At 58.9% G+C, this 56,501-nt stretch carries 61 protein-coding genes (1 of these 61 running past the window's edge); 42 read left to right on the forward strand and 19 right to left on the reverse strand.

Translation table 11 applies throughout. From position 1 onward, the window contains the following. Positions 1 to 420, forward strand: a 420-nt coding sequence (locus KI792_13475) for an ABC transporter permease subunit (protein ID MBV6634031.1), incomplete at its 5' end; no start/stop codon positions are given. 4 nt (positions 421 to 424) lie between these two features. Next, positions 425 to 1,108 (forward strand): ATP-binding cassette domain-containing protein, encoded by a 684-nt coding sequence (locus KI792_13480; protein MBV6634032.1) that lies wholly within the window; start codon positions 425 to 427, stop codon positions 1,106 to 1,108. An 8-nt stretch (positions 1,109 to 1,116) separates the two neighbouring features. Here KI792_13480 and KI792_13485 read toward each other — a convergent pair whose 3' ends face one another. Both KI792_13485 and KI792_13490 read right to left on the reverse strand, forming a co-directional pair. Further along, positions 1,117 to 1,941 (reverse strand): MBL fold metallo-hydrolase, encoded by an 825-nt coding sequence (locus tag KI792_13485; GenBank protein ID MBV6634033.1) that lies wholly within the window; start codon positions 1,939 to 1,941, stop codon positions 1,117 to 1,119. 187 nt (positions 1,942 to 2,128) lie between these two features. Further along, positions 2,129 to 2,821 carry a response regulator transcription factor gene (locus KI792_13490; GenBank protein ID MBV6634034.1) on the reverse strand — a complete coding sequence of 231 codons (693 nt, stop codon included), beginning with the start codon at positions 2,819 to 2,821 and terminating at the stop codon, positions 2,129 to 2,131. Between the two features lie 241 nt (positions 2,822 to 3,062). On the opposite strand from KI792_13490, the gene ribA reads away from it, so the two are divergent. The 3 genes from ribA to KI792_13505 all read left to right on the forward strand — a co-directional run bounded on the left by ribA (position 3,063) and on the right by KI792_13505 (position 6,243). Next, positions 3,063 to 4,295, forward strand: a complete 1,233-nt coding sequence (gene ribA / locus KI792_13495) for a GTP cyclohydrolase II RibA (GenBank protein MBV6634035.1) — start codon at positions 3,063 to 3,065, stop codon at positions 4,293 to 4,295. A gap of 137 nt (positions 4,296 to 4,432) precedes the next feature. Beyond that, entirely contained in the window at positions 4,433 to 5,671 is a 1,239-nt protein-coding gene (locus tag KI792_13500; protein MBV6634036.1) for a hypothetical protein, read from the forward strand. A gap of 20 nt (positions 5,672 to 5,691) precedes the next feature. Next, positions 5,692 to 6,243 (forward strand): L,D-transpeptidase family protein, encoded by a 552-nt coding sequence (locus KI792_13505; protein MBV6634037.1) that lies wholly within the window; start codon positions 5,692 to 5,694, stop codon positions 6,241 to 6,243. 18 nt (positions 6,244 to 6,261) lie between these two features. Here KI792_13505 and KI792_13510 read toward each other — a convergent pair whose 3' ends face one another. From KI792_13510 to KI792_13520, 3 genes are all read right to left on the reverse strand, one after another. After that, positions 6,262 to 6,987 (reverse strand): YggS family pyridoxal phosphate-dependent enzyme, encoded by a 726-nt coding sequence (locus KI792_13510; protein ID MBV6634038.1) that lies wholly within the window; start codon positions 6,985 to 6,987, stop codon positions 6,262 to 6,264. A gap of 4 nt (positions 6,988 to 6,991) precedes the next feature. After that, positions 6,992 to 7,837, reverse strand: coding sequence for a sulfotransferase domain-containing protein (locus KI792_13515; protein ID MBV6634039.1), 846 nt, complete (start codon positions 7,835 to 7,837; stop codon positions 6,992 to 6,994). A 180-nt stretch (positions 7,838 to 8,017) separates the two neighbouring features. Beyond that, positions 8,018 to 9,139, reverse strand: coding sequence for a porin (locus KI792_13520; GenBank protein MBV6634040.1), 1,122 nt, complete (start codon positions 9,137 to 9,139; stop codon positions 8,018 to 8,020). A gap of 700 nt (positions 9,140 to 9,839) precedes the next feature. On the opposite strand from KI792_13520, the gene KI792_13525 reads away from it, so the two are divergent. The 3 genes from KI792_13525 to KI792_13535 are packed head-to-tail and all read left to right on the forward strand — an operon-like array spanning position 9,840 to position 12,274. After that, entirely contained in the window at positions 9,840 to 10,361 is a 522-nt protein-coding gene (locus tag KI792_13525; GenBank protein MBV6634041.1) for a DUF3576 domain-containing protein, read from the forward strand. A gap of 52 nt (positions 10,362 to 10,413) precedes the next feature. Next, positions 10,414 to 11,364, forward strand: coding sequence for a DMT family transporter (locus KI792_13530; protein MBV6634042.1), 951 nt, complete (start codon positions 10,414 to 10,416; stop codon positions 11,362 to 11,364). Further along, a complete protein-coding gene (locus KI792_13535; GenBank protein MBV6634043.1) occupies positions 11,348 to 12,274 on the forward strand; it encodes a DMT family transporter in 927 nt (308 codons plus the stop codon). The genes KI792_13530 and KI792_13535 overlap by 17 nt, the downstream gene beginning before the upstream one ends. Positions 12,275 to 12,289: 15 nt before the next feature. On the opposite strand, the gene KI792_13540 is transcribed toward KI792_13535, so the two are convergent. Both KI792_13540 and KI792_13545 read right to left on the reverse strand, forming a co-directional pair. Beyond that, a complete protein-coding gene (locus KI792_13540; GenBank protein MBV6634044.1) occupies positions 12,290 to 13,102 on the reverse strand; it encodes an isocitrate lyase/phosphoenolpyruvate mutase family protein in 813 nt (270 codons plus the stop codon). Positions 13,103 to 13,164: 62 nt separating this feature from the next. Further along, positions 13,165 to 13,428 (reverse strand): (2Fe-2S)-binding protein, encoded by a 264-nt coding sequence (locus tag KI792_13545; GenBank protein MBV6634045.1) that lies wholly within the window; start codon positions 13,426 to 13,428, stop codon positions 13,165 to 13,167. Between the two features lie 249 nt (positions 13,429 to 13,677). On the opposite strand from KI792_13545, the gene KI792_13550 reads away from it, so the two are divergent. The 7 genes from KI792_13550 to KI792_13580 all read left to right on the forward strand — a co-directional run bounded on the left by KI792_13550 (position 13,678) and on the right by KI792_13580 (position 21,307). Further along, positions 13,678 to 14,424, forward strand: a complete 747-nt coding sequence (locus KI792_13550; GenBank protein ID MBV6634046.1) for a class I SAM-dependent methyltransferase — start codon at positions 13,678 to 13,680, stop codon at positions 14,422 to 14,424. Then, positions 14,424 to 15,440, forward strand: a complete 1,017-nt coding sequence (locus KI792_13555; GenBank protein ID MBV6634047.1) for a nicotianamine synthase — start codon at positions 14,424 to 14,426, stop codon at positions 15,438 to 15,440. The genes KI792_13550 and KI792_13555 overlap by 1 nt, the downstream gene beginning before the upstream one ends. Positions 15,441 to 15,470: 30 nt before the next feature. After that, positions 15,471 to 16,589, forward strand: coding sequence for a hypothetical protein (locus tag KI792_13560; protein ID MBV6634048.1), 1,119 nt, complete (start codon positions 15,471 to 15,473; stop codon positions 16,587 to 16,589). Positions 16,590 to 16,697: 108 nt separating this feature from the next. Beyond that, the gene (locus KI792_13565; protein MBV6634049.1) at positions 16,698 to 17,216 is read left to right on the forward strand and encodes a hypothetical protein; all 519 of its coding nucleotides are present in this window, start codon (positions 16,698 to 16,700) and stop codon (positions 17,214 to 17,216) included. A 106-nt stretch (positions 17,217 to 17,322) separates the two neighbouring features. After that, complete coding sequence (leuS, locus tag KI792_13570) at positions 17,323 to 19,950, forward strand: leucine--tRNA ligase (protein MBV6634050.1); 2,628 nt, start codon at positions 17,323 to 17,325, stop codon at positions 19,948 to 19,950. Between the two features lie 234 nt (positions 19,951 to 20,184). Then, positions 20,185 to 20,928, forward strand: coding sequence for a sensor histidine kinase (locus KI792_13575; GenBank protein MBV6634051.1), 744 nt, complete (start codon positions 20,185 to 20,187; stop codon positions 20,926 to 20,928). A gap of 196 nt (positions 20,929 to 21,124) precedes the next feature. Further along, positions 21,125 to 21,307, forward strand: coding sequence for a hypothetical protein (locus KI792_13580; GenBank protein MBV6634052.1), 183 nt, complete (start codon positions 21,125 to 21,127; stop codon positions 21,305 to 21,307). A 45-nt stretch (positions 21,308 to 21,352) separates the two neighbouring features. Here KI792_13580 and KI792_13585 read toward each other — a convergent pair whose 3' ends face one another. Next, positions 21,353 to 21,859, reverse strand: a complete 507-nt coding sequence (locus KI792_13585) for a hypothetical protein (protein ID MBV6634053.1) — start codon at positions 21,857 to 21,859, stop codon at positions 21,353 to 21,355. A gap of 189 nt (positions 21,860 to 22,048) precedes the next feature. Here KI792_13585 and KI792_13590 point away from each other — a divergent pair, with 189 nt between their 5' ends. From KI792_13590 to KI792_13645, 12 genes are all read left to right on the forward strand, one after another. After that, a complete protein-coding gene (locus KI792_13590) occupies positions 22,049 to 22,945 on the forward strand; it encodes a hypothetical protein (protein MBV6634054.1) in 897 nt (298 codons plus the stop codon). A 99-nt stretch (positions 22,946 to 23,044) separates the two neighbouring features. Next, a complete protein-coding gene (locus tag KI792_13595; GenBank protein ID MBV6634055.1) occupies positions 23,045 to 23,692 on the forward strand; it encodes a hypothetical protein in 648 nt (215 codons plus the stop codon). A gap of 51 nt (positions 23,693 to 23,743) precedes the next feature. After that, positions 23,744 to 24,301 carry a hypothetical protein gene (locus KI792_13600; GenBank protein ID MBV6634056.1) on the forward strand — a complete coding sequence of 186 codons (558 nt, stop codon included), beginning with the start codon at positions 23,744 to 23,746 and terminating at the stop codon, positions 24,299 to 24,301. Positions 24,302 to 24,387: 86 nt separating this feature from the next. Next, positions 24,388 to 25,458, forward strand: a complete 1,071-nt coding sequence (locus KI792_13605; GenBank protein MBV6634057.1) for a hypothetical protein — start codon at positions 24,388 to 24,390, stop codon at positions 25,456 to 25,458. Positions 25,459 to 25,468: 10 nt separating this feature from the next. After that, positions 25,469 to 25,828: a hypothetical protein gene (locus KI792_13610; GenBank protein MBV6634058.1), complete on the forward strand. Its 360-nt coding sequence runs from the start codon at positions 25,469 to 25,471 to the stop codon at positions 25,826 to 25,828. 84 nt (positions 25,829 to 25,912) lie between these two features. Further along, positions 25,913 to 26,308, forward strand: a complete 396-nt coding sequence (locus KI792_13615; protein MBV6634059.1) for a hypothetical protein — start codon at positions 25,913 to 25,915, stop codon at positions 26,306 to 26,308. A 133-nt stretch (positions 26,309 to 26,441) separates the two neighbouring features. Continuing rightward, positions 26,442 to 26,831, forward strand: a complete 390-nt coding sequence (locus KI792_13620; GenBank protein MBV6634060.1) for a zf-TFIIB domain-containing protein — start codon at positions 26,442 to 26,444, stop codon at positions 26,829 to 26,831. An 80-nt stretch (positions 26,832 to 26,911) separates the two neighbouring features. After that, positions 26,912 to 27,481 carry a hypothetical protein gene (locus KI792_13625; protein MBV6634061.1) on the forward strand — a complete coding sequence of 190 codons (570 nt, stop codon included), beginning with the start codon at positions 26,912 to 26,914 and terminating at the stop codon, positions 27,479 to 27,481. A 95-nt stretch (positions 27,482 to 27,576) separates the two neighbouring features. After that, a complete protein-coding gene (locus KI792_13630) occupies positions 27,577 to 28,830 on the forward strand; it encodes an alpha/beta hydrolase fold domain-containing protein (GenBank protein MBV6634062.1) in 1,254 nt (417 codons plus the stop codon). A gap of 100 nt (positions 28,831 to 28,930) precedes the next feature. Further along, positions 28,931 to 29,479 (forward strand): hypothetical protein, encoded by a 549-nt coding sequence (locus tag KI792_13635; GenBank protein ID MBV6634063.1) that lies wholly within the window; start codon positions 28,931 to 28,933, stop codon positions 29,477 to 29,479. Between the two features lie 15 nt (positions 29,480 to 29,494). Next, on the forward strand, positions 29,495 to 30,535 hold the full coding sequence (locus KI792_13640; protein MBV6634064.1) for a DNA polymerase III subunit delta: 1,041 nt from the start codon (positions 29,495 to 29,497) through the stop codon (positions 30,533 to 30,535). 98 nt (positions 30,536 to 30,633) lie between these two features. Further along, positions 30,634 to 31,161, forward strand: a complete 528-nt coding sequence (locus tag KI792_13645) for a hypothetical protein (GenBank protein MBV6634065.1) — start codon at positions 30,634 to 30,636, stop codon at positions 31,159 to 31,161. Between the two features lie 4 nt (positions 31,162 to 31,165). Here KI792_13645 and KI792_13650 read toward each other — a convergent pair whose 3' ends face one another. The 8 genes from KI792_13650 to KI792_13685 all read right to left on the reverse strand — a co-directional run bounded on the left by KI792_13650 (position 31,166) and on the right by KI792_13685 (position 38,694). Next, entirely contained in the window at positions 31,166 to 31,786 is a 621-nt protein-coding gene (locus KI792_13650) for a hypothetical protein (GenBank protein MBV6634066.1), read from the reverse strand. A gap of 33 nt (positions 31,787 to 31,819) precedes the next feature. Then, on the reverse strand, positions 31,820 to 32,398 hold the full coding sequence (locus KI792_13655) for an NfeD family protein (protein MBV6634067.1): 579 nt from the start codon (positions 32,396 to 32,398) through the stop codon (positions 31,820 to 31,822). A 47-nt stretch (positions 32,399 to 32,445) separates the two neighbouring features. Then, on the reverse strand, positions 32,446 to 33,507 hold the full coding sequence (locus KI792_13660) for an SPFH/Band 7/PHB domain protein (protein MBV6634068.1): 1,062 nt from the start codon (positions 33,505 to 33,507) through the stop codon (positions 32,446 to 32,448). Between the two features lie 111 nt (positions 33,508 to 33,618). Beyond that, the gene (locus KI792_13665; GenBank protein ID MBV6634069.1) at positions 33,619 to 34,239 is read right to left on the reverse strand and encodes an MOSC domain-containing protein; all 621 of its coding nucleotides are present in this window, start codon (positions 34,237 to 34,239) and stop codon (positions 33,619 to 33,621) included. A gap of 31 nt (positions 34,240 to 34,270) precedes the next feature. Next, positions 34,271 to 35,245: a quinone oxidoreductase gene (locus KI792_13670; protein MBV6634070.1), complete on the reverse strand. Its 975-nt coding sequence runs from the start codon at positions 35,243 to 35,245 to the stop codon at positions 34,271 to 34,273. Then, positions 35,242 to 35,946, reverse strand: coding sequence for a dienelactone hydrolase family protein (locus tag KI792_13675; protein MBV6634071.1), 705 nt, complete (start codon positions 35,944 to 35,946; stop codon positions 35,242 to 35,244). The genes KI792_13670 and KI792_13675 overlap by 4 nt, the downstream gene beginning before the upstream one ends. A 123-nt stretch (positions 35,947 to 36,069) precedes the next feature. Beyond that, entirely contained in the window at positions 36,070 to 36,579 is a 510-nt protein-coding gene (locus KI792_13680) for a methylated-DNA--[protein]-cysteine S-methyltransferase (protein MBV6634072.1), read from the reverse strand. A gap of 18 nt (positions 36,580 to 36,597) precedes the next feature. Then, on the reverse strand, positions 36,598 to 38,694 hold the full coding sequence (locus KI792_13685) for a thioredoxin domain-containing protein (protein ID MBV6634073.1): 2,097 nt from the start codon (positions 38,692 to 38,694) through the stop codon (positions 36,598 to 36,600). Positions 38,695 to 38,862: 168 nt separating this feature from the next. Between KI792_13685 and KI792_13690 the strand changes: the two genes are divergently transcribed. The 4 genes from KI792_13690 (at position 38,863) to mnmG (ending at position 43,441) form a co-directional block, all read left to right on the forward strand. After that, a complete protein-coding gene (locus tag KI792_13690; GenBank protein MBV6634074.1) occupies positions 38,863 to 39,525 on the forward strand; it encodes a hypothetical protein in 663 nt (220 codons plus the stop codon). 6 nt (positions 39,526 to 39,531) lie between these two features. Next, positions 39,532 to 40,890, forward strand: coding sequence for a tRNA uridine-5-carboxymethylaminomethyl(34) synthesis GTPase MnmE (mnmE, locus tag KI792_13695; protein ID MBV6634075.1), 1,359 nt, complete (start codon positions 39,532 to 39,534; stop codon positions 40,888 to 40,890). Positions 40,891 to 40,935: 45 nt separating this feature from the next. Further along, entirely contained in the window at positions 40,936 to 41,376 is a 441-nt protein-coding gene (locus KI792_13700; protein MBV6634076.1) for a DUF393 domain-containing protein, read from the forward strand. A 163-nt stretch (positions 41,377 to 41,539) separates the two neighbouring features. Further along, positions 41,540 to 43,441, forward strand: a complete 1,902-nt coding sequence (gene mnmG / locus KI792_13705; GenBank protein ID MBV6634077.1) for a tRNA uridine-5-carboxymethylaminomethyl(34) synthesis enzyme MnmG — start codon at positions 41,540 to 41,542, stop codon at positions 43,439 to 43,441. On the opposite strand, the gene KI792_13710 is transcribed toward mnmG, so the two are convergent. Continuing rightward, positions 43,438 to 44,040 (reverse strand): hypothetical protein, encoded by a 603-nt coding sequence (locus KI792_13710; GenBank protein MBV6634078.1) that lies wholly within the window; start codon positions 44,038 to 44,040, stop codon positions 43,438 to 43,440. The two genes, mnmG and KI792_13710, sit on opposite strands and share 4 nt — an antisense overlap. Before the next feature lie 66 nt (positions 44,041 to 44,106). Here KI792_13710 and rsmG point away from each other — a divergent pair, with 66 nt between their 5' ends. From rsmG to KI792_13745, 7 genes are all read left to right on the forward strand, one after another. Beyond that, positions 44,107 to 44,715 carry a 16S rRNA (guanine(527)-N(7))-methyltransferase RsmG gene (gene rsmG, locus KI792_13715; protein ID MBV6634079.1) on the forward strand — a complete coding sequence of 203 codons (609 nt, stop codon included), beginning with the start codon at positions 44,107 to 44,109 and terminating at the stop codon, positions 44,713 to 44,715. 387 nt (positions 44,716 to 45,102) lie between these two features. Next, positions 45,103 to 45,894: a ParA family protein gene (locus KI792_13720; GenBank protein ID MBV6634080.1), complete on the forward strand. Its 792-nt coding sequence runs from the start codon at positions 45,103 to 45,105 to the stop codon at positions 45,892 to 45,894. 2 nt (positions 45,895 to 45,896) lie between these two features. Continuing rightward, positions 45,897 to 46,841 carry a ParB/RepB/Spo0J family partition protein gene (locus KI792_13725; GenBank protein ID MBV6634081.1) on the forward strand — a complete coding sequence of 315 codons (945 nt, stop codon included), beginning with the start codon at positions 45,897 to 45,899 and terminating at the stop codon, positions 46,839 to 46,841. 141 nt (positions 46,842 to 46,982) lie between these two features. Continuing rightward, complete coding sequence (locus KI792_13730; GenBank protein MBV6634082.1) at positions 46,983 to 47,669, forward strand: HAD family phosphatase; 687 nt, start codon at positions 46,983 to 46,985, stop codon at positions 47,667 to 47,669. Between the two features lie 241 nt (positions 47,670 to 47,910). Beyond that, positions 47,911 to 48,636, forward strand: coding sequence for an HAD family phosphatase (locus KI792_13735; protein MBV6634083.1), 726 nt, complete (start codon positions 47,911 to 47,913; stop codon positions 48,634 to 48,636). A gap of 79 nt (positions 48,637 to 48,715) precedes the next feature. Then, positions 48,716 to 50,023 (forward strand): alpha/beta hydrolase, encoded by a 1,308-nt coding sequence (locus tag KI792_13740; GenBank protein ID MBV6634084.1) that lies wholly within the window; start codon positions 48,716 to 48,718, stop codon positions 50,021 to 50,023. Beyond that, on the forward strand, positions 49,935 to 51,020 hold the full coding sequence (locus KI792_13745; protein MBV6634085.1) for an alpha/beta hydrolase: 1,086 nt from the start codon (positions 49,935 to 49,937) through the stop codon (positions 51,018 to 51,020). The genes KI792_13740 and KI792_13745 overlap by 89 nt, the downstream gene beginning before the upstream one ends. A gap of 18 nt (positions 51,021 to 51,038) precedes the next feature. On the opposite strand, the gene KI792_13750 is transcribed toward KI792_13745, so the two are convergent. Further along, positions 51,039 to 52,199 carry a DUF4261 domain-containing protein gene (locus KI792_13750; GenBank protein ID MBV6634086.1) on the reverse strand — a complete coding sequence of 387 codons (1,161 nt, stop codon included), beginning with the start codon at positions 52,197 to 52,199 and terminating at the stop codon, positions 51,039 to 51,041. Positions 52,200 to 52,429: 230 nt separating this feature from the next. Between KI792_13750 and KI792_13755 the strand changes: the two genes are divergently transcribed. The 4 genes from KI792_13755 to KI792_13770 are packed head-to-tail and all read left to right on the forward strand — an operon-like array spanning position 52,430 to position 55,999. Then, on the forward strand, positions 52,430 to 52,969 hold the full coding sequence (locus KI792_13755; protein ID MBV6634087.1) for an isochorismatase family protein: 540 nt from the start codon (positions 52,430 to 52,432) through the stop codon (positions 52,967 to 52,969). A gap of 5 nt (positions 52,970 to 52,974) precedes the next feature. Further along, positions 52,975 to 54,747, forward strand: a complete 1,773-nt coding sequence (locus KI792_13760; GenBank protein MBV6634088.1) for a class I SAM-dependent methyltransferase — start codon at positions 52,975 to 52,977, stop codon at positions 54,745 to 54,747. Positions 54,748 to 54,798: 51 nt separating this feature from the next. Then, on the forward strand, positions 54,799 to 55,113 hold the full coding sequence (locus KI792_13765; protein MBV6634089.1) for a hypothetical protein: 315 nt from the start codon (positions 54,799 to 54,801) through the stop codon (positions 55,111 to 55,113). Beyond that, on the forward strand, positions 55,106 to 55,999 hold the full coding sequence (locus tag KI792_13770) for a hypothetical protein (GenBank protein ID MBV6634090.1): 894 nt from the start codon (positions 55,106 to 55,108) through the stop codon (positions 55,997 to 55,999). Before KI792_13765 ends, KI792_13770 begins: the two co-directional genes overlap by 8 nt. A gap of 154 nt (positions 56,000 to 56,153) precedes the next feature. On the opposite strand, the gene KI792_13775 is transcribed toward KI792_13770, so the two are convergent. Continuing rightward, positions 56,154 to 56,501: the 3' portion of an EF-hand domain-containing protein gene (locus KI792_13775; protein MBV6634091.1), read on the reverse strand. The gene runs 240 nt beyond the window's last position; the window shows 348 of its 588 coding nt (coding positions 241-588); its start codon lies beyond the right edge, outside the window; the stop codon is at positions 56,154 to 56,156.

The following is a 56,501-nucleotide window of genomic DNA, read 5'->3' on the forward strand; positions in this document are numbered from 1 at the left end:
GAGCTGATCAGCCTGCCGTTTCAGGTACGGGCCATCCGCTTAAGCCTGGAAGGCATCGACCCGCTAATCCTTGGCGCGGCAGCGAGCGCAGGGGCGGGGCCGTTTAATCGCCTGGTGACTATTCTACTACCCCTATCATTGCCCGGCATTGTGGCCGGGGCCATGACGGCCTTCGCCGCTGCGTTGGGCGAGTTTGGGGCGATCATCACCTTCGTCTCCAACATCCCAGGCGAGACGCGCACCCTACCGCTCGCGATTTACACCGCCCTGCAAACCCCGGATGGCGAAACCCTGGCCGCACAGCTTGCTGGCCTGTCGATCGGCCTGGCCCTCACCGTCCTGATCGCGGCGGAGTATGTCAGCCGCGGCCTAAATCGCTGGTTGGGTCGTCGCCCACCAGCCCAGGCGGGATGGGGGTGATGCCATGACGCTAAGCCTAGACATCATTGGCCAGCGGGCCGACCTGACCATCCGCGCAGCCCTGAGCCTTGAGCCCGGGCGGATTACCGCCCTCTGTGGCCCATCTGGTGCGGGCAAAAGCAGCCTAATAGCCATGATTGCCGGGCTGCTGCGCCCTGATGACGGCTATATCGGGACGGAGGAGGAGGACTTCTTCAATGAGGAGGAATACATCCACCTACCACCCCATCGCCGTGGGCTAGGGGTCGTGTTCCAGGATGCCCGGCTGATGCCGCATCTCAATGTGGCCCGCAACATAACCTTCGGCTGGCGCCGGCGGGGCAAGCCATTACCCCCGACGGCGATGGCCGATCTTATCGACGCCCTCGATGTGAATGACCTGATGTCCCGGCGACCGCACCAACTCTCTGGTGGTGAGGCGAGGCGGGTTGCCATTGGCCGGGCCGTTGCCGCCAAGCCAATCGCCCTCCTGTTGGATGAGCCGTTTACCGGCCTAGATGAAACTCGCCGCCAGATGATCGGGGAATACCTGCTTAAAATCCGGGATGAATGGCAGCTGCCAATGCTGCTGGTCTCCCACCGGGCGGAGGATGTGGCACAGCTAAGCGACCGCACCGTCACGATGGAAAACGGCGTGGTTGGTAAGGCTGCTAATCTTGCGGAAGAGGGTGATCCCGACGACGACTAGTCTGGGGATCAGATGTAAAGCACCATGCCTTCACGGGCGGCTATGGTGCCGGGGCGCATCGCTTCCGCCGCAGAGGCAATCTCGTCCATCTGCTCGTCCGTGCGCTCGGGATCATGGTGGAAAATCACGACCTTACCCACATTGGCGGCTGTACCAACGCGGATCGCCTCTTGCCAGGTGGAGTGGCCCCAACCGACCTTTGAGGTGTACTCATCATCGGTATAGGTCGCATCATAGATCATGATGTCGGCGTCTTTGGCCAAGCCCATGACATGCTCGTCGGTCTCACCCGGCTTATGCTCGGTATCGGTGACGATGGCGACGGCCTTATCCTTGAACTCAATCCGATAGCCGGTACAGCCATTCGGGTGGTTCAGGGGTGCGGTTTGCATATTAATACCCTGGAACGGGGTCAGGGTGTCACCCTGCTCAAACCGCTTAAACTCGGTATCGGCCTGGAAGGTATCCACGCTGATCGGCAGCAGCGGATCCTGCATCATATTGGCGATCACATCGCGCAGCTTGGATGAATGGTCCAGGTGACCGGCATGCACCCGCATGGTGACCTCAGGATTAAAGGCCGGACCAAAGAACGGCAGGCCAATAATGTGGTCCAAATGTGTATGGGTCAGGAAAATATCGTAGTCGCGGCGACCATTGCCCGAGGCAATTCGGCCAAGCCGACGAATACCAGAGCCAGCATCAAAGATCAGCTGATGCTCACCGCAGGTAAGCTCAATACAGGTGGTATTGCCGCCATAACGGAGGGTTTCAGGCCCGGGGCAGGGTATAGTGCCGCGAACACCCCAAAATCGTACTGAGATATCGGACATTCGCGTTTCTCGCTTCACCGCCCGGTTGTGGGCGGGCCCATTAGCCTTCACCTAAACTTTACTCTGCCCCGGCAACCGGCCAATGTCGAGGAATTCCAATGAATTCAGGGCATAACCTGATGAAATAGTAGGCAGGGAGGCAACGGTTTATGCCGAGCTTTTCTCTGCTTTTGCAGTCTGGGTCAGTTTAGTCGGGAACCAAGCGATACCCGCCAGGTTCCGTCACCAGTAGGGCAGCGTTAGATGGGTCGGCCTCAATCTTCTGACGCAGGCGGTAAACATGGGTTTCCAACGTGTGGGTAGTGACGTTGGCGTTATAGCCCCAAACCTCACCCAATAGCGTGTCGCGCCCCACCACCTTATCGCCGGAGCGAAGCAGGAATTTCAGGATCGCAGTCTCTTTCTCAGTCAGCCGCACCTTCTGATCATTGTCGCCGCGAACCATGATCTTGTTCGCTGGTTGGAATGAGTATGGGCCGATGGTGAAGACCGCATCTTCAGTATTGGCAAACTGGCGAAGCTGAGCACGCATCCGGGCCAGCAGGACATTCAGGCGAAACGGCTTGGTGACGTAATCATTGGCGCCGGCCTCAAGGCCCAGAATGGTGTCGGCGTCGCTGTCCTGGCCGGTCAGCATGATGATCGGCGCCCGCACATCCTCACGCCGCAGAACCCGGCACAGGTCGCGGCCATCCATATCTGGCAAACCCACATCCAGCAGGATGATGTCAAAGCGGCTTTCCTTAGCGGCGGCGAGCCCATCCTTGGCATTGGCTGCCTCGATGATCTCAAACTCTTCATGCAGGGTTAGCTGCTCAGCCAGTGATTGGCGAAGATCGTCATCATCATCGACCATCAGAACTTTAAGGTTAGCAGGCATCGGTTTTCCTTATCGTTGGGTTTGCCGCCGGATGAGCACATATAGGTGATAGCGAAGCCTTAAGAGCGCCCGCAAGGCCATGCGTATTAAGAAAACGGCCATATAACACGCATATATCACGGGCATTCTATGGCTGTCGCGAACGATAGATGGTAAATCGCCCCTAAGAGCCTCAAACCCAACCCATTTCTTCGTGATCGACGAATTACCGGGAGGGTAGGGGTAAAGTGGAAGAAACACTGTGAACGCCCTGAAAAACCTACCTGCAGGCGCCAGCGCCAATGATCACGCGCCCGTGAGCGCGAAGGCAGCAGCACGCCAACAGCAGCGCGCGAGCAACGATCTGCGCCGTGGTGAGCCAGTGGTTCTGACAACCGCCAGCGGTGATGAAGCCTGGCTGATTCTGTCGATTGAGATGGCAACCGCCGAAGATTGGCGTGGCTGGCAGGCCATGCTTGGCCCCGATACCGCCCCATCCCTACTGTTGAGCGGTGAGCGGGCATCGCTGCTGGGCTTGGAACCCGTACCGAACCTCGTACCCCTGCATGACCAATCTGGGCAGAACCCAATCGAAGCCGGTGATTTGGTTGGTGTGCTTGCCAATCTTCAGCGCCAGGCTGGGCTATCGGTTGATGAAGCTGAGGCAGAGAAGGGTGATACCGCACGGGCCAGCACCGCCAGCCCGCTGCTGATATCGGCGGTTCGATTATTAAAGCGCGCCTTCCTTCTGCCGGCCGCCCTGGTTTGGCCGCTGAATGCGGATGGGCGCGCCACCCTCGACGAGGCTGGCATTCTGACCCTCGATAAGGCACCGACGGCCGATCAGTCGGCCCATCTGGTGCCGCCACTTAAGATGTCAGCTGCCCGCGTACCCCTTATGGGTGCCGAGCACAGCCTGATCTCGGTCTATCGGGACCCGGTAACCGGCCGGGATATCAATGTCATCGAGGTCGGCAGCATGAAGGATGACGGCAAGATCACGGCACCGCCGCTGGTCCGCATCCATGCCGAATGCTTTACCGGTGATCTTCTGAATTCCCTGAAATGTGATTGCGGTGACCAGCTGCGCGGCGCGATCAAACTGATGGCCCAAGGCAGTACGGATGGGGATGACGCGGGTGAAGATGAGGGCACCGGCGGCCTTATCCTCTATATGCCGCAAGAGGGCCGGGATATCGGCATGGCCAACAAGATGCGGAGCTATGCCCTACAGGACACCGGGATCGATACGGTTGATGCCAACCTGATCCTAGGCTTCGCCGTGGATGAGCGGGACTACACCAGCGCCGCCTCAATCCTGGTTGATATGGGCTACCCTGAGATCCGCCTGCTGACCAACAATCCAGACAAGGTTGCCAGCCTAGAAAACCGAGGCGTTCAGGTCACAGATCGGGTAGGCCATAAATTCCCACCCAACCCGCACAGCGCTGCCTATATGGAAACCAAGCGCAAACGGACAGGCCACGATTTGTAAGGGTTTTGGGCCCTTAACCAGATTCTGTCGGCCCTGCCAATTACCTGGCATCCTTCCTGCATACTCTACCGTCCTAGGAATCTTGATGTGCCGCGGCCAGGCTAGTGGTTTGCGGGTGGGAAGCACGGGTAGAGAAGATGAACTTTGAAACTGGTTATGCCGAGGCGTGGGCCGCCAGGCGCAACCCACACATCGAACAAGCCGCCGGCAATATGCGCCCGGCAGAGCACCAGCCTGCCGAAGAGGATATGTCGTTCTGGGACTTTCTGGACGTCATCAACCCGCTGCAGCACATCCCGATTGTGAACACCTTCTACCGGGAGATGACCGGTGACACGATCAAGCCATCCACCCAGATGGCTGGTGGCGTGTTGTTTGGTGGGCCGGTTGGCCTGGTCTCCGGCGCCTTCAATGCGATGTTTGAGCAGACCGGCGGCAATGACATGGTCGGCACACTGGTCGCCAGCCTAACCGATGACGGCAGCATCAATACCGGCGCCGAGCCCGCGATCGCGGTTGCCGAGGCCGGTGAGGGTGGCCTGGGCGGCGTCATGCTTGCCTCCAGCGTTGGGGTTGAGGGCACGATTGAGCCCGCCATCGCTACCAAAGACATTATTGCTGAAGAACTGCCGGTGATGTTGGCGAGCGCGAGCGCCACCGCCGCACCGACTTCAGCAGGTCATCACCAGATCAGCGGTACCCTTGCCAATGCTGACCCCATTGCCAATGAGGCCCTACTGGCCGTGGCCGATAGCTATGCCAGCCAGCGCAGCATGGACCAATTCTTAACCCTCGCCTCTGGTGGCATTCAATTGGCTGATCTGCCGACCAACGCGCCGAGTGCAGCAATCCCAGCCCAAGGCCAGACCCAGGCACAAGCCCGGGCAGCCGCTGACAGCCAATCACCCGCTAGCCAACCCAATGCACCGACCTTAAGCCCGCAATTGGCCAGCCTAAACCGGTTGTCAGCTGAAGAGGCATCGCCCATCCCGCTGAATGACGTGCGCCGCTATAACCGGGCGATCCCGCTTCGCTCTGGCACCAGCGGCGGGTTGATCCAACGTAATGAGATCAAGGACGCTGAGGTAGCCGCCGCCGCGAAGCAGATCGCAGCACAGCAGGCGAGCCAAGAAGCCCTAAGACAGGCAGAGATCGCGGCCCAGAATCTCTCCGCCCAAGGCACAGCGGCCAGCCAACCAACGGCAACCCTGGCCAATCAGCCAGCAGCCGCGGTACAGCAGATCGCCCCACCACAGCCATTCGCCTTCAAGGATCCATTTGGCCGCGCGGTATCTGGCGATAATTTTGGTTCCAAAATGCTGGATGGGCTGGAAAAGTATCGCGCCAGTGGCCGGCTGAGTGCGACCGGCATCTAACCCGGTAGCCAGCCAACCCCATGCAGATCACCGTTACGGTTAACAACGCGGACGACATTCATGGTCGCCTCACCGCAACCCTGGATGGCAAGATGGTGGAGGCCCCCTGCGCCATTGGGCGCGGCGGCGTGAAACCCGCCGAGGATAAGCGGGAGGGCGATGGCGCAACCCCGCTGGGCAGTTGGCCGATCCGGCGCATTTACTACCGCGCCGACCGGATTGAGCGCCCGGATACCGGCGTCCCGGTTGATGAGATTAATGACAGCATGGGCTGGTGCGATGCGCCTGACCACCCATCCTATAACCAACTGGTGGCGCTACCCTTTGATGCCTCGCATGAGCTGATGGCGCGGGATGATCACCTTTATGATCTGGTGGTTGTGTTGGGCCATAATGACGATCCGCCAGTGCCAGACATGGGCAGCGCCATCTTCTGGCATTTGAAACGGGGTGATGAAGACCCGGCCAGCTGGAAACCGACGGCCGGCTGTGTCGCCACAACATTACCCGTGCTTTATGAGCTGCTTGCCGCCTGTGATGAGACGTCGGTGATGCGCGTGGTTATGGGTTAGCCGCGCGGATCTTGATTATCAGGACCGCGGTGTCCGGGCGCCGAACAGGGCACTGCCAACCCGAATGCTGGTGGCGCCCATACGGATGGCGAGCTCGAAATCATCACTCATCCCCATGCTGAGATTGGACAGATCAAGACGCTTTGCCCAATCGGCGAGGAGGCCGAAATGCATGGCCGCCGGCTCATCAATCGGCGGGATGCACATCAAACCAACGACATTCAGCCCCAACTCTTCAACACAGAGCTTATGAAGCGCGACTAGGTCATCACCCGGCAAGACCCCGGCCTTCTGCTCTTCAGCGCCGGTATTCACCTGGACATAGCAGTCGAGCTTACGGCCCTGCTTGGCCATCTCTTCGGCGAGTTTGGTCGCAAGCTTAGGTCGGTCGACGCTCTCAACCACATCGAAGAGGGCGACCGCGTCCTTCACCTTATTGGTTTGAAGCGGCCCAACCAGATGGAGGCGAAGATCATCATGCTGTTCCCGGCGATGGGCCCAGCGGGCTTGCGCCTCTTGCACCCGGTTTTCACCAAAGACCCGAAGCCCAGCCTCAAGCGCCGCATCGATGCGATGGTCGGGTTGAACCTTTGAGACAGCAACAAGGGTTACATCGCCCATTGAGCGGCGGGCGTCTTGCGCTGCCTCCAGCATCTGATCGCGGATACTGGCGATGTTGTCGAGAACGGCCGTGCGTTCATGGGCCAGGACGTCGGGGTCCAGATTGGCTTCTTGGTCAGACATAAGCCTAGAACCGTGGCTCCCCGGATGCGTTGAGGTAATCAAACCGCTCCATCACCTCGCGGTGATCCTCAATCAGCTTGGCGGCCTGGGCGTCGCTTAGCTCATCGCGCCAGCCACCCATCTTGCCCTGGCGGAAGAACTTATCCGCCTTCTTCGACTTCTCAATAAAGCCGGATTGGGATTCCTGACCCGACAACTCCTTAAAGGAGGAGAAGCGGATCGCCCGCTCAAGCCGGTCCTGGTTCTTAGGCAGTTGCAGGAACTTCACCAGCTTGCCAAAGGCTTTAGCCGGTTGCCGGTGCATATCTTCATAACGCAGCACCACACGGTTCATACCCTCGGCATCGGCCCAGGATTTAACGTGGTCTGACCAACTGCCCAGCACGTTGAAGGCCAGCGTGTCCGTGGTGCTTAGCTGATTATCTGATGAGCCCATGGCGCTGATCGCCTGGTCGTAATCGACCCCCACATGGTGGGCATAGGAGACACAGACATCCAGCGGGTTACGGACGATATAGATGCCGCCCTCGGTGGCGCTTGGCTCAATCGTCGGGACATCATTGGTGAACCCCATCGCGGAGTGGGTCTTCACGAAAATCGTATTGGGGGAAGAGGCAGCAATTAGCTGCTGAACCGCAGGCCGTGCCTGGTTCAACTCTTCATCGGTTAGCTGATCACGCTTCTTGCGGGTGACCTGCTCATAAAACTCCAGCCGGTATTCGGCATAGGCGAAGTTGGTGAGCTTGTTAATCGCCACCGGCTGCGGCTGGTTCATGAACAAATTCGCCAAAAAGGCGCGGGTCCAGGTGTTGCCGGATTTCGGATAGGAGGCGAGCCAGAGAATGCCCATCGGTCACTGATCAATTCTGCGGTGGATATGGGCGATTGGTATAGCCGTGGGCCGTGCCCTATGGCCAGCCCCAAAAGGCTTTTAGGCCAATCGGATCAATTAGAGTTTAGACAAAAAGAAAGGGTGGCTCGTCACCGAGCCACCCCTCTTTAAACCGACAGTCTGTCGTGTCTTCTAAGATTAGAAGGACAGAGCCAGACCGGTCGTGACGTAGAAACCGTCGTTGTCGTCGCCGGTACCAACTGCTTCACCTTCGAAGTCGCTGTAACCAACGGTACCAATGACGCTGACACCTGGGCCAAGCGCATAGGAGACGGAACCAGCGAAGCTGTCGTGCTCGTCATCACCAACGATGGTGGTGTCGCCTTCAACTTCACCGTGGAAGTACGTCAGGGAGAAGCCAAGAGCGCCGGTCTCGTAAGAGATACCAACGTCATAACCTTCACCTTCAGAGCTGTTCACGCCTGCGATGGTGCCTTCGGAGATGTCGCCGTAGGAACCGCCGAGGGTGAAGCCACCAAAGCCAACGTTCAGGCCGAGGTTGAATGCTTCAAAGTCATCAACAGAAGCACCTGAAGGCAGCAGAGCGCCGTCTGGAGCTTCGGCATAGTAGAAGCCACCGGAAGCAGCAACGTCAAAGCCGCTGAAGCTGTTGACGTAGTTCAGGCCAACGGAGAAGCCGTTGGTGTATGAAGCTTGCTCAGTGGTCAGACCGTTACGATCGCCACCGGTTGGGTCGATGTCGGGCAGGTAGGACAGGCCGAACTGGAAACCCGAGAAACGAGGCGTGAAGTAAGTGATCTTCTGACCGTCGTTGTCGTTAGCCGGGGTGATGAAGGTCGAGCCATACACATTACGGAACGTGGAAGAACCGGTTGGGTTGAAAATGTGTTGGGTCTGCGAACCGGAGTTGATCGGAAGACCGACTGCTGGTGCAGCATAGTGCATCAGATAAGCGGCGTCGTTCTCAGAACCGATCACGAAACGGCCGAAGGAACCTTCAACAAAAGCAAAGCTCTCATCGATTTGGTCGCCAGAGGTGTTGGCCTCGAGCTGAACCTGAACACCGACTTCGAGGCCGTTATCCAGGGTGGTTTTACCGTTGAAGATGATCTCTGAGTTGGACCATTGCTCAAAATCTTGAGTATCGGTACCAGCAGGATCGTCGTTGTCTTGGTAGCCAAACCACTGGTTCATGAAACCGCCAACGCGGATTTCAATCGGATCAGCGGCTTGTGCGGTGCCGGCAAACATACCAGCCGCAACAATTGCGGAGGTGCCGAGCAGCAGAGCCTTTTTCATGGTCTTACCCCTCATGTGTAGAAAGACTAGGTTCAAGAGTTACTTTGGTTGTGGTGGGCCTTCCCCAATTCCTGATCTCCCTTTCGGTTAACCAGACACCAGGTGTGTCCCTCTTTAGGCAGCGATTAGTTTCGCGACACGAAAGAGAACCACGAACCAGCACAATGCCTCGCATCCTCTAAGCTGTGCCAAGGAAGGGGTCAACAAGCCCTGCAAGGTCATTGTGATGGAGAGCACACCCCTGTGGCAAAGACACAACAGCCTGCCCCATCAGCTGTGACATGAACAACACAAAACCCCGGTTTTCAGCGGGTTTCCGGCTTTTTTGAACGGATGCTTAATACCCGATCAAATGCGATGCAAAATAACCACAATCGCCCAAATGACGGAATAATCTGTCGCTGAAATTGGTAAGCCACTGATTGCTTTGAAAATCTTTTAATCAGCCTGATTGAGTGGGTCTAGAGGCATCTGTGAATAACCCCCCAAAGCCCCAAAATTGCCTGGTTTGATAGGCATAAGTGTTACGCCCATGCCGCCACCTGGGACATGGCAGCCAACCGGATGCTGAAAAACTAGAGAAGTGCGGGCAAAACCACTAAATAGAGCATCAAGGTTGCAGCACTGAGGAAACCAACGAATGCGATCAACGCCGCGCACATATTCATATAGCCGCCGTTCAATTGGCCGTTCGCCGATCATGCTGGGCATCTGTGCCCTGGCGCTGGCTGCTTGCAGCAGCGACCTCTCAAGCAGCCCGGACCAAGAGTTTCCAGGCCAATCTCCCTATAACAGCCCAAGCTTCCAGGGGCCTGAAGGCAGCCTGCTTGGCGGTGAGGGTGGTATTTCCTTCTTCGGTGGCGGCAATGATGCGCCGGCCGCTGGCGGCGGTGCGGGCCTTGGCGTCAATGCGTTCCTATGGCGTGCCTCCCTCGACACCGTTTCATTCCTGCCGGTCACCTCTGCTGATCCATTCGGTGGTGTGATCATCACCGATTGGTATTCACCAGCCGATGCCCAGAATGAGCGGTTTAAGCTGAATATCTACATTCTGGACCGTCAGCTGCGCGCCGATGGCCTTCGGGTTGCCGTGTTCCGTGAGGTTCGCACCCCCGATGGCTGGACCAGCGCGGAAGTTGCCGATGGCACCTCTGGCCGTATGGAAGATGCAATCCTGACCCGCGCCCGCCAGCTACGCGTCAGCCAGCAAGCCTCAAACTAATCCCAAAACGGCGCCTTTCTGGCGCCATCCCGCCCGATAGTTAGCGATCACCATGCCAGAGCCAGCAGCCGAGGCCACCAAAACCCCGGCTGCACGCACGGCAAAGTCGCTTCCCGACGGGGCGCCCGAACAATCGATGAAGCGTGCCCTGCTGTGGCTGGGCATCGCCATGGTCGGCGTGGTTGGGATTAATACTTGGATTAAAGAGATTACCCAGCACCTCCACCCGTTTGAGGTGGTGTTCTGGCGCAATCTGTTTGCCGTCGCCCTGATCCTGCCCTTCCTTATTCTGCGCTATGGTCGGCATGCGCTGACCCTGAACAAGCCCAAGCCCGTGATCATCCGGGGCGGTGTTGAGTTCCTTATTATGGCGACGCTGTTCAGTGCGTTCAGCCAGCTACCCCTGGCCCAGGCCGTGGCCATTGTCTTCACCATGCCAATCTGGATCACGATCGGTGCGGCGCTGTTCTTAGGTGAGGTGGTGCGCGCTCGGCGCTGGATTGCCACCGGGGTCGGTTTCATTGGGATGCTGGTGATCATCGGCCCCAATCTGGGGTCACCATCGATCTATCACTTGGCCGCCTTTGCCGCGGCGATCCTGATCGGTGTTTCCACACTAATGTTAAGAAACGCCAGCCTGGTCGATAGCCCTGGCCGGATTGTTTGCTGGATGTCGATTGTCATCACACCGCTGGCCGCCATCGCCGCCATACCGGTCTGGCAGGGCCCAACCCCCATGGTCTTTGGCATGCTGATCTGTGCTGTGCTGTGCGGCACCACGGCCCATGTCTGCCTGACCCAATCCATGCGCTATGCCGAGGCCTCACAAACCGCACCCTATCGGTATGTTGAGCTGATCATGGCGGCGATTATGGGCTTCATCATCTTTGGTGAGGTACCAGCACTGACCACTTATATCGGGGCGGCGATTATTACGGCCTCGGGCATCTACATCGCCCACCGCGAACATGTGGCCAGGATGCGCGATGCCGAAAAGCAGTAGTGCAGAACCTCAACAGACGCTGACACCGCGGCAATCCATTGGCTGGGGCGTGTTCTGGCTGATCTTCTCAATCACCGCTTTCCAGGGGATGATCGGCAGTATCAAGACACTGAGCCCTGAGCTCTCACCCTATGAGGTTGGGTTTTGGCGAAACGCGCTCGCCATCCCGATGATCCTACCCTTTGTCCTGTATTTCTGCGGCCCCCGCATCTGGCAGGTTCAAAGTCCGAAGGCGCTGGGCAGCCGCGCCTGCGCTGAGTTTGGGTTGAGTGCGTTCAATTTCCTCGCCGTCACCCTGCTCCCCCTGGCCCAAACCACCGCGCTGATCCTGACCGCCCCCATCTGGACGATACTAGGTGCCGCCCTATTCCTGCGGGAGCGGGTGAGCAAGACCCGTCTGATCTCCGTGTTGCTTGGCTTTACCGGGATGTTGGTGATTGTCGGTCCGGTCTTTGATGAGACATCGCTGCTAATCTTCCTACCGATCATCGCTGCAATGTTCTGGGCCTCATCCAATATCATCTTAAGGCGGGTCAGCTTGCGGGACCGCATTGGCCATATCATGCTGTGGATGGCCCTACTGCAAACGCCGATGTTCCTGGTGATTGCCGGACCTGGCTGGACCTGGCCCAGCGCCGAGCATTGGCCGCTTCTTATATTCTGTGCCGCTTGCGGGACCCTCGGCCAGTATGGGCTGACCATGGCCCATCGCTGTTCTGAGGCGTCACAACTGGCACCCTTTGGTTATGCAGAGCTGATCATCGCCGCCACGGTTGGGGCCGTTATCTTCTCAGAATCTCCACCCATCAGCACCTTTATCGGCGGCGCCATCATCGCGGCCGCTGGCATCTATATGGCCCGGCAGGAACATAAAGAGCTGAAGCGTCGGAAGCTGGAGACAGACGCCTAAGGCAGCATCTAGCGACTACGCCAAATGCTGGTCCACCTCACCAAACCGCTTAGGATCGGCAAGCTTGGCAAAGCTGCCATCATCGCGAATGGCCTGGGCTGCATCGACCAGAGAGATCTGGGTCGTCCGACCCAGCCAAGAACCAAGGGAAATCCGCGCCACCCCGGCGGCGGCCCATTGATCCACCGAGACACTGGGATGGGCGAGGGCGTTCACCGGCTTATCAACTGCGGCGGTTAGGGTTGCCATTTCGTCCGGCGACCAGATACCGGGGGCATAGAGCACATCGGCACCCGCCGTCGAATAGGCCTGCAGCCGGGCAATAGTGTCCGCCATATCTGGCCGGCCATTCAGGAAATTCTCGGCCCGCGCCGTGATGACAAAGTGGAAGGGCTGGGCCCGCGCGGTCTCAACCGCTGCCGCAACGCGTTCCACCGCCTGATCTATGGGATAGATCGGATCATCATCATTGGTGGTGTAATCTTCAATCGAGCAACCGACGAGGCCAGCATCGGCGGCCTGGCGCACAGTTTCAGCGCAAGCCTCAGGCGCATCACCAAAGCCGTTTTCAAGATCACCCGACACCGGTACATCAACCGCCCCGGCAATGAGGCCCGCATGGGCAATCGCCTGTTCCCGCGTCAGGCCGTAATCCCGTCGACCCTGGGTGAAGGCAAAGGCGGCACTGGTCGTCGCCAGGGCAGGGAAGCCCATCCCCTCAAGCACCTTGGCACTGCCCATATCCCAGGGGTTCGGCATCACAAAGGGTGATCCGGGCTGGTGCAACTCAAGGAAGGTTTTGGCCTTCTCAGCTTGGGTTTTGGGCATTGGGCAAGCCTCTCAAATGGCGAAGAGTTTCAGCATGTCAGCATCTCTCAGCGACGCAATCTCTATCGGCCACCCGGTTTGTAGCTATTCGTTTGACGCGTATCTGCGCCTAAGCGGCGACGCCGCCACTCGTTGATGCTTTCCCGCGCCGTGGCGCCAGATTTAGGACCATCACGGAGGATATCGCGAATATCAGCGGCGCACTTCCCGCATTGCGCCCGTTGGCCATGGGCTTTGAAAACCTGGCCGACCGTTTCGGCCCCCTCATCATCGATCAGGGATTCGAGCTTTTTCTCGCCGATACCGGTGCAGTTACAAACAAACATTTCGGGTCATCCAGCCAGTTTCGAAGGCGCAAACAGGTCAAACCGCCTGTCCAAATCACACAGAGTCAGAGCCTCGATAAAATCGATATTAAGAATCATTTGCATTTTCTATAGAACCGATTAGAAGCCGTCTTGCAATTGATTCTCATTTGTATCTGAGTCCGCCGAAAGCGCTAAGCCACTGGCGAATCATACATTCTAAACGCGACTGAGTCTTAGTCGCATAATAACTTGACGAGAGTGACCGCGATGAGCAGCCCACAAATCCTGGCCGAACAGGCCGAAAATCAAACCGATGCACTTGATCGCTGGCTAAAGGATGAGGCCGAGGATCAGCGCATGACCGATGATCACCTCCCGCTCTGGGATCGGATGATCGAGCTGATGAATGAGCGTGAGCTGACCGGCGCCAAAGTTCTGGATTACGGCTGCAATACCGGTGGCCTGCTTCAGCGCCTTTATCACACCAAGCCCTATGCCAAGGGTGTGGGCGTGGACCTGGCTGAAGGCCAGGTCACCGAGGCGCGCAAACTGCGTACCGATGGCCCTTATGAGTTCGCAAGCCTCGACGCCCTAGACAGCCAGGTTGCCGAGTACGACTTCGCCTTCAGTCATGAGGTGATCTACCTGCTGCCTAGCATCGAAGAGCATGTGCAGCTAATCCGCCGGGTGCTGAAGCCAGGTGGCATTTACTACGCGGCCACCGGCTGCCACACCGCCAACCCCCAATGGCCGCAATGGCGCGAGATCATCGCCAACTACTCAAATGTGAAGCCAGGCGACTACTCACCTGAGGATTACGGTTTCAGCTTTGAGCGTGCGGGCTTCAAGGTTGGCGTTCAACCCTATGGCACCGGCCGCTTCCTGCCGCTTGAGAAGAAGGAAGAGCTGTTCCCAACCGTTGCGTCGATCGTCGACTACTACCGCAATCACAAGCTGCTGTTCCGCTTCCAGCGCGACACCCTGCCAGCCTCCAGCCCGGTTGAGGTGGCGTGATGAACGACCTACCACAACCGCGCCAACCCGGTGACGATCAACGTCGTGGCACACCCGCCTTCCTAAGTATTGCTGGCCGCCAACAAGGCGGCCCAGATCTTGATGCGGTTCACGAAATCAAAAGCGTAGTGCTGGGTGCATGGAGTGTCTTGAAAGACAGCCAAGACCTCTCGCCGCGCAACCCACTGATCAACATGACGCTCAGCACGCTGGTCGACACCCTGGCCCAGCGGCATGATTTGGCGACGGTTCGCGCCGTGGTTGATGCCCCTGAAATCCGGGAGGTTATGGAGCCAATGTGGTCCAAGCTGTCCCAAGCCGAGGGTGAGATGGAGGCCTTCTGGGCGGAGCGTTTCAATCGCAAGCGTGGTGGGCTGTCGGTCGATGATCTGAATGAGTTCGTCTACCGGGACAATTATGATGAGCTCACCAAGATGGAGCTCAACCACTGGGACGCAAAAGGCGATGGCCCGGATCAAGACAGCCACATCTTCTTTGTCGGCTCTGGCCCGCTACCCCTGACTGCCATTGATTATCACCTGAAAACCGGCGCCAAGATCACCTGTGTCGACCTCGATCCGGAAGCGGTGGCCCAATCCCGTGCGCTCTTGCGCAAGGTTGGCCTCGACCGTGCCATCAATGTGGTTCAGCAAACCGGCGAGGCGGTGGATTACAGTGAGGCCAGCCATGTGGTTGTTGCGGCCCTAATCCCCAAGCAGCCCGCCGTTGTTGCTAAGGCGCTTGAGGATAATCCGAAGGCAGTCATTGGCGTGCGATCCGCGAGTGGGTTGCGCACAATCCTCTACCCACCAGCCGATACCCGCGCCTTGCGGGCAATGGGTCTGGAGTCTACCGGCACCAGCCCGATCAATGAGCGGGTCATCAACACCCTTCTCACCTTCCGCCCTGGCCCAGAGCTGAATCTGGATGCCCTCCCCCCGGCAGAAAAGAAAAGCAATTGCGCCACCTGTGCCACCGTGGATTGCGCGGCACGGCGCAAGATCATGGGCATCTAGATCGCTGCGAATTTAAGGGCCTCAAAGCAGATGAGTGCGGTCCCCGCTGCGCTAACTCATATAGCCGCCAATGCGGAGCTGGAGGAGGGGTTAACCCCCCTCCCGGCCGATCATGACCAGCTGGTGGGCGGGCTCATGGGCGGGAAGGCGAAGCTATGGGGACCTGACGGACGCCCGGATAAGCTTGATGCCGAGGTACCGCCGATTGATGAGCTGCGCGGCGGCCGGCGGCTTTACAATGCGGTGATGCGGAACGCCATGGGGCTGCGCCGCATCCCCAACAGCCTCGATGGCGATAAGTGCCTGCGTGAGGATTTCTCAGAGTTCTTCAGCTTACTGCGCGCCCCACTGTCACCGGTGGTTGAGACCGCGATCATGCAGGAACCCTCGGTGCGCGCCATCGCAAGTTTCGTGCAGGGCCGGATGATGGCCAGCGAGCGACGAATTGAACGGGCCTGGGCCGAACAACTGTTGGCTGAGCGCAAGCTGACCATGCAGACCCTGCGCAACTACTGGTATTACGCGAACTATAATGGCCTCTGTGATAACGAGCTCGACCTACTACATCGGGGTGAGCCGGGCCTCTCCCTAACCTATGAGCGCGACCGCATTGCCATGGTGGGTGGTGGGTCCCTGCCGCTAACCGCCATCATGCTGCATGACATGGCGGGCGTGCCGGTCACCGTCGTGGATTACAACCCACGCTGCTGTCAGATCGCGCGGAAAATGGTACGTGAGCTGGGCGTCGACAAGCATATTGACATCGTTCAGGCCGATGGCCGTGCCTTTGACTATAAGGGCCATTCGATTGTGATCATCGCCGCCAATATGACCGGCCTACGGGAAACGGTGGCCCAGGCGCTAACCACCTCACACCCGCAGCGGGTGATGCTGCGCAGTGTCGATGGCTTAAGGGCGCTGATGTACAAACCCGCCACCTATGACGATATCCGCGGCTATGGCCTTCAACATGTGGGCCAGGCGGATCGAAGTGAGGAGTATTACAACTCCTCCCAATGCCTGATCCCACCCTTCGGCCTAATCGGTGAGATGGGCCACGATCTGAAGCTAGACACCCGCTTCAGCCGCTATATGCCGAACATGCATATGGGTAAGAACTTCTTCCTCGTCTCCATGAACGCGCAATAACGCCGCAACCGCAGACATCGGCAAAACCGCTGTTGCACCGCGCCAAAAACTGGTGCACTCTCTTTGATATTGATAATCATTCTCAATTAGAGAGTAGGGGTTAGGCAGATGATGACTGTGCCACTAGACAAGCAGCGGACCGAATTGGTGGTGAAGGAGCTTGAGACCAGCCAACAGCTCATCGCTTGGACCCTTCGATGCTGGTTTGCCGGGTATCATGAATCCCAATCCGCACTTGAGGTGATTGAGAAAGCATTCAGCCTCTCTGGCCTTGATGAGGCTGTGTATGAGGTCGATGAGTTTTGCAGCCTGGTGGCCGTTGGCGCGCGCTACAACTTGGCAATCGGCTGCCCCAACTGCCCCAAGCTCTTTAATTTTGAGCGGGACCTCATCACGGTGCTCAGCCACCTTCAGCAGGATAGCTGGGATAGCGCGACCCACATTCTGGAACGGCATTTGGGGCCGGACGAGGCGTTCATGGCCGGGCCACCCTGCTTCCGCTGGGCGCGGGAGATGAGTGCCGCCCACTGGGTGATTAACCCCATCGCGGACACCGGCACACCGGTTGAGATGACGAACAACATCATCCCATTCCCCTTCGGCGGCCAACAAAGCTCGGTTCATTAACCGCCTAGCCGCTGCAAACCAGACATCCGCGACTAGCGGCATCCGGCTATTTTCGCTATAGACGCGGGCTCTTTCATCAGTGACCCGAGCCCCGTCGATAGCCGCCATGTCCGATACTGCACAACAAGACCGCTACAACGCCGCCGCCACCGAGGCGAAATGGCAGAAAATCTGGGATGAGCAGAAATGCTTCGAGGTTGGCATCGACCCCTCGAAGAATAAGTCCTATGTGCTGGAAATGCTGCCCTACCCGTCGGGCAAGCTGCATATGGGTCATGTGCGCAATTACACGCTGGGCGATGTGCTGGCCCGGTATCGCGCCTCCCAGGGCTTTAACGTCCTGCACCCCATGGGCTGGGATGCGTTCGGCCTGCCGGCAGAGAATGCGGCGATCCAGAACAATGCGGACCCCGCCACCTGGACCTATCAAAACATCGACACCATGCGCGATCAGCTGAAGACCATGGGTCTGTCGATCGACTGGTCGAAAGAGATCGCCACCTGCCACCCCGGCTATTACCGGCATGAACAGAAGATGTTCCTCGACTTCGCGAAAGAAGGCCTCGCCTACCGGAAGGAGAGCTGGGTGAACTGGGACCCGGTTGATCACACCGTGCTGGCGAATGAGCAGGTGATCGACGGCAAGGGCTGGCGCACCGGCGCACCGGTTGAGCGCAAGAGGCTGACCCAATGGTTCCTCAAAATCACTGACTATAGTCAGGAATTACTTGATGCCATCGAGAAGCTGGATAGATGGCCAGAGCGCGTGCGCCTGATGCAGACCAACTGGATTGGCCGCTCTGAGGGGATGGAAATTGATTTCAAGCTGGCGAGCAACGACCTGACCAGTCACGACACCCTGAGGGTGTTTACCACCCGCCATGACACCCTGTTCGGCGCGAGCTTTATGGCCATCGCCGCCCACCACGACCTGTCGGGTGAGCTGGCCAAGGACAATCCCGACCTCCAGGCCTTTATTAAGGAATGCGAGGGCCTCGGCACGTCAGAAGAGGCGATTGAGAAGGCTGAAAAGCTGGGCTTCGACACCGGCCTTAAAGCCCTACACCCGATCACGGGCGCGGAACTGCCAGTCTATGTCGCGAACTTCATCCTGATGGATTACGGCACGGGCGCAATCTTCGGCTGCCCCGGCCATGACCAGCGTGACCACGACTTCGCCACCAAATACGGCCTGCCGATCACCCCTGTGGTCTGCCCATCGGACCAGGATGCAAGCAGCATCTCAGTCGCGGATGAGCCCTATATCGGCCCGGGTCGCCTGATCAATTCTGACTTCCTCGACGGGAAGACGGTTGAGGATGGTAAGGCCGCCATGGCCGATAAGCTCGAGGGCGACGACCAGGGCGAGCGGAAGATCCAATTCCGCCTGCGCGATTGGGGCGTTAGCCGCCAGCGCTATTGGGGCTGCCCGATCCCGTTCGTGCATTGCGCCAAATGCGGGACCGTGCCGGTGCCGGATGACCAGCTGCCGGTTGAGCTGCCCACCGACCCGGATTTCAGCCAGCCAGGCAACCCGCTGGAACGCCACCCAACCTGGAAGCACACGACCTGCCCCGAATGCGGCGGCGAGGCAACGCGTGAGACCGACACGCTCGACACCTTCTTTGAGAGCTCATGGTATTTCCTCCGCTACGCCGATCCGCGTAATGAGGATGCGCCGATCTCAAAAGAGGCAGCGGAATACTGGATGTCCGTCGACCAGTATATCGGCGGCGTTGAGCATGCGGTTCTGCACCTGCTCTATTCCCGCTTCTTCACCCGCGCTCTCCGCCAATGCGGCTACCCGCTGCCAGAGCAAGCCAACGAGCCATTTACCGGCCTGTTTACCCAGGGCATGATCGGCCATGAGACGTTTAAAGACGCAGACGGCAACTGGCTCTACCCCGATGACGTGGCCAAAACCGACAGTGGTGATTGGGTGACCATTGAGGGCAAGCAGCCCGTGACCCGCGGCCGGGTTGAGAAGATGTCCAAATCCAAGCGCAACACGGTCGATCCTGAGCGGATCATCAAGACCTATGGCGCCGATGCGGCCCGCCTGTTCATCCTGTCAGACAGCCCACCAGACCGGGATATGGAATGGACCGAAAGCGGGATTGAGGGCGCGTGGAAATATGTGAACCGCCTATGGCGCCTGGTCGCCGAAAACCTTGGCGATTTGCCCGCCATCGGCACGCCAGCGCCCGCCAGCTTTGGTGATAAGGCCCTAGCATTGCGCCAAGCGGGTCACAAAACGATTGCGGCCCTGGCCGGTGATTTGGAGGCATTCTCCTATAACCGGGCAGTGGCACGGTTGCGTGAGTACTCCAACGCGATCAGCGATTTCGTGAACCCGGATGCGGGCGGCGGCGTTAGCACGTATGATGAGAAATGGGCACTGCGTGAGGCGCTGGAGCTGATCACCCGCCTCATCAACCCAATGATGCCGCATCTGACCGAAGAGCTGTGGCAACAGCTGGGCCATGACGAAATCCTGGCCGGCCATGCCTGGCCAGAGGCTGACCCCGCCCTGCTGGTGGAAGACACGGTCACCCTACCGGTCCAGGTAAACGGCAAACTCCGCGCCACCCTCGACGTCCCCAAAGACGCCAGCAAAGACGCGCTGGAAGAAATGGCCCTCGCCAACGACAACGTAAAACGCGCCATTGACGGTAAGACCTTACGCAAGGTTATAGTGGTGCCGGGGAGAGTCGTTAACTTAGTGGTGGGTTAATTTGAAAATATCGCTGCCATCGAATCTTATTCCAAAAAATATTCTTAATTTTTCTATCGAAATACAGAGGCTTGTGGAAACAGCCGAAGAGATAGAGATAGATTTCGGTCACCAAAAAAGCTTCTCACCTTTTGCGATGATCTCAGTATCTTCGATTATTCGAAGTATAAAGAAAAAAATCCTCAAATAGATCTAAAGTACAAAAACTATCAGGCCCATGAATATATCGCAAACATGGGATTTTTTCAAAGCTTTGGCCTGGATTATGGAAGAGAAACAGATAACGTATCTGGGAATTCAAATTTTATACCAGTAAAATGCGGAGATAAAAGACAGATAATTGAAACAGCTCGATCACTTAAAATACATCCTGGACTACTTGTCGATCAACACGCAAATCACATGTCTTCTGTACTAAGTCGCGGACAAAATGATCTTAATGAGTTTATTTCTTATTCTATAAGAGAGATTATAAGGAATGCTCTTGAGCACAGCGAATCAGATAAATATTATTACTGTGGACAATATTGGCCAACAAAAAAGCGAGTTGAATTATCGATAGGTGATGAAGGAATAGGAATCTTCAATTCTCTAAAAAAGAACCCAGAGAACAATCTAAAAAATGATACACATGCTATATCTACAGCACTAGGTGTTGGAGTTTCTGGCAATCCAAAAGCTGGTCAGAGTAAAGACAAAATGTGGGGAAATACTGGATTCGGCCTATATGTGATCAGTGAGGTCGCGCGAGACTTTGGCAGCTTGTTAATTTGTAGTGGCAGCGGATCTATTGGAATTCTGGGAAAGAGCACAAAACAAAAAGACTGCTTTATCCCGGGAACTATATTGAGACTTATAATTGATACCGAAAAAATTAATAATACAGATAAAATAGTTGATGAATATGTTGAGAGGGGCGAAAAAAAATCAGACCAAGGCCGCCTTGCTTCTGGAGCCACAAAAATGGCGAGAATTTAAATTGTCGGCCCCATTGGCTTGTCTCAGCTTATGCTTGTTGCTGTGCATGCCAATGATTGCTCTTGCTTCAGCTCAGAAGCTATCGGTTCAAAGCCAATGCTCCCGGTTCGGCGATAGCTTGGAGACGCCTGCTGCTTGGACTACTTGCGTGCAGGACAGTGATTGTGTGTTGGGGCGGAATATTTGTGGGTTTCCCATGGGGCTGAATACTGGCCATGTGGCGGATCAGGATCAGCTGAACCAATGTGTCGGGCCGCGGATTGCCTGCCCGATGATCTATCGGGACCCCAATAACTACCGCGCCGCGTGTCAGGCCGGGCAATGCCAGGCGGTGTCCAAGGACGATGCCAACATCACCATTCCTGAGGCGGCACAGTAGGCGGCCCAGGAGCCTGCCCAGCAACCCATCCAATCACCCGCCCCGCTAGCGGGCATAGGCGACGATGCGGTTCACCATGGCGCCATCGGTGCCGTGTTTCTGCAGCTTGATCAGATACGGCGCGCCCTCAACCTCCAGCTCAATCTCATGAAACTTGGTGAGGGCGGTGAGGCCCTCCGCCTCCGGCGCGGGCGTGACGCGGCGCACCGTGTGCCAGGGCAGGCGGATTGGCTGCTTATCGAACACCACCGCCTTGGTGGTAAGGTACAGCCCACTCTCATGCGGGATGACATAGTTCTGAATGCCGTCATGCCCCTCGACCCTTTTGGCCGTGTATTGCACCCGGTTGATATTGATCGCCGCGACGGTGCAGTTCTGATGCTCCAACAGCTTTGGCAGGCGGCGTGCCGGATATTTGCGCGCCAACCGGACCCAGGGCGATTGCCAAAACATCCAGTAGAGGTAACCAGCCGCCACCAAGAGCGGCAGGATCATGACCAGATACTGATGCGTTTGAAGAAAACCGGCGGTCTGGCCCGTTAGCGGCTCCATAAGCGGCTCCATCGTCACCCCTCCACAACCATGATGAGGTGATTATCACCCCTTAACCGGTTTGACGTCCAAGGCCGGTAAAATTCCAGCCATAAAGCCTGTCAGCAAAGATTTCAGAGATGCCGTGCGTCTTAAGAATAGATCACCGAAACAGAGCATATGAACAGACCATCGGGGGAGGGATAGGGCATGGCCACGGTAGCGGCAGCCCAGAAATCAAAGCCGTTGACGGCACGGGCGGCCCTGGGTGTGATCCAGAACAGCTTTGTCGCCACCTTCCGGCATTTGCCGATGATCACCTATCTATCGGTTATCCCGCTCCTGCCGATGATGCCGATTGTGTTCTCCGGTGATGGTGGCTCGATGATGTTTCCGATCGATGCCTTGGTGATTGCCATGATCGGTTTTGGCTGGCTGCTCTGGCACCAATTCAACCGTCCTTTCTATGCCGGTCGGGGGGCGCCAAAGACCGCGCTCGGCCGGTTGTTCCCCTCCCTACGCCACATACCGCGCACGCTCTATGCCTCAACGGTTTGGGTCATCGTGCTGTGCCTGGCGCTCTACCCCACCTTCCTGATCATTGAAGAGTATGAGGCGCTGGTCGCCAATCTTTATGACTGGGCTTATATCCTGGATACGATGCGGTCAGAGCCAACCTCGTTCAACTACGCCTTGGCGCAGCATGATGATCTGGTGCGGGCCGTCGGCTATCCCCTGATCTGGCTGCTGAACATCATGGCACTGTTCCCGATCACCGCGCTCTATTGGCATTTGCTTCAGGGTTCGTCATTCCGGGCGCTGGGGCGTGGGGCTATCGACGCGGTTAGGGGCTTTGGCTTTACCATCACCATTGGCGCCTTCGCCGGGATTGCCTCAATCGCCCTTATATTTGCCACGCTGGGCCTGCAAGAGTTGCTCTTGTATGGCGGCGATGCGCTCAACCTTGGCGGCAAGACCGGGATCGCCATGGCGATTGCCGCCTACTACCTGCTCTACACCAGTTTTATGGCGATGATTATCACCCTCTACGCCCATGCCGGACGGGCGGTTTCCGAGGGCGGAATGGCACCGACAGAACCTGATTAGAAAAATATGACAGAAATGTTTCGGTCTTTCTTGGGCCGGGCGTAGCAACGGTATGACACCAAAAATGGCCTGCCTCCCACGTAAGAAGGAGCTCTCCCCTTGGCCAGTGATACGCCCCTTGCAGCCCCGGCTGCAGCCACCGCCCGTGGCGATGCCGCCCCTGCCGGTACAGACGCGCGTGATGAGCGCGGTTTCCCCACCGATGGGTCCTTTATGGACCTCACCGATAAAGGTCCTGCCGACCCCTTTGCCATCAAGGTCTGGCGCGCCAAGCGCTTCACCGCTGGGCTGAAGCGGATGATGCACGACTTTGTCGGCGCCGATGCCAGGCTGAAAGTTGCCCAGCTTTATGATGGTGGGATGAATGTGGCCTATGCCCGCGAGGATGGGACCATTGGTGAGAATATGTATATCGACCAGGACCGGGTACGGGGCATCAACCCCGATCGCACGGTCGATGCGGGCCCGCTGCTGCACCTGATTGAAGAACAAGAGGATGGTACGGCCCTGGTCTATGCCGAGGGTGATAAGACCAAGCTGCCGCGCGGCTATCCGGATGTGTTTAAGGCGTTAGAGCGGACCCTGGTTCAGCAAGAGGGCCAACCGCTGGCGGAGCTGACCGAGAGCCTGACCGCGAATATAGCCGATATGCAGTTCCACCGCGCAATCCCCGGCAAAGCTTACGGCACTGAGGTGCCAATGGATGGGGACCCGACCCCAACCTGGATGCGCCGCCCGATGATGTAGGGGCCCAAGCCCAACATCGCCGCTTCCCTATTCTAACCGCCCGATAAGACCATGACTGATCCAGCTGCCCCAACTCACCCGGCCATGCCACCGGAAGAAGACCTGACCTATGTCGACCTTGCTGCCCGACCGGAGGTTGGTAATGGCCTTCGTGCCTGGCGGGCCCGTAAGTTCGTCAGCCAGTTGAAGCAGACGGCCGAGGCCGGGGCCGATGGCCGTAAGGGTGATCTGTTGATGGCCCGCGTGTTTGATGGCGGCATGGTGCTAACCTTCGACCGTGGCGACGGGAAGATTAGTGAGGCACCCTATATCGATAAAAGCCGGATCCGCAGCATCGACCCGGATAGCGGTGCCGCCGATATCGGGCCGATGACCCACCTGATCGAACGGCATGAGAACGGCTTTGGCCTCGTCTATGCCGATGGCGATAAGAGCCAGCGCCCACGTGGCTATTCCGACATCTACAAGGCCCTGGAACGCACCCTCGCGATCCAAGAGGGCCAGCCACTCGCCACTCTGACCGAAGAGATGACGGTCAAGATGGCAGAGATGGCGTTCCGCCGCGCCATTCCAGGTAAGGCCTACCCGCCCCCACGCACCCCGCAATAGCCTTAGAAAGCAGCCATTTGGCCATTGCCCCAATCAGTGTTAGCCTTTTGATACTGGTTATGTGGGCAAGTTGGGGTACTTGAGGGATGGCCACGCTGTATCACGGGTCGGTCAATATGTTTGACCAGCCGGATTATAGCCGGGTGAAGCGAACCGAGTACGGCTTTGGCTTCTACGCGGCTGACTATGGCGGTGATAGTTGGGAGTATCTGCAGGGTCGGACCGGCCCCGGAAAACCTGGCTACATCTATCAATTCGAAATCCCAGACGAGAAGATTGAGGGGCGGTATCTCCGCTCCAATGAACCCGCCCTCGGCCCGAAGGTAGACCGCGTGCTTGCCGCCCTCCGTGAAGAGGGCCGGGATGAGCTTGCCGACCGAATTGAGAACCATCCTGGCCGGGTCGATTTCGACCCCAACCGCATGCCACCTGAAGATGCCATCACCCAGCGGCACGTCTATGAGTGGGTTGGCGACGCAAAGAAGGACCAACCCTTTTGGGAGAAGGCGGGCATCGATGGGTACAACGCCGGCGCCTATTACGTGAATTTCGAGCATGGCTGGGACACCGAGTTTGATATGCACTCGGTCTATAATGGCGATGAGCAGAAGGCGCGAGATCAGCTAGAGACCCTGAAAACCGAGCGCAAACTTGAGGGCGAGCGTGCGGACCAGGTGGGCCATCTCAGCACCTTCCACGGTACCGCCACCATCGGCGTCAGGGCCGGTGGTGATCATTATTCCGCCTATGACAGCTGGTACAATCATGACCGCGCAGAGGCGCAAGACCAGATCACCATGAAGTTCGGCCAGGATGACCAGGGCAATTGGCTAGTCCGCGATATTCAGCGTGAGGGGTCAAAGGCCAACCGCGCCTTTGCCGCGCAGGAGATGACCAGCACCGATGCTGGCGACCTGGCCCGCATCCGGGACCGGGTGTTCCGGCCGCAGAAAGTGCAGATCGCCGGGGTTGAGTTCGCACTGGGCGGTCCGGCGGAAGGGCGTATCGCCTCGGACGAAATCTTCCGCCGCCCAGATAGCCAAGCGGCCCTCAAAGACATGGTGGAGAATTACGGCACCGCCGCCGGCAACCGCCTCGATTTCGGCCATGTCGAAGAAGTGGCGAGAATGGAGAAGGCGCGCGCCGCCGCGCCCTAATCAACCCCCTATGCACCGGCTCACCACTTCAACCCTCACGGTCATCTATGCGCTTACGTTTATCGCGGCACCGTTTGCCGCCGCGGCCCAGGCTGTTGATGGCTATCAGTGCGTTGGTTATCGACCCGGACCACTGAATGAGCGGCCGACACGGGCCTGGACCCAATGTGAGGTCGACAGTGACTGTGTCTTGAGCAAAAGCATGTGCGATTGGCCAGAGACGGTCGCCAAGCCGTATCTGGAAGCCCAGCAGAAACATGCCGCCTGCTCAGTGCCTTACATCTCCTGCGCCTATGCACCAATTCCACCAGGACCGCACCGCGCGGTTTGCGAGAATAAGCGATGCCAGGCTCTTCCAATTGAAGACTGATCAGGCTGCGTCAAACTACGTATCACCGTAAGGCACTAACCCATGTATCATTGGCGTTGGTTTGATACGGAGAATCCCGCTGCCATGACCACGCCAACGCTCAACCGCTGCTACACAGTGGCTGTCACCGCGCTAACCTTAGGGTTGGTGTTGTCGCTGCCAATGTCGGCACCGTTGGCCCAATCTAATCAGACAAACACGCTGAGTGCCGATGGTGGTCGGTGCGAGGCCTATCTGGGCCCAACGGCAAAGCGGCCGACACGGGCCTGGACCCAATGCGATGTCGACAGCGATTGCGTGATGACGCAGAGCATCTGCGACTGGCCAGAGGCAGTGGCCCAAACCTATCAGCGCGAACATGGGCAGTATAAGTCTTGCCTCGCCCCCGTTGTGGACTGCGCCCTACCACCACAGTCACCCGTACCTCACCGCGCCATCTGCCAGGATCGCCAATGCATCGCGGTGCCGACGGGGCAATAGACACTTGCAGCACACCAGCGCGGCGATCTGGCCATCCAAGATCGGCATTGGGCTACTTGCCGCCATCGACCCACCACCCCATCTAGGCGCGTATAGCGTTGTTTCCGATTGTGCTTAGGAGCCACTTAGACCGATGAGATGCCCTGTTGATGGCGAAGAACTGATCATGACCACCCGCAACGGGGTCGAAATCGATTACTGCCCGAAATGCCGGGGCATTTGGCTCGACCGGGGTGAGTTGGACAAGATCATCGCCCGCACAGAAAGCGTCGGTGGCGTGGCCCAGCCCCGCAACCATCGTGAGCGCTTAGACGACCACCAGCAGCATCAGGCACCACCGCCGCCACCCCATTATGGCTATCAGGGGCATTACGGGCACCAAGGCGGCCGCGACCATCATCGGCATCACCATAAAGACCGGTATCACGATGATCGCCGTGGCTATCGCAAAGACGGCTACAGCAAGCCCCGCTACAAACGGCGGAAATCCATGCTGGAAGAGATCATCGATATCTTTGATTGAGTAATTCTGGCCGCATCGGCCAAGAACTCAACAGCCCACCGCGTCCCATAACTCGGTACAATCAGTCGAAGGGGGCCGCCATGTTCAAACTATCTCTCAGCCTATCTGCCATCGCCACGCTCGCGATCTTGGCACTAACGCCGTTTGCCCCAGCGATGGCGCAGGGCAATCCGGACAATCTGCTGCCGCAACGGGATTATCAGATGCCGGTTGAGGCCCTTTCCCTGGAAGAGATGCTGGCCCATGCGCCACCGGGCCAGGATCGGCAGGCGCTCGACACCGCGCTGGCCTGGATCCAGGCCCTGATCGATGGGGACCGCCAACAGCTGCGCAATCTGGCCAGTGACACCATCTTTATCGACCAGCGTGGCTATACGATCGAAGAAGTGCTGGCCCAGATGGATAAGGCGCCGGAGTTTCCGTACCGACCCCTTGCCTTCGTCATCACCCCCATGGTCGATCCGGTCACCGGCGAGCGTTATGAGAGCCGGGGCACGGAAGGCCTAAACCTGGGTCCGTTCGATCGCTCGGTTGGCCTGCTATTTGGCACCCCCACCGGGGATGGTTTGTATCAAGCGCAGGAGGGGGTTGAGCTCTATATCCGGTATGTGCCGGAGGGGATTTACCGCGTCGCTGGCATGTGGGACTGATTTCCGCCCCGAAGAAACGCAGGGTTTCTGGGCGCAGGGTTTTTGTGGTTCCATACGTGCCAACCCCGATTGCGTAACAATGCCGGGGAGGCAAGATGACCCGACGACAACTCAAAACCACTGGCCTCGCCATCATGTTGATGGCCCTGATGGCGGCACCCAACCTGACCAGTACGGCCAGCGCCCAATTCTTTGGCGGTGAGCCGGACCAACCGGCCGCCATCGGCCCGAATGGTGAGCCCCTGCCAGGCGCCAATGGTCGCCCAAACCCGCAAGACATGGACCCGGAGCAACTGCTTGGCTTCCTGATGCGGCGGGATGCCAATGGCGATGGCGCCATCTCAAAAGAAGAGGCACCAACCCGCCTACAGCGCGGCTTTGATCGGATGGATCAGGATGGCGATGGCCTGCTGACCCAGCCTGAGCTTGAACGCGCCATCTCATTCTTCAGCCAACGACAGAAGCAAGGCGGGCAATCCGGCGGTCAAACGGATGGACAAACCCGTGGCTTGTTCCAGGGAAGACCCAGCGGTCCACCGCCAACCGCCACTGTCGACCCATCATCAGCCGATGTGCCCTACAGCGGAACGGATAACCCCAGGCAGGCCCTGGATATCTATCAGCCCGGCACAAGCAATGGCGCCGCACCCATCCTGATGATGATCCATGGTGGTGCCTGGGCCGTTGGTGATAAGGCCAGCGGCGTTGTCACCGCGAACCCGGTGCCATTCTTCACAGAGCAGGGTTGGGTCTATACCAGCATCAACTATCGCCTAGTGCCCGACGTTACATTCCGGGAGCAGGCAGCCGATGTGGCCAGTGCCATTACCTGGCTTCATCAGAATGCTGCCAGCTTTGGCGGTGACCCTGATCAGATTTACATCATGGGTCATTCCGCTGGCGCCCATCTGGCCGCCCTCACCGCCATTGATGGCCAGTACCTAGAGGCTGCTGGCGGCGATCAGGGTATGGTCAAGGGCGCTGTCTTGCTGGATGGCGCCGCCTATGACCTGTTGGCAGACGGCGCAACCAACCGGGTGACCAAGTTTATCTATGACCGCGCCTTTGGGACCGAGGAGGCCGATCTGAAGGCAGCGTCCCCGGTTCATCAGATCGCGAGTGGCGGCGATGTACCGCCCTTTCTAATCGCCCATGTGGATCGGGCCGCAGCGGCGGATGCTTCCGCTAACCTCGCCAATGCACTGAATGCGGCGGGCTATCAGACCACGCTTTATCAGGCACCAGATGGCTATAACCACAGCGCGATTATGACCAGGCTTGGTGCTGACCAAGATGAGGTTGGGCCGACCGTACTGAACTTCCTGACCGAACTAACCCCCACCCAGTAACGCGGTCTGCCGTCGCTTGGCGGCCAGTAATGGCCAGAAAAGCGGCCCTCACACGCAACGCCGCTTGCCGCACCCGACGCCGGTGATTAAGACTGGCGATATGAAGCGTGTAATCCTCCTCATCCCCGCCCTGATCCTGCTTGCCAGCTGTGGTTTCCAGCCGGTCTACGGCACCGCTGGCCGTGACGGTGGTGGCCCAACCGTGCAAGAGCAGTTTGCCGATGTCCGCGTGGCACCGATCGCCGACCGCGAGGGGCAGATGCTGCGCAATGCCCTAATCGACCAGATCTATGTCGATGGCATTCCCCAGTCCGCGAAGTATGAGTTGGTGGTCCAGCTAAGCTTCCGTCAGGTAGCCATCGATATCGACCGGGATGACAGCATGACCCGTAGCCAGCTAACCGGCACGGCGACGGCCAATCTGATGAGCCGCAGCAACGGCCAGCGGTTATGGAGCACGGTCAGCCAATCCATCACTACCTTCAACGTATTGGACAGCCCGTTTGCCACCGTCGTGTCTGAACGAACCGCCCGTGAGCAAGCCATCGACCAGATCAGTGATGAGCTGGTGGTCCGCCTCGGCGCCTATTTCGCCACCCAAGGCCCAAAGCCGGATGAGACGGCAGAGGCCAGCGACACCGCTGACTAACCCAGCGCAGCGGTCATGAAGGTCAAACCACAAGATGCCGACAGGTTTGCGAAGGCACCGGATGCCAGCGCCGCCGCCGTGCTTGTCTATGGCCCCGATCCTGGCTTGGCCCATGAACGGCTGATTGCCCTGACGCGGGCCTGGCTTGGCGATGCGGCGGCCGATGACCCCTTCGCGGTTTTAGATCTCACCGTCGATGATGTGGCCAAGGACCCAAGCCGCCTGGCGGATGAGGCCAATGCCATGACCCTGATGGGTGGTCGACGGGTTATTCGCCTTCGTGATGCGGATGACAAAACCCTTAAAGCCGCGACCGAGCTGATCAACCAAGTCGACCCAACCCAGACCGAAAACCGGGTCGTGATGACCGCCGGCGATCTGACCCCACGCTCTGGCCTGCGCAAACTGTTCGAAGGTGCCAAGACCGGCGCCGCCCTCGCCTGTTATGTCGAGGATGAGCGGCAACTAGCGGCCGTGATTGGTCAGCGTCTTCGTGAGGCAGGCAAACAGTCCAGTCGCGATTTGATTGACGTCTTAGCAGCCCGGCTAGTCGGTGACCGCGCCCTGATGAGCCGGGAATTGGACAAGCTACTCATCTATATGGGTGATGATGAGACCCTGACCCCAAACCACATCGCGGAGACGGTGGGGGATGAGGCTGACCTGTCCCTTGATGATGCAGTGATGGCGGCGATGGGCGGTGATATCGCCGGTGCGGACCGCGCGTTACATCGGTTATGGGCTCAGGACACTTCACCGGTGGCGATCCTCCGCGCCCTGCAACGGCATCTGGGCAAGCTCTACCCAATGGCGATTGAAGTTGGGAATGGCAAGCCTGCCAAGGCTGTAGTCGACAGCGCCCGACCACCAATCTTCTTCAAGCTTAAAGGTGCCTATGAAGGGCAGCTGCGATCCTGGAATGTGCGCAAGCTGAACCAGGCGATTGAGCGCGCGCTGGAAACCGAGGGCCTGTGCAAGCAGACCGGCCAGCCCGAACGCGCGCTGACCGAACGCTGTTTCTGGGCAACGGCACAATTGGCCAGGCGGCGCGGCTAGAGCGGCCCTGCGCGTGGATCAGATATCCGATACATTTTCCGGCTTTCTAAACCCCGTGCTTCCCTAAAGCTCTGATTTGCCAAATGGGGGGTTTAGACATGTTTGGTGAAGGACCATTGGGATTTGCACCAACCACTGGTGATGAGCCGCATTGGAGTGAACCAGCATGGGTTCGCCGCCGCGAGTGGTTGAGCAGCGACCATCCGGAAAGTAACTCACTTGGTGCGGGGCAGAAGCTGGCCTCTGTCCTTGGTTTCCACCCGCAGGCCACCTATCACGGCCGCGAATGGGATGAGCAAGGGCGCTTCACCTACGCTGTTATCGACCTTGGCGATACCGACCAAAATGGGGATCCCGTTAAGGGTGGCCGCATCCTGCTGGCTGATAAGCACATGCTGGAAGGTGCTCGCGATTGGTCCACCGTTCGGGCACGAGGCTCCGTCGACCGTTTGGATGCTTTGATTGGCCAGATCGACGCTGATGCCCAAGACTTTACCGCTGGGAATGCCGTTAAGGTGTATCCCCACGGCATGATGCAGCAAGTGGTTCTAGACCGTGCCGCGGCCCCCGACCCGCTTGAGGCCAATCGGCCTGGCCAGCGCCCAAGCTCACTGTTGAAGATGTAAGGCCCTAGCTGGGCAGTACTTCGATTTCGGTGACGTACATAATCTCGCAATCGCGCAGATTATCGCCGTCATGGCGGCTCATTGAGCTGCGCAGCAATAGCTCGCCATCATCGCGCAGCTCAACTAGGAAGCCACTCATCCGCACGGTTTGATTGGGGCGAAGATCCAGGAGTGCGCCACGCACCTCCCGGCTACCCGGTATCATGTGCATGTTGGCATATTGGCTCGTGATATCCGGGTTGAAGATATCAACAGCACTGCGGGCCATCGCAATGCGGAAGGCATTCTGCACCGACATGTGCTGGGTCATCGCCGTATCCGACATTTGACCCCAACCAACGGTCAGATCAATCGGTGACGCGCTCGTGCCAAGCCAACCCGGCGCCCAATCAAACCAATACCGGCGTCGAGACAGAATACGGGCATCAATATCGTAGGTCGCCAGCGCATAGATCTGATGGCCACCAATCTCATCAATCTGCTCTGGTTGATTAAAATCGACCTGCACCGGATGGGCAGGTGCCGTCATAACGCCCGGCTCGGGTAAGGTGGCGGACCAGGGCTCGAACAGATCGAACGGCAGCAGGCAGATCGTTAGGATGAGCCAGGTTGCATAAAAGGCCACTTAAAAAGCTCCCCGCGCTTTGAACGATGAAGCCTAGGCCGTGCTGTCCTTCACCTGCTTCTCGCTATTGGTGCTGGGCCGCAGGCTATCTGGGGTGTAGTCGGGGCCAACCGTATGCTGGGCGGGCTCTGGACCCGCCAGAAACTCAACATGCAGCACGCTGTCATCGGTAACGCTAACCACCCGGACCTTTGCCCCCTTAGGCGCATCCTGGCCGCGCAGTTCCCATGACGTATCGCCGGAGAAGCTTCGACCACGGCCATGCTGAATGGCATCAGTCAGAACTATGGTCTGGCCGACCATGCCGGCCGCCCGATGGTTAAACTGGCTTTCCGTTTCCTTCGGTGGCCGACCCTTTTGATAGATCCACCACCCGACAAGGAATGCAGTGGTAATCAGGGCGAACAGGGTTAGCTGAACCGCCCAACCAATCTCCGGAGAAAACGCCGTGATGACGCCAACCGTCAGGGCCGCCACACCAAACCACATCAGAATGAAGCCGGGCACCAGCATCTCAGCGGCCGCAATCAATAACCCGGCGGCGAGCCAATAGATGTAAGGGATGGTCATCAATGTTCCTCCGTCAAACTGGATGGCCAATGCCTCGGCCATGGCGGTGGTTATGCCTGCAAGCATTGTGGCTTAAGACCGTCGCGCGCTTAGAATCGCGCCCAGGGTCCTGACGCTTCACCCATGCTGCTGCTGCCTGACCGACCTTGCTGGTAGGTCTGCTCCGCGATGGTTTCGAGGGTTGTCTTGCCACCCGTTGGGGAGCCGGCGGAACCACTTGGCCGCTTCGGCTTAGGCTTTGGCGTACCGCCACCGCCGCCACCCGACGGGCCACCGTCTTTGAAGCTGCCGGAAACCAGTTCGGCAATACCAGCCAGCGCGCCAATCGGTGCGGTTGCCTCAATCGGCAGGATCAGGGTCTTCTGGTTCGGTGAGGTCGCCATAGCTTGCAGCGCCTCAGTATACTTCTGGGCGACAAAGTAGTTCAGGGCCTGGATGTCACCCTTAGCCACCGCCTCAGAGACCACCTGAGTTGCCTTCGCCTCAGCGAGCGCCAAGCGCTCACGCGCCTCTGCCTGCAGTTTTGCGGCTTCAAGCTCACCCTGGGCACGCAGGACGGTGGATTGGCGATCACCTTCCGCTTCCAAAATGACCGCACGGCGATCGCGCTCAGATTTCAACTGCCGCGCCATGGAGGCAACAAGATCGGCTGGCGGCTCAATATCCAGCACCTCAATACGTACCACCTTCACACCCCAAGGGGCGGTGGCCTCATCAACCGCTTTGAGCAGCATGGCGTTGATCTCATCCCGCTGGGAGAGTAGGGCATCAAGGTCCATGGAGCCCATCACCGTACGAATATTGGTCATGGATAGGTTCAGCAGGGCGCGCTGAAGGTTCGCAACCTCATAGGTAGATTTCGGCGCGTTGAAGATTTGGAAGAATACCACGCCATCGGCGGTAATCCGGGCGTTATCTTTGGTGATCACCTCTTGCGCGGGCACGTCCAAAACCGTCTCCATCATGGAGACGCGGGCACGGACTGTATCGACAAAGGGAATGATGAAGGAAAGGCCGGGGCGCAGGGTCTGGTGATACTTGCCCAGACGCTCAACAACGAAGTTAAAACCCTCGGGCACCGTTTTGACGCCGAGAAACGCGAGAATGACGACGGCGATAACCAACGCCAACGCGACAATTGCACCTTCCATTATCAGGCTCCTTTAAACCCTCATTAACCCATTGGTTTAGTTATATGACGCGCGATAGGGCCGGTTTCACGGAAAAAAGCGTCATTCCGGCGCGAAAACCAGAAAATAGGCCTATTCAGCGGCCTTTATGTCGGTCATGGCGGGGGTGTAGAGCCGTTGGGGCGGGATATGCAGGCGGCATTTGGCACCAACGGCCAATTGGCCCGGATGCTCAACCCAAGCGGTGACCCCGCGGCGGCCCAATGCAGCTTTTGGGAATAGCTTGCCGAGGCCGGGATGGGTTTGGTCAATGACCTCACCCGGGAACCGGCAAGGCCCGTTCTCCATATCGACAACCAGTGAGACTTCCTCACCCGCCGGACCCTCAAAGATTAAGCGGGATGATGGTGGCAGTTGGGTCAGCAGCGGAATACCGGTCAGCACCAGATTGGCGCCAATCCATTCCGGTTTCACCGGCTCACCAATCCCCATGGCCTCGCCAATCTCGGCTAGCTCCTCGGTTGAGATGATTGTGACCTGGCGGGTGTTCCGGATCTCGGTACCCCGCTCATACTGTGCCTTAACCCGGCTACAAGACGGGCGGGTTAGACCGCCATGATCCTCACCGGCAAAACCGGCATAGGTCACCTCAACCGCCTGTTGCTCAGATGAGGTTAGATCAGCCTCCCGGTCGCTATTCACCAGGATGGTGACCACCTCACCATAAATCTCAGTTGGGTTGAGGATTGGCATGGCGTTACCCCTTATCTAAGCGCGCGCGAGATCAGACCTCAAAAACAGTGGTGCCCGTGGTTTGGCGGGACTCTAGGTCGTAATGCGCCTGCCCCGCTTCAGACAGCGGATAGGTCTGGCGGATATCAATCTTCACGGCACCAGACTGTACCACCTTGAAAAGCGCATTGGCGCTGAGCAACAGGTCATCTCGGCTGGCGGTATAGGCCATGAGCGAGGGCCGGGTGACGAAATGCGATCCGGCGGCGAGCCAAGCAACGGGGATCTCTGGCACGGGGCCGGACGCGTTGCCAAAGGTAACCATCATCCCGCGCGGCTTTAGGCACTGGAAGCCCTGCTCAACCGTATCAGCACCGATACCGTCATAGATTACCGGCACACCCTTGCCGTCGGTGATCTCATTCACCTCTTCGGCGAAGTTCTGCTTGCGATAAAGGATGGTGTGATCACAACCGGCGGCTTTGGCCAACTCGGCCTTCTCTACGCTGCCAACTGTGCCGATAACGGTGGCACCCAGATGCTTGGCCCATTGGCACATCAACAGGCCGACACCACCGGCGGCGGCGTGAACCAGGATGGTCTGACCGGCCTTCACCGGGTAGGTGCGCCTCAACAGATACTCAACCGTCATACCCTGCAGCATCATGCCGGCGGCGGTCTTATCATCAATCGTGTCGGGCAGTTTCACGACCCGATCGGCGGGCATGTTCCGAACCTCGGCATAGGACCCAACCGGCGGGGACGCATAGGCAACCCGGTCACCGATAGCGAGTTCGGTGACACCCTCACCCACCGCCTCAACAACGCCGCAGCCCTCCATGCCGATCACGGCGGGTAGGCTTGGCACCGGGTAGAGGCCCGTGCGGTGATAGACATCGATGAAGTTCAGGCCGACATAGCTCTGCTTCAGCGTCACCTCGCGAAAGCTCGGGGCCGGCACGTCGACCGGCTCCCAAACCATCTTCTCAGGCCCGCCCCATTCATGAATGCGGATTGCGTGGGTCATGCAAGGTTACCTTTCAGGAACTCAGCGGTACGGTCATTGGCAACATCTGCCGATGCCTTGTCATAATGCTCCCCACCAACCCGGGCGAAGGCGTGGTCCTGGCCCATATAGGTATGGGCCTCAACCTGGGTGACTGGGCCAACGGTGGTCATGATCTTCGCCTGCGCTTCTGGCGGGACAAAGCCATCCTTCTCCGCGATATGCATCAGTAGTGGGTTTGAGATGCTAGCTGCTTCATCAAGTGCATTGTCGATCCCGACACCGTAATAGGAGACATTGCAGTCAGCATCCGACCGGGTGGCCATCAGATAGGCAAGCTTACCGCCGAGGCAGAAGCCCATGGAACCAACCTTGCCATTGGTGACGTCGAGCCCACGCATATGGGCGAGCGTCGCCTTCAGATCTTCAACACCGGCAGCCTCGTCAAAACCCTGATAGAGCTCAAAGGCACGCTTCCAATGCTCTTCGGTTTTGTCGGTTAGTTGGATGCCAGGTTCCTGCCGCCAGAAGATGTCGGGGCATACGGCGACATAGCCCTTGGCCGCATACTCATCGCAGATATCGCGCATCACCTTGTTAACGCCAAAAATCTCCTGGATGACAAGGAGTCCAGGCGCCGGGCTGCTGGCATCATTGCCCTCTGGCTGGGCCATATAGGCCCCAAAGCTGCCATCGGCGGTGTTGATGGTGATCATGGTCATCTCGTGGGGCCTCCCAATTCTTTGGCCAAGCCGCCCAGCTTGCCTGAGCGCGGTTATCGTTGGCGGCACCTTAGGCAGCAGGGTGCAGGCTGTCACCCGTTTCCGCGACCCGGTTCTTGCGCTTTACAGCAAGGACCGTTGATCCTGATCGCCATTGCCATTCCACTCCTCATGCCGCAGTAACCACTGTTTGGCATTGAGCCCGCCAAGGCCAGAGAAACCGCCCATCTTGCCGCCTGCTGCAACCACACGGTGACAGGGAATGATGATTGGAATGGGGTTGGTGGCGCAGGCACTGCCGACCGCACGAACCGCGCCGGGACTGACCCGCGCGGCTTTACCCAACTCGCCATAGGTTTTGGTAGTACCCGGTGGAATGCGCCGCATGGCCGACAGGATGCGGGCCCGAAACTCTGTCACATCAGGTGCGGTTGGCAGATCGCCCAGGGCACCGCCGTCACCATCGAAGTAGCGGGTGAGAGCAGCCAGCGCCTGCTCAACAATCGCATTGGGCCGATCAGCGGTACGCTCGGTACCCCAGCCCAATTCGGTCACCGCCAGATCATTGGCAAAAACCGTAATCGGCCCAACCGGCGTGTCCATAAAACCGGCATATGGTGCGGCGATGCCCATGATCAGCGTTGATCCCAATCAGCCGGAATTGTCATTGGCACCGGCATGGCCGCCAGGCTGGTCGAGCAGGGCGGCCAGATCGGCAGGCTCGGTCACTGGCGGCTGGCAGGCCATGCCCATGCAGAGATAGGCGGTGGGCTGATCCTCAACCCGCGACTTACCCTTGGCCGGGTGGCCACCAGGCAGGCCGTCGCCCTCATCCACCACGGACAGCAATAGGTCGTAGCGGGAGCGGCGACGCATGCCGTCGATCAGCCCTTCTGTCATCGCCTCATCGGCCCGACCGACCACCACCACCTGGCGGCAGCGCTGCATATAGTCAATACTATTGATTAATGTTCCTAATGGGAAGAAGTTCCGCTCAATCTCACCAGAGAAGGACTGGACCAGCGCCTCCATCCGCTCCAGATAGGCCTGATCGCCGGTAAGGTAGAACAGGCTGGCCAGTACCTCGACCATGACGCCATTGCCGGAGGGGGTTGCCTGGTCCACCGCATGGCGTGGCCGAACTATGAGATCGGTCGCGAGGTCGGAGGCCATGAAGTAGCCGCCGTGATCACTGTTCCAGAAGTGATTGTTCAGGTGATCAACCCAACGCTGGGCCTGCTGCAGCAGCACGACATCGCCCTGATACTGATGGAGGGTCAAGGCCGCCCGGGCCATCTGGGCATAGTCATCAAGGGTGCCGAGGCCACGCAGCTGCGGCTCACCACCATCCACGCCCTCAATAGCGGCGTGCCAGCTATGGGCGAGGGCAGTGTCGGCACCGAGATTGGCGGTGACAAAGTCATAGGCACCGCGCGCCGCCGCCATCCAATCATCCTGCTCAAACACAAAGGCAGCACGGGCGAGGGCGGCGATCATCATGCCGTTCCAATCGGCCAGAACCTTATCATCCCGCCCCGGTGGCACCCGATCGGCCCGGGCCCGGAATAGGGTGTCGCGGGCATCGGCGAGCTTCTTCTCGGCCACCTCATCAGCCGGTGGGGTGCCGCCACGGCGGTTCAGAATATTGGACCCCTCCCAATTACCAAGGCCGGTAACGTCATAGGCCGCCTTAAACCCAGGCGCCTTATCAGCCAGCAGCGCATCGATCTCATCTTCTGACCAGACATAGAACTTGCCTTCTTCACCCTCACTATCGGCATCGAGGGTGGCGGCGAAGGCAGCCTTGCCATCATGCTCAACCATCATGTCGCGCAGGGCCCAATCCACGGTCTCAAACAACCGGGCGCGGAACAGCTTATTGGCACTGCCGAGGAACACCTCCGTCAGCAGCTCAATGGCTTGGGCATTGTCGTAGAGCATCTTCTCAAAATGCGGGACGAGCCAGGCCTCATCAGTGGCATAGCGGGCAAAGCCGCCACCCAGATGGTCATAAATCCCACCCTGGCACATGGCCTCCAGGGTCTTCGCCACGGCATCATAGGAGCCGTGATCCTTGGTCCGTTGCCAATGGCGCCAGATCAGTTCCAGCACGCCGAAATGGGGAAACTTCGGTGCCCCACCAATACCGCCATGCTCAGGATCCACATCGCGGACCACCCGCTCGGCCATCCGGTCCATGACCACCGGCTCAATCCCCGCCTCGCCGGGCTGGGAGAAGGTCTGTTGGGTTAGGGCCTCAGTTAGCGCCTCGGTGTTGTTCTCAACCTTCTCCGGGGAGCCATGATAGATGTCGCTGACCTGGATTAGAACGTCGGAGAAACCAGCCCGGCCATACTTGCTCTCAGGCGGGAAATAGGTGCCACCCCAGAACGGCTCCCTTGTTGGGGTCAGGAACATAGTCAGCGGCCAACCGCCCTGCTGGCCCATGGCGCCGAGGGAGGCCTGATAGATATGATCCACATCCGGCCGCTCTTCCCGGTCCACCTTGATGTTGATGAACCGCTCATTCATCAGCGCCGCCGTCTCTTCGCTCTCAAAGCTCTCATGGGCCATCACATGGCACCAATGGCAGGCGGCATAGCCGACAGAGAGCAGGATCGGCTTGTTCTGCTCCCGTGCGGCGGCGAAGGCCTCAGGCCCCCAGGCCCACCAATCGACAGGGTTATCGGCGTGCTGGCGCAGATAGGGGCTGGTTTCGCCAGACAGGCGGTTGCCGGGTTCGGTCATATTCTTATCGGTGGCTTAGGGTGACAGAGTAAGGTGGGGTGTTGGCCCGACCCTAGCGGCCCAGGCCCGCTGATGCTAGATCGGTCACGCAACTAAGTGGCGGTGGCCCCCCGCCCCAGATGTTTCACGTGAAACATTGTCCGGTATAGCCATGCCCCAGTTCTAGCGATGTCAAAGAAACAGAAGCGCGATACTGGTCACCCACTTGGCCACCCTCTTGGCCGCTGGCTGATCTACAGCCTGGTCCTGATCGCCATCGGCCTATGCCTGGCGCTGACCCTTTATCGCCTACAGCGACCACTAAACGCCTATCTTGAGACCCAGCACTTTGCCCTGCTGATCGGCCTCGCCATGGCTATCGCCGCGCCCTTCGCCATCTATCTTGGCCGGATCGGCGTCATGTTTCTGACCGAGGGCAAGCGCATTCGGCGGGAGGCAAAAGCCACCACCGATCCACGGCGGCAGATCCAGCTGGACCACGGCGCGCAGGCGCAAAGCCTGGCCGGGCTCGGCATTCTGATGCTGGCGCTGCTGCTGGGATATGGGCTCGCCGGTGGCGTTGTGGCGCTGAATGCCTTTGCCGGACCACCGGGTGAGACCTTGGCGGCAAAGGTTGAGAGCGCCAAGCAAGTCAAGGCTGGCAGCGATACCCGCCACACCTACTGCCGGATTGAGTTGGCGGTCAGCAATGGCGCGACCCTCACCATGGATCGACGGGCCACGGCCTGTCGGCAGTTTAAGCGCGGCATGGCGATCGAGATTGCCTATGCGCCCGGTCTGTTTAAGCTGCCGGTCTATAGCCTTGTTTCGCCCAGCCCGTCATCTGAGTAGGCCTTTGTGACCGATACCATCTTCGCTCTCGCCTCGGCACCCGGCCGCGCCGGTGTCGCCGTGATGCGGCTCTCTGGTCCAGATGCGGCGGACGCGCTGGCGGCGCTGACCCCACACCAGGTGGAACCACCGGCAAGGCTGGCCAGCCTGCGCCGCCTGATGATCCCGGGCACCGATACCGCGATTGATGAGGCGCTTGTTATCCGGTTTGAGGCACCAGCCAGCTTCACCGGCGAACATGTGGTTGAGCTTCACCTCCATGGCGGGCGGGCGATTATCGACACCCTGGCCTCTACCCTCGCCACCCTGCCCGGCCTGCGCCTCGCCATGCCTGGTGAGTTCACCCGCCGCGCGTTTGAGAATGGCCGCCTGGATTTGACCGAGGCCGAGGCCGTCGCCGATCTGATCAATGCCGAGACCGAGGCCCAGCGCCTGCAGGCCCTCGATCAGCTGGGCGGCGCGCTCAAGTCGCTCTATCAGGGCTGGGCCGATCGCCTGACCCGCAGCATGGCGCATCTCGAGGCCGATATCGATTTCCCGGATGAGGATTTGCCGGACGGCATCGTCGTCCGGATTAAGCCAGGGCTGGATAAACTGATTGCCGAGATCGACGCCCATCTGGCCGATAACCGCCGGGGTGAGCGCCTGCGCGACGGCGTCTCCATCGCCATTCTGGGTGCACCCAATGCCGGTAAATCATCCCTGCTAAACGCCATCGCGGCGCGGGACGCGGCCATCGTCTCAGACATCGCGGGCACGACGCGTGACGCAATTGAGGTGCATTTGGACCTAGGCGGCTATCCCGTCACCCTGATCGATACGGCGGGGTTAAGGGAAACCGAGGACACGATTGAGAGTGAGGGCATCCGCCGCGCCCTGGCCCGGGCGGATCAGGCGGATTTGAAACTGATCGTCGTGGATGCCGCCGAGCTAAGCCAGACAAGTCCGCGTCTGCCACCGATGCTAGACGCCATGGTCGATGCCCAAACCCTGATCGCGTTGAACAAGACCGATTTGGCGCTCAACCCCGCTACCGGCCTGCCGATTGAGTTTGGCGGGCGCCCGGCGATTGCGGTGAGCGCGAAGACCGGCGATGGCCTCGACAATCTGCTGCATGCCCTGCAAGCCAGCACGGCGGATAGTTTGGGTAAGGCGAGCGCCGGCCCCACCCTGACCCGCGCCCGGCACAGGGAAGCGCTGCAGGAATGCCGCGATAGCTTGCAGCGCGCCAAAACCGCCCCGGCGCCAGAACTGGCGGCGGAGGATACGCGCCTCGCCCTGCGCGCCCTGGGCCGCATTACCGGCCGGGTGGATGTGGAAGATCTGCTCGACGTGATTTTCCGCGATTTCTGCATCGGGAAATAGTCGCAGACGCTGGAGGGCTGGGCGTCCACACCCCATATCCAGTATATGACCGAGCAGCCAACCTCCCCACCAACCTATGTCGTCTATGACGGCGATTGCCCGCTTTGCGCCACCTATATCAAGCTGGTGCGCCTGCGCGACGCGACTGGGCCGGTTGAGATGATTGATGCGCGCAGCGACCATCCGGTGGTCGAGATGCTGTGGGCCAAGGGCTATGACCTCGATGAGGGAATGGCCCTAGTAGAGAATTTTGGGGTGGAGAAATTTGGGCGTGATGATCAGGCCATCACCTATGGCCCGGAATGTGTGAACCGCCTGGCGCTGATGACCACGCCCTCTGGTGTCTTTAACCGCGCCACCGCCGCCTTGCTCCGCTCCCAGCGCCGCGCCGATGCGCTGTACCCCATCTTCCGCGCCGGTCGTAACGCCGCGCTGAAAGTCCTGGGCAAGCCGCAGATAAAGACCAAACGCGCCGCCCAAAACTAAAACCGGCCTGTGGCCCGTGTTTCACGTGAAACATCGATCTGCGACTAGAAGACCGGTGGCGGCAGGGCGCTCATGCATCAACAGGCTTTGACGCTGTCCTCCATCGCGCCTACATTCCCAATCTCTAGAGACATTTAGGACTATTCAGATCGTGGCTGATCGGATGGAAACCCTGCTGACCGGCGTGGCGGCGGGTAAAGCATATGATGTGATTGTCGTCGGCGGTGGCCATGCGGGCACCGAGGCCGCGGCTGCGTCCGCCCGTATGGGTGCGGCGACCCTATTGCTTACCCATAAGCTTGAGACCATTGGCGTCATGTCCTGCAACCCGGCCATCGGCGGGTTGGGTAAGGGGCATTTGACCCGTGAGATTGATGCGCTGGACGGCATTATGGGCCTCGCCATCGATCAGGGCGGCATCCAGTTCCGCACGCTCAACGCTTCTAAGGGCCCAGCGGTGCGCGGCCCGCGCGCCCAGGCTGACCGCCACCTCTACCGCCTGGCGGTGCAAGAGTTGCTGGCCCAGACCCCAAATTTGGATATTCGCGCCGCCGGGGCTGAGGATTTGGCCCTGAACGACGCCGGTGAGGTGATCGGCGTTGTGACCAGCGACGGCGATACCGTTGCCTGCGGTGCGGTGGTAATCACCACCGGCACCTTCCTGCGCGGCCTGATCCATATTGGTGAGCAGAAGATCCCCGCCGGTCGGGTTGGTGAGGCACCGGCCATGGGCCTATCCGCCACGTTAGAGCGGGCGGGCTTTAATCTCGGCCGCTTGAAGACCGGTACGCCGGCGCGGCTGGACGCCTCAACGATTGATTACGCCGGGCTGGATGAACAGCCGGGGGATGAGCCACCGCCCCCCTTCTCCTACCTGACGGATAAGATCACGACGCCGCAGGTGCCCTGCCACATCACCTATACCAATGAGACGACCCACGAGATCATCCGCGGTAATCTCGACCGGGCGCCGATCTATTCCGGGCAGATCGAGGGCACGGGCCCCCGCTATTGCCCATCGATTGAGGATAAGGTCGTCCGCTTCGCCGATAAGTCGCGGCACCAGATCTTCCTGGAGCCTGAGGGCCTGCCCGGCAATCCCGACGGCAACACCGTCTATCCGAACGGCATCTCCACCTCCCTGCCGGAGGAGGTTCAGCTCGCCTGGCTAAAAACCATCCCGGGGCTTGAGAAGGCGGAAGTATTCAAGCCCGGCTATGCCATCGAATATGATTATGTCGATCCGCGAGAGCTGGTCGCGACCCTAGAGACCCGCAAGCTGCCGGGCCTATTCCTAGCCGGGCAAATCAACGGGACCACGGGTTATGAGGAGGCGGGCGCCCAGGGCCTTATCGCCGGGGTCAATGCCGCACTGAAAGCCGCTGGCGGTGGTGAGACCTTCACCCTCGACCGCTCAGAGGCCTATATCGGCGTGTTGATCGATGATTTGATCACCCGCGGCGCGCCAGAGCCGTACCGCATGTTCACCAGCCGTGCGGAGTACCGGCTGTTGCTGCGCGCCGATAACGCCGATCAACGCCTTACCCAGCGCGGCATCGATCTGGGCGTGGTGGCCAGCCGCCGGGCCCAAGCCTGGGGTGAGAAGGCAGGGAAGCTTGAGGCCGCGCGCAGTTTCGCAGCACGGCATCAGGCAACCCCGCAAGAGCTGGAGCGTCACGGCGTCCATGTGAACAATGACGGCCAACGCCGCAGCATTGCCGATCTGCTGCGCTATCCCGATATCGATGTCCCACGCCTCGCCGCCATCTGGCCAGAACTGGGGGGGATGGATGCCGGGATCACCGAGCAGATCACCATCGATGCGCAATATGCCGGCTATATTGAGCGGCAAGAGGCCGATATCCGCGCCTTCAAAAAGGACGAGCAGCTGGCCCTACCAGCCAGCCTCGACTACGACGCCATTGGCTCCCTCTCCAACGAAATCCGCGACCGCCTCAAACAGGCCCAGCCCGCCACCCTAGGCGCCGCCTCCCGCCTACCCGGCGTTACGCCCGCAGCGGTGGTTGCGTTGCTGCGCCATGTGAAGAAGCGGGATGCGGCTTAATCTCCCCCTCCGTAGATCAGAACGTCAAAAGGCGATGGTGTCGGCCCGCCCTCGTCTCTAAGCAACTCTTCAATGCGCATTTGGCGTGCGAAATCCAGAAACTGGTGAACTTTATTGTCCTTATGAGATGTGACGAGGATCAGATCTCTTATCTCTGCTATTGGTGAGATGAACTTCTTAGTCTTTTCGATTAAGTCCGAAAAATTTGAGAAGGGGATCGGGTGTCCATAATTTCCACCCTTTTGAACAGGCGTTGAATATAAAAATTTTACAATATCCGCGTCATTTTCAATTATAAATGTACAATGTGTTATAATATTCCTAATCGTAGACATCTTCGAAATTTTGTCCATTTGGCGCTTTAGCTCTTTTTTCTTATTTTGGTCTGCTGATGTAATATCAACAAAGTATTTTATGATATTAATTTTTGTTCTCAACTGTATCTGCGACAATAATATTGATCTATTTCTATGGTTCAGCATAAATCCACCTGATATCACAAGGTCAATACTGCTTTCCATTGAGTTCCAATGAAAAAGAAATTCTCCAATAAGCTTGAAGGCGTCATCATATCTGGATCTATCTGTGTCAGATGACATTGCTAGAGCTTTCGTTGATCATTAAACGGCATAAAAGCGCAGACCTTGCGTCTAGGCTACCCTCCCATAACAAACCGAAACTTTAAGCTCGCCTTGTCCACGCTCAAAGTGCCTAAATCGCTGGAAACCTATGCCGCGCTGCTGCGGAAGTGGCAGGGCTCGATCAATCTTGTCGGGCCTAAGACGTTGGATGATGTCTGGACCCGGCATTTTGGGGATTCTGGGCAGGTGCTCGATTTCCTGCCAAATGAGCCGTTGCGGGTTGTCGACTTTGGTACCGGGGCTGGGTTTCCCGGGATGGTGCTGGCGATGCTGCGTGCCGATCTCGATGTCCATCTGGTCGAATCCGACCAGCGGAAATGCGCTTTTCTACGCACCGTCGCCCGTGAGACGGCAACCAATGTCACGATCCACAATGACCGGGTGGAAAATCTTCCACCTCTCGACGCCCATGTGGTGACCGCGAGGGCCTTGGCACCCTTGGATAAATTGCTGGGTTACGCACAGCCCCACCTCACCGCAGATGGATTTTGTATCTTTTTGAAGGGACAAAATGTAGATGCGGAATTGACCGATGCTACTAAATGTTGGAATTTCGAGGTGGAAAGCCATGTCAGCGAAACGGATCGTGACGCGCGGGTTTTGGTGATTAAGGGCCTTCAGGAAATTTCTTGAGCGCCGCTTAAATTTCACCGCTTTTCTGCCCCTTTAGGGCCCCTCTCGGGCCTTCTAAGGGCCCCGGCGCCGCGCTAGAAGATAACGTCCGCTATACCTGATTTGTCTGACCATTCCGCGTTTCGGAGCCAAATAGGTCGCCTTATGTCCGCATCCGCCCACGATATGATCATCAATCTGAACGGTAACGCACCACCACCCCAGGTGGCGGCCCCCCAAAGACTGACAGAGCAGGTGGCACCCCGCCCGGCACCACCACCAAAGGCACCAAAGCCTGATGTGACCGCGTCCACCGTTGCGAATTATCAGGGGGCGTCCTATCAACGGAGCCTGGAGCGCGAGCTGCGCCGAACCAATTGGAACTGGCCCGTGAGTGGAGAGCTGACCCTGCCAACCGTGATCGCCATCGCCAATCAAAAGGGCGGGGTGGGTAAAACCACGACAGCGATCAATCTAGGCACCGCGCTGGCCGCGATTGGTAAGCGCGTGCTGCTGCTCGACACCGACCCGCAGGGCAATGCCTCCACCGGTCTGGGGGTTGAGCGCGATGCCGATGCGCTGAATGTCTATGATCTGCTGTTGGGTGAGGCCGAACTCGCCGATTGCATTCGTAAGACCCCAATCCCTGGCCTCGCCATTGTCCCCTCCTCCATCGATCTATCCGGTGCGGAGATTGAGCTGGTGAATGAGCGGCGGCGGGAATTCCGCCTGCGCGAGGCCATTCGCAATGTGCCGATGGCCTTTGACTTCATCATCATCGACTGCCCGCCGGCCCTTGGCATGCTGACCCTGAACGGGCTGGTTGCCGCGCATCAGGTGTTGGTGCCGCTGCAGGCTGAGTTCTACGCCCTTGAGGGGTTGAGCCACCTAACCCGTACGATCAGCCTGGTTCAGGGTGGCTTGAACCGCGACCTGACGGTGATGGGTGTGGTCCTGACCATGGTCGATAACCGCACCAATCTTAGCCAGGCGGTTGAGGAAGATGTGCGCACCCATATGGGCGGCAAGGTCTTCACCACCACGATCCCACGGAACATCCGCCTGTCCGAGGCACCGAGCCATGGCCTACCGGCCCTGATCTATGATCACCGCTGCGCGGGCAGCCAGGCCTATATGGATCTGGCCAAGGAAGTGCTGCAAAGCCTGCCGCCTGAACAGGCCCAAACGGGAGCGGCGTAATCATGAGTGCTGCCAAAAAAGAAGCGGGCGGTGGACGCAAGCGTGGCCTCGGCCGTGGGTTGAACGCCCTGTTTAATGAGGCGGATGCCGTCTACCCGGACGCCGATGCGCAAGCTGGTGCAGCCAAAGAAGCCCCTGCCGCTGCGAGTGCTGGTGCCGCTGGGCCCAAAACCCTACCGCTGGAGAAGCTGGTCGCCGGTCAGTTTCAGCCGCGCACCCAGTTTGATGAGGACGCGCTGAAAGAGCTCGCCGCCTCTATTAAAGAGAATGGGCTGATCCAACCGATCCTGGTTCGCCCCCTGCCCGGCACCGACAATCATGAGATTATCGCCGGTGAGCGTCGTTGGCGCGCCTGCCAGCTGGCACAGCTGCATGATGTGCCGGTGGTCATCCGGGAATATAATGACACCGAGGCACTGCAAGTTGCCCTGGTTGAGAACCTGCAACGGGAAGACCTCAACCCACTTGAAGAGGCCGCCGGCCTACAACGCCTGATTGATGAGTTTGGCCATCGTCAGGAGGAAGTGGCGCAAGCGGTCGGTAAGTCCCGCTCCCACGTTGCCAACACGCTCCGCCTGCTCGGCCTTGAGCCCGCGATCCGTGAGCTGGTTACCGGTGGCAAACTCTCCGCCGGTCACGCCCGCGCCCTAATCGGTGTGCCGGATGCGGTTATCCTCGCCCAAAACGTGGCAGCCCGCGGCCTGAGCGTTCGGGAGACGGAGAAGCTGGCCAAGGCGCGCAAGGAAGGCACCGATGACGGTCAGGCCAAGGCGTTGAAGAAAGCCGCTGCCTCAACCAAAGATGCCGACATCCTCGCGCTGGAGCATGATCTGTCCATGCGCCTGGGCCTGAAGGTGGCAATCGATGGGGCCGGACAGAAGGGTAAGGTGACAATCGAGTACCAAACCCTCGAACAGCTGGATGAGCTGATCCGCCGCCTTACCTAAGCGGCCCCCTTGCCAATTCTCACCGTTAGTTACTTTCAAAGACCTGATCGATAGTCCCGTTGGTCCGTAGCGATCAATCGCCACGCCTTGAAGCACGCCATTGCACGGGAGCCCGCCTTAACGGCGACGCGCAACCTATCGATGCCAAATTTCAAAGCCATTCTCAGCGATCTCGATGGAACGCTTACCGACGGTGAACACATTCACCAAGAGGCCTTCGAGAAGATCTGCAATCAACTTGGCGCAAATGTCAGCACCAAAGAAGCCGCCAGCTACCAGGGCGTGGCGCTTGATAAGAAATATGCTGATGTTCAGCATCGCTTTGACCAGCCGATTGAGTATGAAGAGTTCGCCGACCGCGTCAGCTCGTACTACGCGTTGAAATGGCGGGAAATCCATGTGATCGCTGGCGCCCCTGAACTGCTGCAGCAGGGCCATTCCCAAGGCATGCGCCTCGGTGCGGTTACAAACGGAACCGCTATGGAGCGGGATACCAATCTCGCAGCCCTCGGCCCCAAGACGGCCGAGCTGCTTGAGTTCGTGATCAATATCGATGATGTGAAGCGCCCGAAGCCAGAGCCTGAAGGTTACCTTCTGGGCGCGCAACGCCTGGGCATTGATCCGAAAGACATCCTGGCACTCGAGGACACACCAACCGGTGTTGAGGCAGCAAAGGCCGCCGGCATGACGGTTATCCAAATTCAGCCGGACCCAGCGCTGGTCAGTGATCAAGCCGATCTGGTCGTGGATAGCTGGCACAGCCCAGCCGTCGCGCAATTCATTGGGCTGGATCCGACAGCAACGCCGCGCCGAGGGCCGGGCGCTTAAAGCCATTTATAGGCCCAAAATCTGGGCTAGCCCGATTTCGACCACGAACAGATCACGAAAGCTGGCGGAAATGCTTCAGCGTTTTAGATAGGCCATCCGCGAAATCAGCCCATTTTCGTTAAGTATCTGTTTCATTTGCGTGAATTTGGCGTGATTCCCGCCCTCGCCCCCTAGCGATTTTCCCGCACGACCTATTGGTTAGTGGCCAGAGAGTTGGCCCCCAACCAAAAGAAGCAGACAAATGCTGTCCCGACCCCTAGCCGTCCTGACCGACATCGACGGCACCATGGCGTTAAGCGAAGAGCTCCACGCCGAAGGAACCAAGAAGATTGCGAAAGCTGTCTATGGCATCGATCTAACCGAAGAAGAACTTCGGGAGATTAATGGCCAAGGCGCGAAGAAGCGGTTTGAGATGATCGAACGCGCGCTTGAACGCTCGGGCAAGGACCCGGCTAAGGCGAACCAGGCGGAATTCGATGACATGATGACCGCCTACTTCATGACCAACTGGGATAAGGTCACGGTAATGCCGGGCGCCCAGCGCGTTTTGAACAAATTGTCGGCCAATGATGTGCCAATGGGCGCCGTGACGAACGCGACGAGCGATGTCGCTGATGTCACCCTCGCCGTTTTGGGTGATGAGCGTGAGCATCTTCAGTTCACGGTCAGCCTCGATGATGTGCTGAAGGGAAAACCCGATCCGGAAGGTTATCTCAAAGGTGCGGCCAAGCTCGGTCTGACCACGCCAGAGCAGCGATCACAGATCGTCGCGCTGGAAGATAGTTTGGTCGGCGTCGAGGCGGCCAAGCGTGCCGGCTTTAAAGTCATCCAAATTCAAACCGACCCAAAGATGATCCACCCGCAGGCGGATCTAGTGGTGAAGGATTTGAATGATCCACGCGTCGATTACCTGCTTGGCATCGGTCCCGATCCGGCAGCCATCCCACGCAAAGGTCTGGCGGCCTAACCCTCGGTAAAACGAGCGTCACCCACCCGAATTTAAGTTCAGTGATCGTTATCCTCCCGGTGAAATCCCAGGTCAGGCAATGGTTCTCTCCGCGCTAACAGGTGGCCCCCGCCCCGATGAACCAGATCATTCCGGTCTGGCTGACGTACCACCGCATATTGTTGAGGCACCGGAAGGCATGCGCGTTTCCCGGTTCCGAAATGATGAGGGTGCCGCGATCCGTTATGCCTGGGTTGAACCACCAGATGGCAAGGTTGAGCGGGTCTCAATCCTGGTCACCGGTTTTCGGGAAAGTATTGAGCGCTACCATGAATTGGCCAGGGAATTGGCCAATGACGGTGAAGCGGTCTGGATCATGGATTGGCGCGGCCAGGGTGGGTCCGAGCGCTATGACCCCAAGATGCCAGAGCGACCCTATGCCCAGGGCTATGGGCAAGATGCGGCCGATCTAAACAAATTCATCAAGGACGTCATTCGCCCGGATGAACGCTATCCTGGTCGGAACAAGGTGCTGCACGCCCATTCCATGGGTGGCCATATATCGCTGCGCTTCCTGCATGATTATCCGGACCAGGTGGATGCGGCCGTCATCACCTCACCGATGATGAAGATCTGGACCAAGGGTTTCCCCCCGGTGGTGGCTAAGCTGGTGGCCGGGCTCATGGACCGGATTGGCCAGGGCCATCGCTACCTGCCGCGGGAGGGCGATTGGTCCCAGCGAGACCTCAAAGAGCTCAACCAAAGCATGCAGAATGACCGTGCGGTGCGCCAAAACCTGCATCATCTGTTCTATCGCGCGATCCCTGCGATCCGCATGGGCGGCCCCACCTTTGGCTGGCTGCGCGCGGCGTTTAAGTCGATCCGCCTGGTTAATCAGCCGAAATACCTCGCCAACATTAAGACCAAGATGTTCATTGCGGTCGCTGGTCGGGACAAGTTGGTGCAGCCGAAAGCCACGATTGCCGCGGCGGAACACCTTGAGAATGCTGACGTTGAGACCTACCCCCTCAGCCAGCACTCCCTCTGGCATGAAAGCGATAGCACCAGACGCCATCTTTGGCAGAAAAGCCGAGCGTTTCTGGAGCGTGCGGCCCCTAAGGTTGACCCGGCCAAGATGCCCACCGCCACCATCGGTGCCCATGAAGGGGTTAGCGTCTTTGCCAGCGGTCCGGAGGCCCTGCCGGCCGCAAATGATGACATCCGCCAGGCAGCAGCACCGGAAAACCGCTTACAAAACCAGGGCTTACCACCCCATGCTGCACCGCAACTTTCGGGTAAACGCGGTATGATAGGTCATCATGAACCGCACCCCTCGCAACCAGCGACTGCAGCCCCGTACTTTGGACGAGGTGCCAGCGCGCCTCGGCAACCCGCCTTCGGGACTTAAGCTTGGTCAGTTTACGAACGCTGACGAGGCCAGCATCCGCTATGCCGAGGTGCCACCACATGACCCAAATGATGTCAGTGCGGTGGTCATTGATGTCACCGGTTTCCGTGAGAGTATTGAGCGCTATTACGAGCTGATGTCCGATCAGCAGGATCGCGGCATGGCCGTCTTTGCCATGGATTGGCGCGGTCAGGGCGGCTCAGAGCGTTATTGGCCCGATAAACCACAACGCCCCGGCTCCCTGGGCTACGACCATGATGTGGCCGACCTCCGCCAGTTTATTGATGAGGTTGTGCGCCCAGCAGAGCGTTTCCCGGGTAAGCCTGTGATCCTGTTTGCCCATTCCATGGGTGCCAATATCTCCATGCGCTTCATGCATGATAACCCGGACACCTTTGATGCCGCCGTGCTGTCGCCGCCTATGCTGGGTGTGCAGACCAAGGGTTTCCCACGCTGGGCGGCCAAGGGCCTCGCCCGGGCCATGCGCCTGGTTGGCCTCGGCAAAACCTATATGCCAGGTGAGGGTGATTGGGAGCCGCATCGCGAGCTGAAGGACCTGGTAACCGACCGCACCGTGCGTCAGGAGCTTCAGGACCGCTTCGCCCGGCAGCACGACGATCTTAAACTGGGCGGCGCCACGTCAATTTGGCTGGATGAGGCGCTGAAATCCATGAGTGTTCTGAGCGCGCCGGAATATCTGCGGGGGATCAAGACCCCGATCCAGATGCACTCCGCCCGCCGTGAGTTCATTGTCGACCCAGCGGCCCATGACCACGCGATGAAGCACCTGCCCAATGCCGAGATGGTGCGCCATATGGATGCCTATCACGAGATTTGGATGAAGCCGCAGCAGCGACGCGACCGGGTCTGGGATCAGGTCGACAACTATCTGCGCCGCATTGTACCCGGCGCGGATTTCAGCATCCGCCAACGCCAGGCGCCAGATGCCGCCCCACAGCCGACGCGGCGGTTGGAAAAAACCAACCCAGCGCCTTAATCGCTCAGCTCTAAGCGATTATTGGAGCGATTGGGCCTCGCCCTCTTCGACCAAACGATAGGTTAAGCGCAAGATCTTGACGGCCTCAGCCGTTTCCGCCGAACCACCGATAAGCGCACTACTGTCGCGCAGGCTCGCCTCAATCAGCCGCTCTTCGCCAAAGCCAAGGGTATCGCCCTCGCGGAATAGCTGCCCACGATCAAGTAGGTAGGCGATGACGTGAACCAGGGCCAGCGCCTGCTCGTTCGGGGGACGATCGGATGGTGCCATCTCAATCTCACGCCCGATAAAGCTCGCCAAACCCCGGGTAATCAGCCCAACCGACCCCTCTGGAACCCAGGCAGGTACGGCGTCCGGCTCAGCGGCGGCATAGGCCTGCTGAAACAATGGGGCTGTCACCGCATCGATATCGATCCACATGGTGATCAGCTGATGCCAAACCGGACGAACAGGCTTGCTATCCGCCAGCGCTGCCGTTGCTTCGGCATTGGTTTTTTGAAACGCGTTTACGAAGGCACCCGGTGGAATTGAAAGGTCTGCACTGGACCAATGGACACCCAGCACATTCGTGCTGCCGGTTGCCATGGCGGCCACAACCGCGCTCAACGCCTCAGCCGCGCGCACTTGCTCTGCTGTTGTCTGGGGGTCAACCAGGGCAAAGATAATCGTATGCCCCTGATGACTGGATAGGATCTCTGGTGCCTCAGCGAATTGCCGACGCGCCTGCCACGCTGCCGCAAACTCTTGCCGTGGCACGGGCACGGCCACCGGCACCATCAGGATTGGAACGTCGTAAACCCGGAACAGGGCTGGAACCGCCCCTTCCACCATTGGAAAGGCTTCCTGCGTACGGCCAATGATTGAGGCAGCCTCGCCCTCACTAGCCGGAATATTGGGGTCAACAAAGTCACGAACACTGCCCATATCAGCCGGCAACAGACCGCTGATCTGCTCTTGCATCGCAGCTGGATTCACAGCCTCCGGCTGTGCTTGGAGGACAAAAGCGATCATGCGCCCCTGGGGGCCATCGCCTGGATTGACTGTTGGCAGGGCGCTGCCTTGTGCCCGTGCCTCAGTAATCAGGGCGGCATGGGTGCCGATGGTCATCACCACCGCCAGGGCTAGAATTGCCATCCGGCGGTATGACACCACCCCGTTCATCCAATGCGGTAACAGCACGTATCTAACTCCCAAAGACGGCGTGGACGGGGTTAAGCCCCGACCAAATCTAAAAGCCTAGCCCTCTAGCTGCCACAAAATGGGGCCCATTCTCAACCAACCACAGCGTGATTAGGCCAGTGTTGGTGCCTGCTGTGACCCATCAAAACCTTACCTTAGTCCGATTAGATGGCTAATGTTGGGGGGTCAGCAACCCGAAATGCGGGCAATATCGTTTCGAGACCTGATGCATGCTGTTATCCGCCGATAAGTCCCAGATTATTCAAATTGACCTGCAACTGCGCCTCATGCCGGCAATCGCCCAGCATAGCAGCGTGTTAAGCCAGGCCTTAAGGCTGGGTCGCCTCGCCAAACTGATGGGCATTCCCGTAACGGCGACAGAGCATTGCGCGGACAAGATCGGCGCCCTCGAGCCAGATATCGCTGAGCTGAGTGACACGGTGGTGTCCAAACGCAGCTTCGATGCCTGTCACGCCAATACCTTCCTTGAGGCCCTTGATCCCAAGCGGCCGCAGGCAATCCTCGCCGGGGTTGAGACCCATGTCTGCGTGTTCCAGACCGCCATCGGCCTGATGGATGAGGGGTTTGAGATCATCATCATGGTGGATGCCGTGGGCTCCCGCCGTGCGGTGGATCGGGACATTGCGATTGCGACCTTGGCCCGCGCCGGCGCTCGCATTGCCACGGTTGAGCAGGCGGCCTTTGAGTGGCTGCGTCACGGTGATCATCCAAAGTTCGGCGATGCCCTGAGCTTGATTAAGGCGCCCTAATCATCATGGGCAAACCAAAGCGTAACCCCGCGACTGACCCGGCCATCGCGGCCCAACGGCAAGCGCTCGCCATGGCCCTGTCTACCGGCGATGTGGCAGGTGCCGCCCGGTTAATGCCAAAGCTGCTGAAGCATCAGGGTGATGACCCTGCCCTCCACCATACGGCGGCAGAGATTGCGTGGCGCCAAGGGGACCGGACCAACGCGCTAAAGCATTTTGGCGGGGCGCTGGGCGCCGCAATCGCTGGCCAAGCACAGGGACCGGCCGAACAAACCGCCGAGATCGCGCAATCTGCCGCCCAGCATCTGGGTCACCTCCTCGGTAGCTATGCGATTGATTGCAAGGGGCTGCTAACCCGCCCAGTTCTGGTGCATTTGCTGAACCGAACAGATGTCGACCCCCAGGCGGTGGCCAGTGCGGCCGCGCCGATCTGGATGGACACACCGCCCTGGCGCCGGGCCTTTCAGCTGTCGGCCAATGACGCTGCCGATTGGTTACTGGGCCCCGATGGCGCGGCGGCCCGCGCAGATACTCTCGCCGCTGCCCTCCTGACCCGCGCGGTGTTAAGCAACCCGAAGATTGAAGCACTATTGCTCACCCTACGGGAGAAGCTGGTTGCTCAAGACAAGGTCGATGAAGACTACCTGCGCCTGATCGCCCAGCAATGGTATTTGCGCGACTATGCTGGGGTTGTCTCGGATACGGAACTATCCGAAGCGGGCCATCTGAAGCGGGCGCTCTATAGTGATCCGGCGTCTTGGCTAACTGAACCCGACGGGGTCGACCCCTGGTGCGATCGGATTGCTGAGCAGGCCATCGAAGAGGCAAAGCTGGCAGCAGTATTGCCCAATCTCGAACAGGATGCCGCCGAAACCGCCACGGTTCGGGATCAGTATGAACAGCACCCCTACCCCCGTTGGATTGGCCTGACCGTACCTGCACCGGGCAGTCGACGGGCATTGGCCTGGCGTGCCGACCCTGATGCCGGAAACCCCGCACGTAAGCTGTTCTGGCAGCAATCACCGTTTGAGGCGCTGATCGCTGGCTGTGGCACAGGCCGTCACGCGCTAATGGCCGCCCTAGGCTATGGGCCGCTCGCTAAGGTTCTGGCGGTGGATATCAGCGCCGCCTCCCTCGCCTATGCCAGTCGCAAAGCGGGTGAGTATCAGGCCAATAATCTGACCTTTGCCCGGGCTGACTTGCTGCGCCTGGGTGATCTACCTGATGAGCTGCTGCCCAAGGATGGGTTTGACCTGATTGAGAGTGTCGGCGTCCTCCACCACCTGGCGGATACGGGCGAGGGGTTGAGAAGCCTGGCCCAACATTTGAAGCCGGGTGGCCTGATCCAACTTGGCCTGTATCGGAAGGATGGGCGTAAGCACGTGGCGCTGGCGCGGGCTGACATTAAGCAGCTAGGCCTCGACGCCACCAAGGATGAGGATATCCGCATCTTCCGCGCCCATATCCTCAACCAACCCGATCACCCGGCCTTCTCTGCCCTCGCCCACAACCGCGATTTCTATAGCCTGCCGGGTTGTCGCGACCTGCTATTCCATGCGCGGGAGCGGGATATCGAAATGACGGAAATCGGTCCCTTGCTAACCTCGGCAGGCCTTAACTTTGCCGGGATGCAGATGCCCGATGGGGTGCTGCAAGCCTTCGCACAGGCGCAAGGGGCACAGGCGCTCACCGATCTCAACGCCTGGCAGGGGTTTGAGGCGGACCGCCCCGACCTATTCGATGCCATGTACCGGTTCTGGGCGGTGAAGCCAAAATAGCGTAGTATCTTGCTCAGTATCTGGGGATTACCGGCCATTTTGGGGAATGGGATGACTGGCCAGGACACAGCAGAGACTGTCGATTTTCGGTTCATCTATGTGGATGACCGAGACTTGGTCGCGTTCCGTGGCAGCGCGCTGGTCGATGGCACCTTCCTGGATACCAACTTCGAGATACCCGCCGGTCAGGCGTTTCGGGGCATCCCCTTTGATCAGATGCGCGAGCGCGGTGCCGGCGTCATCCGTGTCACCGGCGATGGGCCAGGCGAACTATTGGCCGCGGCTCAACCGGACGCCACACTCGACGATAGTGATGATGATTTATGGGGTGAGCCCGAACCGGTAGGGGGCAGCAACCATGGCTGAGATACCCGCCGGATATCTGCACTTTACGGGCCGTACCAGCCTCGGTTTCCGCGCCGATGTGAAGCGCGCGGTTAGCAAGGTTCATCCCAAGATTATCAGTGGCCTCGCGCGCAAGGGCTTCGTCCTGGCGGGCGGCCCAACCGTGTTTGAGGCGATCCGCGACCTGCCCGATGGCCGTGGCCGCGTGGTCCGGGACAGCCCCAACTTCCGATATCTTCAGGGCGGGTCGAACGGGGACAAGAAGTTCTCCGTCGTCGGCGAAACCTTCGTTCACCCGGAGTTTAAAACCAATTCCGTGCTGTCTGGTCAGGATGTGCTGACCACCACAACCCATGAGATTGGCCACAATATCAGTCAGATGCATGGCCGGATGTCGGCTGACCCGCTGTTCCAGGCCCTGATGCGCCGGGATGCGAAGAAGCCACCGACCAGCATGAAACATGGCATCCTACGGGAACAGGTTATCGACCGGCCCCTGCATGGTGAGCCGGGTGAGGAGCTGTTCGCCGATCTGTTTTCAGAGGCCCATGGCGGCCAACCCAGCATGTTCGGCAAATACTCCGACATCAGGCCGGGCCCACGACAGTATATCGACCGGGTGAAGCGTAATCTGGAGGCTGGCCGCGATCCCCGACACGGCATGGCCGAATGGGCAAAGTCACTGGGATATAAGGGACCGCTGGTCCAGGGTGGGCCAAGATTGGGCGGCAAACCACAGGCGGCCGCATCTGGGCGCAGCCTCATGGACATGGTGCTAGGGATTAACAAATCCCCAGCCGCCCCGCCGACAAGGGCAACCGTTTCAGCGGAGAAGGTTGGCAACTGGACCGGTGCACGCCGCGATGGAACCCGCCCAAGGCGACCCACCGCTGGCATCAAGGCCTAAACGCCAGATCCCCAGCAATCACAAAAAAGATGTCCCGCAAGCGGTGCCATTGAGCGGGCGACACCACTTGCGGGACGGGAAACCGAGCCAGGTCTGGGCTGTAGCAAGATTTGAGCGGGCCTAGGCCCAGGACCGATTGGCTTTTAGGGGAGGGCTAGTCGGCCGTTCCTGCCTCGGTATCTTGGTTGCCGTGATCACCATGGCTGCCTTGATGGCGCCCATGATGACGACCATCGCGGTCACCACGACCCCAGCGCCGGTCCTCACGGCTTAAGAAGCCATCATCATTCCGGTCCATCCGGCCAAAACGCTGCAGCATACGGTCGCTGAACTCCTGCTCGCTGACCGTGCCATTGCCATCCTGATCGACCCGCTGAAACGCTTCATCAATGCGCTCCTTCAGCCGCTCGATCATGAATTCCAAGGCCTCGTCTTGGTTTACTTCACCATCATCATTGGTATCGGCACCGCCAAATCGCTCGCCCGTGGCGGCTTTGAACTC

The organism is Alphaproteobacteria bacterium SS10 (genome assembly GCA_019192455.1).
Lineage (GTDB): Bacteria > Pseudomonadota > Alphaproteobacteria > TMED2 > TMED2 > TMED2.

Bases quoted from the DNA above. Each gene is read 5' to 3' on its own strand.
- KI792_13725 (MBV6634081.1), top strand. From the start codon at position 45,897: ATGAGTGCTGCCAAAAAAGAAGCGGGCGGTGGACGCAAGCGTGGCCTC.
- KI792_13665 (MBV6634069.1), bottom strand. From the start codon at position 34,239: ATGCCAATCCTCAACCCAACTGAGATTTATGGTGAGGTGGTCACCATC.
- KI792_13660 (MBV6634068.1), bottom strand. From the start codon at position 33,507: ATGGAAGGTGCAATTGTCGCGTTGGCGTTGGTTATCGCCGTCGTCATT.
- KI792_13550 (MBV6634046.1), top strand. From the start codon at position 13,678: ATGAGCAGCCCACAAATCCTGGCCGAACAGGCCGAAAATCAAACCGAT.
- KI792_13740 (MBV6634084.1), top strand. From the start codon at position 48,716: ATGGTTCTCTCCGCGCTAACAGGTGGCCCCCGCCCCGATGAACCAGAT.
- KI792_13480 (MBV6634032.1), top strand. From the start codon at position 425: ATGACGCTAAGCCTAGACATCATTGGCCAGCGGGCCGACCTGACCATC.
- KI792_13675 (MBV6634071.1), bottom strand. From the start codon at position 35,946: ATGACCATGATCACCATCAACACCGCCGATGGCAGCTTTGGGGCCTAT.
- KI792_13730 (MBV6634082.1), top strand. From the start codon at position 46,983: ATGCCAAATTTCAAAGCCATTCTCAGCGATCTCGATGGAACGCTTACC.
- KI792_13555 (MBV6634047.1), top strand. From the start codon at position 14,424: ATGAACGACCTACCACAACCGCGCCAACCCGGTGACGATCAACGTCGT.
- KI792_13580 (MBV6634052.1), top strand. From the start codon at position 21,125: ATGGGGCTGAATACTGGCCATGTGGCGGATCAGGATCAGCTGAACCAA.
- KI792_13745 (MBV6634085.1), top strand. From the start codon at position 49,935: ATGAACCGCACCCCTCGCAACCAGCGACTGCAGCCCCGTACTTTGGAC.
- KI792_13540 (MBV6634044.1), bottom strand. From the start codon at position 13,102: ATGCCCAAAACCCAAGCTGAGAAGGCCAAAACCTTCCTTGAGTTGCAC.
- KI792_13710 (MBV6634078.1), bottom strand. From the start codon at position 44,040: ATGTCATCTGACACAGATAGATCCAGATATGATGACGCCTTCAAGCTT.
- KI792_13690 (MBV6634074.1), top strand. From the start codon at position 38,863: ATGTCAAAGAAACAGAAGCGCGATACTGGTCACCCACTTGGCCACCCT.
- KI792_13585 (MBV6634053.1), bottom strand. From the start codon at position 21,859: ATGGAGCCGCTAACGGGCCAGACCGCCGGTTTTCTTCAAACGCATCAG.
- KI792_13590 (MBV6634054.1), top strand. From the start codon at position 22,049: ATGGCCACGGTAGCGGCAGCCCAGAAATCAAAGCCGTTGACGGCACGG.
- mnmG (MBV6634077.1), top strand. From the start codon at position 41,540: ATGGAAACCCTGCTGACCGGCGTGGCGGCGGGTAAAGCATATGATGTG.
- KI792_13605 (MBV6634057.1), top strand. From the start codon at position 24,388: ATGGCCACGCTGTATCACGGGTCGGTCAATATGTTTGACCAGCCGGAT.
- KI792_13510 (MBV6634038.1), bottom strand. From the start codon at position 6,987: ATGTCTGACCAAGAAGCCAATCTGGACCCCGACGTCCTGGCCCATGAA.
- KI792_13770 (MBV6634090.1), top strand. From the start codon at position 55,106: ATGGCTGAGATACCCGCCGGATATCTGCACTTTACGGGCCGTACCAGC.
- KI792_13505 (MBV6634037.1), top strand. From the start codon at position 5,692: ATGCAGATCACCGTTACGGTTAACAACGCGGACGACATTCATGGTCGC.
- KI792_13680 (MBV6634072.1), bottom strand. From the start codon at position 36,579: ATGGGCATCGCCGCACCATATGCCGGTTTTATGGACACGCCGGTTGGG.
- KI792_13575 (MBV6634051.1), top strand. From the start codon at position 20,185: ATGGGATTTTTTCAAAGCTTTGGCCTGGATTATGGAAGAGAAACAGAT.
- KI792_13565 (MBV6634049.1), top strand. From the start codon at position 16,698: ATGATGACTGTGCCACTAGACAAGCAGCGGACCGAATTGGTGGTGAAG.
- KI792_13485 (MBV6634033.1), bottom strand. From the start codon at position 1,941: ATGTCCGATATCTCAGTACGATTTTGGGGTGTTCGCGGCACTATACCC.
- KI792_13535 (MBV6634043.1), top strand. From the start codon at position 11,348: ATGCCGAAAAGCAGTAGTGCAGAACCTCAACAGACGCTGACACCGCGG.
- KI792_13655 (MBV6634067.1), bottom strand. From the start codon at position 32,398: ATGGCCGAGGCATTGGCCATCCAGTTTGACGGAGGAACATTGATGACC.
- KI792_13545 (MBV6634045.1), bottom strand. From the start codon at position 13,428: ATGTTTGTTTGTAACTGCACCGGTATCGGCGAGAAAAAGCTCGAATCC.
- KI792_13615 (MBV6634059.1), top strand. From the start codon at position 25,913: ATGACCACGCCAACGCTCAACCGCTGCTACACAGTGGCTGTCACCGCG.
- KI792_13515 (MBV6634039.1), bottom strand. From the start codon at position 7,837: ATGGGCATTCTCTGGCTCGCCTCCTATCCGAAATCCGGCAACACCTGG.
- KI792_13640 (MBV6634064.1), top strand. From the start codon at position 29,495: ATGAAGGTCAAACCACAAGATGCCGACAGGTTTGCGAAGGCACCGGAT.
- KI792_13630 (MBV6634062.1), top strand. From the start codon at position 27,577: ATGACCCGACGACAACTCAAAACCACTGGCCTCGCCATCATGTTGATG.
- KI792_13520 (MBV6634040.1), bottom strand. From the start codon at position 9,139: ATGAAAAAGGCTCTGCTGCTCGGCACCTCCGCAATTGTTGCGGCTGGT.
- KI792_13525 (MBV6634041.1), top strand. From the start codon at position 9,840: ATGCTGGGCATCTGTGCCCTGGCGCTGGCTGCTTGCAGCAGCGACCTC.
- KI792_13560 (MBV6634048.1), top strand. From the start codon at position 15,471: ATGAGTGCGGTCCCCGCTGCGCTAACTCATATAGCCGCCAATGCGGAG.
- KI792_13600 (MBV6634056.1), top strand. From the start codon at position 23,744: ATGACTGATCCAGCTGCCCCAACTCACCCGGCCATGCCACCGGAAGAA.
- leuS (MBV6634050.1), top strand. From the start codon at position 17,323: ATGTCCGATACTGCACAACAAGACCGCTACAACGCCGCCGCCACCGAG.
- KI792_13700 (MBV6634076.1), top strand. From the start codon at position 40,936: ATGACCGAGCAGCCAACCTCCCCACCAACCTATGTCGTCTATGACGGC.
- KI792_13635 (MBV6634063.1), top strand. From the start codon at position 28,931: ATGAAGCGTGTAATCCTCCTCATCCCCGCCCTGATCCTGCTTGCCAGC.
- KI792_13760 (MBV6634088.1), top strand. From the start codon at position 52,975: ATGGGCAAACCAAAGCGTAACCCCGCGACTGACCCGGCCATCGCGGCC.
- KI792_13645 (MBV6634065.1), top strand. From the start codon at position 30,634: ATGTTTGGTGAAGGACCATTGGGATTTGCACCAACCACTGGTGATGAG.
- KI792_13685 (MBV6634073.1), bottom strand. From the start codon at position 38,694: ATGACCGAACCCGGCAACCGCCTGTCTGGCGAAACCAGCCCCTATCTG.
- KI792_13490 (MBV6634034.1), bottom strand. From the start codon at position 2,821: ATGCCTGCTAACCTTAAAGTTCTGATGGTCGATGATGATGACGATCTT.
- KI792_13755 (MBV6634087.1), top strand. From the start codon at position 52,430: ATGCTGTTATCCGCCGATAAGTCCCAGATTATTCAAATTGACCTGCAA.
- KI792_13610 (MBV6634058.1), top strand. From the start codon at position 25,469: ATGCACCGGCTCACCACTTCAACCCTCACGGTCATCTATGCGCTTACG.
- KI792_13530 (MBV6634042.1), top strand. From the start codon at position 10,414: ATGCCAGAGCCAGCAGCCGAGGCCACCAAAACCCCGGCTGCACGCACG.
- KI792_13625 (MBV6634061.1), top strand. From the start codon at position 26,912: ATGTTCAAACTATCTCTCAGCCTATCTGCCATCGCCACGCTCGCGATC.
- KI792_13670 (MBV6634070.1), bottom strand. From the start codon at position 35,245: ATGACCCACGCAATCCGCATTCATGAATGGGGCGGGCCTGAGAAGATG.
- KI792_13735 (MBV6634083.1), top strand. From the start codon at position 47,911: ATGCTGTCCCGACCCCTAGCCGTCCTGACCGACATCGACGGCACCATG.
- KI792_13620 (MBV6634060.1), top strand. From the start codon at position 26,442: ATGAGATGCCCTGTTGATGGCGAAGAACTGATCATGACCACCCGCAAC.
- KI792_13765 (MBV6634089.1), top strand. From the start codon at position 54,799: ATGACTGGCCAGGACACAGCAGAGACTGTCGATTTTCGGTTCATCTAT.
- KI792_13500 (MBV6634036.1), top strand. From the start codon at position 4,433: ATGAACTTTGAAACTGGTTATGCCGAGGCGTGGGCCGCCAGGCGCAAC.